Source organism: Haloarcula amylovorans (assembly GCF_004681185.1).
Taxonomy (GTDB): domain Archaea; phylum Halobacteriota; class Halobacteria; order Halobacteriales; family Haloarculaceae; genus Haloarcula; species Haloarcula amylovorans.
On sequence record NZ_SRIF01000001.1, the window covers coordinates 1,334,212 to 1,387,390 of the forward strand.

General features: G+C 65.0%; 63 protein-coding genes, 3 tRNA genes and 1 pseudogene (2 of these 67 running past the window's edge). 26 read left to right on the plus strand and 41 right to left on the minus strand.

Features of this window, described 5'->3' with window-relative positions; translation table 11 throughout:
* On the minus strand, positions 1–1,135 hold the 5' portion of the coding sequence (locus E4S61_RS06745) for a LeuA family protein (RefSeq protein WP_135303299.1). 113 nt of this gene lie to the left of the window's left edge; 1,135 of the gene's 1,248 nt are visible here — the first part of the coding sequence; its start codon is at positions 1,133–1,135; its stop codon lies beyond the left edge, outside the window.
* 109 nt (positions 1,136–1,244) lie between these two features.
* Between E4S61_RS06745 and E4S61_RS06750 the strand changes: the two genes are divergently transcribed.
* Positions 1,245–1,544, plus strand: a complete 300-nt coding sequence (locus E4S61_RS06750) for a DUF5779 family protein (protein WP_135303118.1) — start codon at positions 1,245–1,247, stop codon at positions 1,542–1,544.
* Between the two features lie 6 nt (positions 1,545–1,550).
* Here the strand turns inward: E4S61_RS06750 and E4S61_RS06755 are convergent, their stop codons facing one another.
* Positions 1,551–2,249 (minus strand): VOC family protein, encoded by a 699-nt coding sequence (locus E4S61_RS06755; protein ID WP_135303119.1) that lies wholly within the window; start codon positions 2,247–2,249, stop codon positions 1,551–1,553.
* A gap of 136 nt (positions 2,250–2,385) precedes the next feature.
* Between E4S61_RS06755 and E4S61_RS06760 the strand changes: the two genes are divergently transcribed.
* Positions 2,386–3,066, plus strand: a complete 681-nt coding sequence (locus E4S61_RS06760; protein WP_209309441.1) for a hypothetical protein — start codon at positions 2,386–2,388, stop codon at positions 3,064–3,066.
* Positions 3,067–3,118: 52 nt separating this feature from the next.
* Positions 3,119–3,529 (plus strand): hypothetical protein, encoded by a 411-nt coding sequence (locus E4S61_RS06765; protein ID WP_135303120.1) that lies wholly within the window; start codon positions 3,119–3,121, stop codon positions 3,527–3,529.
* On the opposite strand, the gene E4S61_RS06770 is transcribed toward E4S61_RS06765, so the two are convergent.
* Both E4S61_RS06770 and E4S61_RS25300 read right to left on the minus strand, forming a co-directional pair.
* On the minus strand, positions 3,530–3,739 hold the full coding sequence (locus tag E4S61_RS06770) for a CopG family ribbon-helix-helix protein (protein WP_135303121.1): 210 nt from the start codon (positions 3,737–3,739) through the stop codon (positions 3,530–3,532).
* Between the two features lie 126 nt (positions 3,740–3,865).
* On the minus strand, positions 3,866–4,036 hold the full coding sequence (locus E4S61_RS25300; RefSeq protein ID WP_167768434.1) for a hypothetical protein: 171 nt from the start codon (positions 4,034–4,036) through the stop codon (positions 3,866–3,868).
* Positions 4,037–4,237: 201 nt separating this feature from the next.
* On the opposite strand from E4S61_RS25300, the gene E4S61_RS25305 reads away from it, so the two are divergent.
* Entirely contained in the window at positions 4,238–4,387 is a 150-nt protein-coding gene (locus E4S61_RS25305; RefSeq protein ID WP_167768435.1) for a transcription initiation factor IIE subunit alpha family protein, read from the plus strand.
* A 14-nt stretch (positions 4,388–4,401) separates the two neighbouring features.
* Here the strand turns inward: E4S61_RS25305 and E4S61_RS06775 are convergent, their stop codons facing one another.
* Positions 4,402–5,577, minus strand: coding sequence for a M24 family metallopeptidase (locus E4S61_RS06775; protein WP_135303122.1), 1,176 nt, complete (start codon positions 5,575–5,577; stop codon positions 4,402–4,404).
* 146 nt (positions 5,578–5,723) lie between these two features.
* Here E4S61_RS06775 and aroA point away from each other — a divergent pair, with 146 nt between their 5' ends.
* From aroA to E4S61_RS06845, 14 genes are all read left to right on the plus strand, one after another.
* Positions 5,724–7,010, plus strand: coding sequence for a 3-phosphoshikimate 1-carboxyvinyltransferase (aroA, locus tag E4S61_RS06780; RefSeq protein ID WP_135303123.1), 1,287 nt, complete (start codon positions 5,724–5,726; stop codon positions 7,008–7,010).
* Positions 7,011–7,091: 81 nt separating this feature from the next.
* Positions 7,092–8,291: a chorismate synthase gene (aroC, locus tag E4S61_RS06785; protein ID WP_135303124.1), complete on the plus strand. Its 1,200-nt coding sequence runs from the start codon at positions 7,092–7,094 to the stop codon at positions 8,289–8,291.
* A gap of 2 nt (positions 8,292–8,293) precedes the next feature.
* A complete protein-coding gene (locus tag E4S61_RS06790) occupies positions 8,294–8,920 on the plus strand; it encodes a uracil-DNA glycosylase (RefSeq protein ID WP_135303125.1) in 627 nt (208 codons plus the stop codon).
* 66 nt (positions 8,921–8,986) lie between these two features.
* Complete coding sequence (locus E4S61_RS06795; protein ID WP_135303126.1) at positions 8,987–9,730, plus strand: glycosyltransferase family protein; 744 nt, start codon at positions 8,987–8,989, stop codon at positions 9,728–9,730.
* Positions 9,731–9,770: 40 nt separating this feature from the next.
* Positions 9,771–9,854, plus strand: a tRNA-Ser gene (locus tag E4S61_RS06800).
* Between the two features lie 446 nt (positions 9,855–10,300).
* On the plus strand, positions 10,301–11,683 hold the full coding sequence (locus E4S61_RS06805) for a PGF-pre-PGF domain-containing protein (protein ID WP_135303127.1): 1,383 nt from the start codon (positions 10,301–10,303) through the stop codon (positions 11,681–11,683).
* A gap of 60 nt (positions 11,684–11,743) precedes the next feature.
* Positions 11,744–12,043, plus strand: a complete 300-nt coding sequence (locus tag E4S61_RS06810; protein WP_135303128.1) for a DUF5785 family protein — start codon at positions 11,744–11,746, stop codon at positions 12,041–12,043.
* A gap of 71 nt (positions 12,044–12,114) precedes the next feature.
* Positions 12,115–12,447 (plus strand): DUF7344 domain-containing protein, encoded by a 333-nt coding sequence (locus E4S61_RS06815; RefSeq protein WP_135303129.1) that lies wholly within the window; start codon positions 12,115–12,117, stop codon positions 12,445–12,447.
* 65 nt (positions 12,448–12,512) lie between these two features.
* Positions 12,513–13,271 (plus strand): GTP cyclohydrolase III, encoded by a 759-nt coding sequence (locus tag E4S61_RS06820; RefSeq protein ID WP_135303130.1) that lies wholly within the window; start codon positions 12,513–12,515, stop codon positions 13,269–13,271.
* A gap of 79 nt (positions 13,272–13,350) precedes the next feature.
* The gene (locus tag E4S61_RS06825; protein ID WP_135303131.1) at positions 13,351–13,935 is read left to right on the plus strand and encodes a CBS domain-containing protein; all 585 of its coding nucleotides are present in this window, start codon (positions 13,351–13,353) and stop codon (positions 13,933–13,935) included.
* Positions 13,936–13,983: 48 nt separating this feature from the next.
* Entirely contained in the window at positions 13,984–14,451 is a 468-nt protein-coding gene (locus E4S61_RS06830; RefSeq protein WP_135303132.1) for a GNAT family N-acetyltransferase, read from the plus strand.
* 30 nt (positions 14,452–14,481) lie between these two features.
* A tRNA-Thr gene (locus tag E4S61_RS06835) sits at positions 14,482–14,555 on the plus strand.
* A gap of 157 nt (positions 14,556–14,712) precedes the next feature.
* Entirely contained in the window at positions 14,713–15,810 is a 1,098-nt protein-coding gene (locus E4S61_RS06840; RefSeq protein WP_135303133.1) for a sensor histidine kinase, read from the plus strand.
* Positions 15,811–16,050: 240 nt separating this feature from the next.
* The gene (locus E4S61_RS06845; protein WP_280663800.1) at positions 16,051–17,256 is read left to right on the plus strand and encodes an AI-2E family transporter; all 1,206 of its coding nucleotides are present in this window, start codon (positions 16,051–16,053) and stop codon (positions 17,254–17,256) included.
* Positions 17,257–17,265: 9 nt separating this feature from the next.
* On the opposite strand, the gene E4S61_RS06850 is transcribed toward E4S61_RS06845, so the two are convergent.
* Positions 17,266–18,426 (minus strand): right-handed parallel beta-helix repeat-containing protein, encoded by a 1,161-nt coding sequence (locus tag E4S61_RS06850; RefSeq protein ID WP_135303135.1) that lies wholly within the window; start codon positions 18,424–18,426, stop codon positions 17,266–17,268.
* 56 nt (positions 18,427–18,482) lie between these two features.
* The gene (locus E4S61_RS06855; protein WP_135303136.1) at positions 18,483–19,520 is read right to left on the minus strand and encodes a YihY/virulence factor BrkB family protein; all 1,038 of its coding nucleotides are present in this window, start codon (positions 19,518–19,520) and stop codon (positions 18,483–18,485) included.
* A gap of 94 nt (positions 19,521–19,614) precedes the next feature.
* Here E4S61_RS06855 and msrB point away from each other — a divergent pair, with 94 nt between their 5' ends.
* A complete protein-coding gene (gene msrB / locus E4S61_RS06860) occupies positions 19,615–20,010 on the plus strand; it encodes a peptide-methionine (R)-S-oxide reductase MsrB (RefSeq protein ID WP_135303137.1) in 396 nt (131 codons plus the stop codon).
* Positions 20,011–20,052: 42 nt separating this feature from the next.
* Here the strand turns inward: msrB and E4S61_RS06865 are convergent, their stop codons facing one another.
* From E4S61_RS06865 to rpl7ae, 5 genes are all read right to left on the minus strand, one after another.
* Entirely contained in the window at positions 20,053–20,292 is a 240-nt protein-coding gene (locus E4S61_RS06865) for a glutaredoxin family protein (RefSeq protein ID WP_135303138.1), read from the minus strand.
* Positions 20,293–20,376: 84 nt separating this feature from the next.
* Complete coding sequence (ndk, locus tag E4S61_RS06870; protein ID WP_135303139.1) at positions 20,377–20,841, minus strand: nucleoside-diphosphate kinase; 465 nt, start codon at positions 20,839–20,841, stop codon at positions 20,377–20,379.
* On the minus strand, positions 20,841–21,203 hold the full coding sequence (locus tag E4S61_RS06875) for a 50S ribosomal protein L24e (protein ID WP_135303140.1): 363 nt from the start codon (positions 21,201–21,203) through the stop codon (positions 20,841–20,843). Before E4S61_RS06875 ends, ndk begins: the two co-directional genes overlap by 1 nt.
* Positions 21,204–21,205: 2 nt before the next feature.
* The gene (locus E4S61_RS06880; RefSeq protein WP_135303141.1) at positions 21,206–21,433 is read right to left on the minus strand and encodes a 30S ribosomal protein S28e; all 228 of its coding nucleotides are present in this window, start codon (positions 21,431–21,433) and stop codon (positions 21,206–21,208) included.
* Between the two features lie 11 nt (positions 21,434–21,444).
* Positions 21,445–21,807: a 50S ribosomal protein L7Ae gene (gene rpl7ae / locus E4S61_RS06885; protein WP_135303142.1), complete on the minus strand. Its 363-nt coding sequence runs from the start codon at positions 21,805–21,807 to the stop codon at positions 21,445–21,447.
* Positions 21,808–22,121: 314 nt separating this feature from the next.
* Here rpl7ae and tmcA point away from each other — a divergent pair, with 314 nt between their 5' ends.
* Genes tmcA through E4S61_RS25310 form a run of 3 tightly spaced genes read left to right on the plus strand, consistent with a single transcriptional unit; the run spans position 22,122 to position 25,062 of the window.
* Positions 22,122–24,422, plus strand: coding sequence for a tRNA(Met) cytidine acetyltransferase TmcA (gene tmcA / locus E4S61_RS06890; RefSeq protein ID WP_135303143.1), 2,301 nt, complete (start codon positions 22,122–22,124; stop codon positions 24,420–24,422).
* Complete coding sequence (locus E4S61_RS06895; RefSeq protein WP_135303144.1) at positions 24,419–24,901, plus strand: DUF456 domain-containing protein; 483 nt, start codon at positions 24,419–24,421, stop codon at positions 24,899–24,901. Before tmcA ends, E4S61_RS06895 begins: the two co-directional genes overlap by 4 nt.
* Positions 24,898–25,062 (plus strand): hypothetical protein, encoded by a 165-nt coding sequence (locus E4S61_RS25310; protein ID WP_167768436.1) that lies wholly within the window; start codon positions 24,898–24,900, stop codon positions 25,060–25,062. The genes E4S61_RS06895 and E4S61_RS25310 overlap by 4 nt, the downstream gene beginning before the upstream one ends.
* On the opposite strand, the gene E4S61_RS06900 is transcribed toward E4S61_RS25310, so the two are convergent.
* From E4S61_RS06900 to E4S61_RS06930, 7 genes are all read right to left on the minus strand, one after another.
* A complete protein-coding gene (locus tag E4S61_RS06900; RefSeq protein ID WP_135303145.1) occupies positions 25,063–25,794 on the minus strand; it encodes a GNAT family N-acetyltransferase in 732 nt (243 codons plus the stop codon).
* A 78-nt stretch (positions 25,795–25,872) separates the two neighbouring features.
* A complete protein-coding gene (locus E4S61_RS06905; RefSeq protein ID WP_135303146.1) occupies positions 25,873–26,235 on the minus strand; it encodes a hypothetical protein in 363 nt (120 codons plus the stop codon).
* Positions 26,236–26,238: 3 nt separating this feature from the next.
* Complete coding sequence (locus E4S61_RS06910) at positions 26,239–27,897, minus strand: FAD-dependent monooxygenase (RefSeq protein WP_135303147.1); 1,659 nt, start codon at positions 27,895–27,897, stop codon at positions 26,239–26,241.
* Positions 27,890–29,548 carry an electron transfer flavoprotein subunit alpha/FixB family protein gene (locus tag E4S61_RS06915; RefSeq protein ID WP_135303148.1) on the minus strand — a complete coding sequence of 553 codons (1,659 nt, stop codon included), beginning with the start codon at positions 29,546–29,548 and terminating at the stop codon, positions 27,890–27,892. Before E4S61_RS06915 ends, E4S61_RS06910 begins: the two co-directional genes overlap by 8 nt.
* A 2-nt stretch (positions 29,549–29,550) precedes the next feature.
* Positions 29,551–30,405, minus strand: coding sequence for an electron transfer flavoprotein subunit beta/FixA family protein (locus tag E4S61_RS06920; RefSeq protein ID WP_135303149.1), 855 nt, complete (start codon positions 30,403–30,405; stop codon positions 29,551–29,553).
* 153 nt (positions 30,406–30,558) lie between these two features.
* A complete protein-coding gene (locus tag E4S61_RS06925) occupies positions 30,559–30,888 on the minus strand; it encodes a 4Fe-4S dicluster domain-containing protein (protein WP_135303150.1) in 330 nt (109 codons plus the stop codon).
* Between the two features lie 50 nt (positions 30,889–30,938).
* Positions 30,939–31,961, minus strand: coding sequence for an alpha/beta hydrolase (locus E4S61_RS06930; RefSeq protein ID WP_135303151.1), 1,023 nt, complete (start codon positions 31,959–31,961; stop codon positions 30,939–30,941).
* Positions 31,962–32,255: 294 nt separating this feature from the next.
* On the opposite strand from E4S61_RS06930, the gene E4S61_RS06935 reads away from it, so the two are divergent.
* Complete coding sequence (locus E4S61_RS06935; protein WP_135303152.1) at positions 32,256–33,641, plus strand: PAS domain-containing sensor histidine kinase; 1,386 nt, start codon at positions 32,256–32,258, stop codon at positions 33,639–33,641.
* Here E4S61_RS06935 and E4S61_RS06940 read toward each other — a convergent pair whose 3' ends face one another.
* Positions 33,642–35,375, minus strand: coding sequence for a glutamate--tRNA ligase (locus E4S61_RS06940; RefSeq protein ID WP_135303301.1), 1,734 nt, complete (start codon positions 35,373–35,375; stop codon positions 33,642–33,644).
* A gap of 115 nt (positions 35,376–35,490) precedes the next feature.
* On the opposite strand from E4S61_RS06940, the gene E4S61_RS06945 reads away from it, so the two are divergent.
* Together E4S61_RS06945 and E4S61_RS06950 are read left to right on the plus strand one after the other, a co-directional pair.
* On the plus strand, positions 35,491–36,273 hold the full coding sequence (locus tag E4S61_RS06945) for a helix-turn-helix transcriptional regulator (protein ID WP_135303153.1): 783 nt from the start codon (positions 35,491–35,493) through the stop codon (positions 36,271–36,273).
* A gap of 75 nt (positions 36,274–36,348) precedes the next feature.
* Positions 36,349–37,227, plus strand: a pseudogene (locus E4S61_RS06950) (complex I NDUFA9 subunit family protein); the annotation flags it as partial.
* 369 nt (positions 37,228–37,596) lie between these two features.
* Here E4S61_RS06950 and E4S61_RS06955 read toward each other — a convergent pair.
* The 7 genes from E4S61_RS06955 to mvk form a co-directional block, all read right to left on the minus strand.
* Positions 37,597–38,532 (minus strand): ArsA family ATPase, encoded by a 936-nt coding sequence (locus tag E4S61_RS06955; protein WP_135303155.1) that lies wholly within the window; start codon positions 38,530–38,532, stop codon positions 37,597–37,599.
* A gap of 101 nt (positions 38,533–38,633) precedes the next feature.
* Positions 38,634–38,921, minus strand: coding sequence for a GYD domain-containing protein (locus tag E4S61_RS06960; RefSeq protein ID WP_135303156.1), 288 nt, complete (start codon positions 38,919–38,921; stop codon positions 38,634–38,636).
* Between the two features lie 84 nt (positions 38,922–39,005).
* The gene (idsA3, locus tag E4S61_RS06965; RefSeq protein WP_135303157.1) at positions 39,006–40,046 is read right to left on the minus strand and encodes a geranylfarnesyl diphosphate synthase; all 1,041 of its coding nucleotides are present in this window, start codon (positions 40,044–40,046) and stop codon (positions 39,006–39,008) included.
* 4 nt (positions 40,047–40,050) lie between these two features.
* A complete protein-coding gene (locus tag E4S61_RS06970) occupies positions 40,051–41,397 on the minus strand; it encodes a ribonuclease J (RefSeq protein ID WP_135303158.1) in 1,347 nt (448 codons plus the stop codon).
* Positions 41,398–41,664: 267 nt separating this feature from the next.
* Entirely contained in the window at positions 41,665–43,014 is a 1,350-nt protein-coding gene (locus tag E4S61_RS06975; RefSeq protein WP_135303159.1) for a hypothetical protein, read from the minus strand.
* A 46-nt stretch (positions 43,015–43,060) separates the two neighbouring features.
* The gene (locus E4S61_RS06980) at positions 43,061–43,798 is read right to left on the minus strand and encodes an isopentenyl phosphate kinase (RefSeq protein ID WP_135303160.1); all 738 of its coding nucleotides are present in this window, start codon (positions 43,796–43,798) and stop codon (positions 43,061–43,063) included.
* The gene (mvk, locus tag E4S61_RS06985) at positions 43,795–44,778 is read right to left on the minus strand and encodes a mevalonate kinase (protein ID WP_135303161.1); all 984 of its coding nucleotides are present in this window, start codon (positions 44,776–44,778) and stop codon (positions 43,795–43,797) included. The genes E4S61_RS06980 and mvk overlap by 4 nt, the downstream gene beginning before the upstream one ends.
* Before the next feature lie 162 nt (positions 44,779–44,940).
* On the opposite strand from mvk, the gene E4S61_RS06990 reads away from it, so the two are divergent.
* Positions 44,941–45,792, plus strand: coding sequence for a hypothetical protein (locus E4S61_RS06990; protein WP_135303162.1), 852 nt, complete (start codon positions 44,941–44,943; stop codon positions 45,790–45,792).
* Between the two features lie 39 nt (positions 45,793–45,831).
* Here E4S61_RS06990 and E4S61_RS06995 read toward each other — a convergent pair whose 3' ends face one another.
* The 14 genes from E4S61_RS06995 to E4S61_RS07060 form a co-directional block, all read right to left on the minus strand.
* Positions 45,832–47,172: a cytochrome P450 gene (locus tag E4S61_RS06995; protein WP_135303163.1), complete on the minus strand. Its 1,341-nt coding sequence runs from the start codon at positions 47,170–47,172 to the stop codon at positions 45,832–45,834.
* 69 nt (positions 47,173–47,241) lie between these two features.
* Complete coding sequence (locus E4S61_RS07000; protein ID WP_135303164.1) at positions 47,242–47,622, minus strand: DUF5518 domain-containing protein; 381 nt, start codon at positions 47,620–47,622, stop codon at positions 47,242–47,244.
* A 52-nt stretch (positions 47,623–47,674) separates the two neighbouring features.
* Positions 47,675–48,055, minus strand: coding sequence for a DUF5518 domain-containing protein (locus E4S61_RS07005; RefSeq protein WP_135303165.1), 381 nt, complete (start codon positions 48,053–48,055; stop codon positions 47,675–47,677).
* Positions 48,056–48,165: 110 nt separating this feature from the next.
* Positions 48,166–48,960: a 30S ribosomal protein S2 gene (rpsB, locus tag E4S61_RS07010; RefSeq protein WP_135303166.1), complete on the minus strand. Its 795-nt coding sequence runs from the start codon at positions 48,958–48,960 to the stop codon at positions 48,166–48,168.
* The gene (eno, locus tag E4S61_RS07015) at positions 48,957–50,162 is read right to left on the minus strand and encodes a phosphopyruvate hydratase (RefSeq protein WP_135303167.1); all 1,206 of its coding nucleotides are present in this window, start codon (positions 50,160–50,162) and stop codon (positions 48,957–48,959) included. The genes rpsB and eno overlap by 4 nt, the downstream gene beginning before the upstream one ends.
* Complete coding sequence (locus tag E4S61_RS07020; protein WP_135303168.1) at positions 50,159–50,338, minus strand: DNA-directed RNA polymerase subunit K; 180 nt, start codon at positions 50,336–50,338, stop codon at positions 50,159–50,161. Before E4S61_RS07020 ends, eno begins: the two co-directional genes overlap by 4 nt.
* The gene (locus E4S61_RS07025; protein ID WP_135303169.1) at positions 50,335–50,535 is read right to left on the minus strand and encodes a DNA-directed RNA polymerase subunit N; all 201 of its coding nucleotides are present in this window, start codon (positions 50,533–50,535) and stop codon (positions 50,335–50,337) included. Before E4S61_RS07025 ends, E4S61_RS07020 begins: the two co-directional genes overlap by 4 nt.
* 12 nt (positions 50,536–50,547) lie before the next feature.
* On the minus strand, positions 50,548–50,946 hold the full coding sequence (locus E4S61_RS07030; RefSeq protein WP_135303170.1) for a 30S ribosomal protein S9: 399 nt from the start codon (positions 50,944–50,946) through the stop codon (positions 50,548–50,550).
* The gene (locus tag E4S61_RS07035; protein WP_135303171.1) at positions 50,940–51,377 is read right to left on the minus strand and encodes a 50S ribosomal protein L13; all 438 of its coding nucleotides are present in this window, start codon (positions 51,375–51,377) and stop codon (positions 50,940–50,942) included. Before E4S61_RS07035 ends, E4S61_RS07030 begins: the two co-directional genes overlap by 7 nt.
* Positions 51,374–51,724, minus strand: coding sequence for a 50S ribosomal protein L18e (locus tag E4S61_RS07040; protein WP_135303172.1), 351 nt, complete (start codon positions 51,722–51,724; stop codon positions 51,374–51,376). Before E4S61_RS07040 ends, E4S61_RS07035 begins: the two co-directional genes overlap by 4 nt.
* A gap of 24 nt (positions 51,725–51,748) precedes the next feature.
* A tRNA-Leu gene (locus E4S61_RS07045) sits at positions 51,749–51,833 on the minus strand.
* Between the two features lie 104 nt (positions 51,834–51,937).
* Positions 51,938–52,720, minus strand: coding sequence for a DNA-directed RNA polymerase subunit D (locus tag E4S61_RS07050; RefSeq protein WP_135303173.1), 783 nt, complete (start codon positions 52,718–52,720; stop codon positions 51,938–51,940).
* A 3-nt stretch (positions 52,721–52,723) separates the two neighbouring features.
* On the minus strand, positions 52,724–53,116 hold the full coding sequence (locus tag E4S61_RS07055; RefSeq protein ID WP_135303174.1) for a 30S ribosomal protein S11: 393 nt from the start codon (positions 53,114–53,116) through the stop codon (positions 52,724–52,726).
* A protein-coding gene (locus E4S61_RS07060; protein WP_135303175.1) for a 30S ribosomal protein S4 crosses the window boundary here: on the minus strand, positions 53,113–53,179 show its 3' end. It continues 452 nt past the right edge of the window; only the last 67 of its 519 coding nucleotides appear in the window; its start codon lies beyond the right edge, outside the window — the gene reads right to left on this strand; its stop codon occupies positions 53,113–53,115. Before E4S61_RS07060 ends, E4S61_RS07055 begins: the two co-directional genes overlap by 4 nt.

Below are 53,179 nucleotides of genomic sequence, written 5' to 3' on the forward strand. Positions count from 1 at the left end.
TCACCTCCCGGACTTCGGCTTCGGTCGGGGCGTAGCCCGCATCGACCAATCGCTCGCGCACGGAGTGCGCGCCGGTGTGTTTGCCGAGCACCAGTTCGCGTTCGGCACCGACCATCTCGGGCGTCATGACGCCCGGTTCGAAGGTGTCGGCGTTCTGGATGATGCCGGCGGCGTGAATGCCGCTCTCGTGGGAGAAGGCGTTGCGCCCGACGACCGGCTTGTTGGCCGGGACCGGGATGTCCGACTTCTCCTCGACGATGCGCGATAGCTCCGTGATGCGCGTCGTGTCGATGTCCGTCTCGACGTCGTACAGCGACTCCAGCGCCATGACGACTTCCTCGTAGGCCGCGTTACCGGCCCGTTCCCCGATGCCGTTGACAGAGACCTGTGCCTGACTCGCACCCGCCTCGAACCCGGAGATGGCGTTGGCCGAAGCCAGTCCGAAGTCGTCGTGAGTGTGCACGTCGATGCGTGCGTCGGTGTGGCCGTCGACGATCTCGATGAGGTCGTAGAACCGCCGCGGCGTAGCGACCCCACAGGTGTCGGGGATGTTGATCCAATCCGCGCCCGCCTCGGACGTCGCCTCGATGACCTCGAGGAGGAACTCCTCGTCGGTCCGGGTGGCGTCCATCGGCGAGAACATGCACTCGACGCCCGCATCGGCGATGCGCTCGACGGATTCGACCGCCGAGGAAAGCGCCTCCTCTCGGGTCGCGTGCATGGAATCCTGCAACTGTACGTCCGACGTCGAGACGAAGGTGTGAACCATGTCCACACCCGAATCCAAGGCCGCCTCGATGTCTTTCTCGACCACGCGCGCCAGTCCGCACGTCGTCACGTTCGTGGACTCCGCGATGTCCCGGACTGCCTCGAACTCCGCGTCGGAGTTGACTGGGAACCCGGCCTCGATGACGTGGGTGCCCATCTCATCGAGTACAGCGGCTATCTCGCGTTTGTCCTCGTAGTTGAACGACGTGCGTGGCGACTGTTCACCGTCGCGCAGCGTGGTGTCGAAAATCCGTGCGTCTGTTATCTCAGACGTGGAATCCAGTGTGCCCTGGAAGAACTCGATCCGCCGGAGATCCCGACGTGCCCTCGTTGTTGGACATAAGCACCTATATCTGGACACTTCCAGTATAAATAGTTGTCCATCGGGCCGGTTTCGGACGGGCGTGCAGTCCGCAAAGGCCGCCGCGTTAGACGAGAGCCGAATATTTTTGCCGGTGCCCCGCATCCGCGCCGGTATGAGCGACTTCGAGGGGTTGGACCTCCAGGCGGTCGAAGATCAGATGGCGGAAAACGGCGAGACGGGCGGGAGCGACCGCGTCGTGTTGGGCGTTCTCGACGGCACGACCGACGAAGACGAGTGGCTGGAGATTATCGAGAGCGGCGGCGCGCTCGTGTTGAACGTCGACGGCGACCTGAACGAACTCGCCGCCGGGTTCGCCCGCCCGGTGAAGGAAGCAGGCGGTGAGCTGATGCACTTCCGCGGCTTCCTCGTCGTGACGCCGCCCGGCGTCAGCATCGACACCGACCGACTCTGAGCGGTTCTACCCCCGGTTCTCCTCGGCCACGAGCGTCAGGTAGTGCCCGTCCGGGTCACGGATGCGGACACCCTCCTCGACAGACGTGACCGCGAGTGCCTCGTCTGCGACGTTACGTGCGATCGATTTCGGGTCGTCGGCGACGACGCCGAAGTCGACGTGGACGCCGCCGCGCGCGTCGGCGATGCCCAGTCGCGGGCTCCACAGTTCGAGGTCAAGGTCGCCGGTCGTAAGCCGAACCCGTCCCTCTTCGCGGCCATCGTCGACCATCTCGAACCCGAGCGTCCGATAGAACTCGACGGCGGCGTCCAACTGCTCGACTTCGAGAACGAGTTCGAACAGCCCCGTGACGCCGCTACCGCCCGCCGCTCGCTCGCCCAACTCGACGCAGTTGCCCTCCGGGTCGTAGAAGTACAGCGACCGCGCGTCGCCGAACGTCTCCTCGACGAGGTCGAATCGGTCGTCTAACTGGTCCCACCAGTGGTCGTACTCCGATTCGGGAACCGTCAACGCGTAGTGGGTGTGTAAGCCACCCCGCGGCACCGGCCCCGGCGCGCGCAGACGGAGTTCGGTGTCGCCGACTGACAGCACCGCCTCCTGTTCGGTCTCCTCGACGATGTCGAGTTCGAGAAACGCGTCGTAGAAGGCCGTCATCCGGTCGGTGTCTTTCACCTCCAACGTGAGCCACTCCGGGTGCGAAAGCATGCTCTAGCGTTTGTAGGCGATAGTGAAAACTCTCCGTCCTCCGGTGAGTCAGATAGCGACGCGTAAGAGCGACAGGACAGGCACCTTGCTAGCTGGGGTTCGAGCATTTATCCACGCGCGCGCCTTACGAACCGCCATGCCGATGAAAGGCTCCGGAGCGGCGACGAGTTGGGCCGAGACGAACCGCTGGGACCGGGGGGCGAGCTGGCTCGCCTATCCCCACGAGAAGATGCAGCGAGCGAGTCACGTCCTCGACACCGAGGCGGGCGCGATCGTCGTCGACCCCGTCGACGCCGACGGTATCGACGACCTGTTCGCGGAGTTCGGCGAGGTGGCGGGCGTCGTGATCCTGTTGGACCGGCACAAGCGCGATAGCGCCGCCGTCGCGAACCGCCACGACGCACCGGTGTACGTCCCCGAGTGGATGTCCGGCGTCGAGGACGACATCGACGCGCCGGTCGAACACGTCGGGCGGCAGATTCCGGGGACGGACTACGGCGTCCACAAACTCTTCAACAACCCCGCCTGGAAGGAAGCGATGCTGTACGGCGACGAGGACGACACGCTGGTCGTCCCGGAGGCCGTCGGGACGGCGGACTTCTTCCTCGCGGGCGACGAGCGCCTCGGCGTCCACCCGATGCTGCGGTTGACGCCGCCGACGAAACTGGGACGACTGAGCCCGGATCGCCTCCTCGTGGGGCACGGCCACGGCATCATGGAGGACGCCGAAGAGGCGCTGGCGTACGCGCTGCGCGGGTCTCGTAGTCGGGCACCGAGTCTGTACGCCAAGACCGTTCGGTCGTTCGTCTTCGGCTGAGACGCCCGACGGTGGCCGACGGGGTTATACGCTCGTCGCACCAAATTCTATCGTGGTTTACGTCACGCGCGGCCTCGTCGAGACGCTGTTACGGCTGGCACGGGAAGCCGAGCCAGACGACGTGACCATCTCGCTCGCGGTCACCAGAGCAAAAGAACTTCCGGAGGCCGATTTAGACCCGGAGACGCCGGTGTTCACGGACTTCTATCTCCCGTCGGCTGGCAGGTCGGTCAACGCCGTCTTCGGGATGGACCTCGGGACGCCGGCCGGGCAGACGCAGGGGCGGTTCGTCTCACACTCCGACGGCTACATGGGCGTCAGCAAGACCGACGACCTCCACGAAGTGGTGTTCGTCGCCGTGCCGCCGTGGGACGAGACGGCCTTCGGCGCGTTCGACCGCTCGGGCCGGAAACAGGAGGTCACGGTCCTCGACGTCGAACCGCCCGAGGAATCGCTCGCCTGATCACTCCAGATAGCCGAGGTCCCGGAGCTGGTCGGCGATGTCCTGGAACTGCGCCTCGGTGAGTTCGCCCTCTCGCTGGTGCTGGACGACGATACTCCGCAAGAGGAAGCGGACGAGGTCCGACGTGCTGGAGAAACTGGTCCCCTCGATGGTTCCCTCGACGCGCTCCGCGAGGTCTTTCGGGATCGAAACCGTCGTGTAGTCTGCCATATCCGAGGAGATGCGAGCCGTGCGGAAAACGGTTGTGTCCCGGTCTTATACGGGCTACTGTAGTTCAGTTCGGACGTTCGCCGCTACGGGTCGGCGAATATTGGGATATAGCTACAGCAGTCCGTATCAGCGGTGGTCGTCGGCCTCTGTGTCGAACTGGCCGGCCGTCGCGGAACTGGTCGGTGAGAACATCATCGGCGCGCGATCGGAGCGCGAACTGCGCCCGGTGTCGCCAAACGTCGAAGTGGTGGTCGGATACGCGTCCTCGTCTGTGGGTGTCGTGATTCGTGTTGTCATCCTGGGGGTCGTGTGGGTCGCCTGCGGTAGTCGTCGGTCTGGGCGTCGTGCGTGCGAGCGAGGCGTGCTTTCGGTACAAGCATAGGCTACCACTCGCTATTCCCCCATCTATAATAAAAGTTAATGATTGATTGGGGCACAAGAGGGGGTCGGCCACAACCGCTATTACCAATCGAGTGGTACGTTAACACGGGTTCCACAATGAGCCTCCTTTCCCGAGTCTCCGGCCTATTCGGAGACGAACCGGACGAACCGACCGAGATGGGCTACGAGTGCGTCGTGTGCGGGAAGCAGACGGAACTGCCGGAGGCCGCCTGTCCAAACTGCGGCGGACAGATGGAAGAGCTATAGCGTCGCCCGTCCACTCAAACGACCAACCGTTTTTCGTAGTCGGTGAGGTTCTCGTAGCCGTCCTCAGTGACGACGGCGATGTCCTCGATGCGGACGCCGCCTACCGCAGGGTCGTACAGTCCCGGTTCGATCGTGACGACGTGGCCCGGTTCGAGTTCGCCACCGGCGGGCGAGAGTCGCGGGAGTTCGTGGACGTCGAGGCCGACACCGTGGCCCGTGCTGTGGATGAACCCCGTCTCGGTGCGGTCGTCGCTCCGGAGCGTCGCCATCCCCGCGTCCTCATACACCTCACAGACAGCGTCGTGGACGTCCTGTCCGGTCGCACCGGGTTCCAGAGCGTCGAAGGCCGCGTCCATCGCTCGCTCGGTCAGGTCGTACCACTCCTGAACCGTCTCGCTCGGGTCGCCTACACAGAAGGTACGGGTCATGTCGGCGTGGTACTTCGTCGCCTTGTCCTGCGGGAAGATATCGACGATTATCGGTTCGTCGGCCGACAGCGGGCCGCTCCCTCGATCGTGCGGGTCGGCGGCGTCGCTCCCACAGGCGACGATGGTCTCGTCTAGCGAACAGCCGTGACGCAGCAGCGTCACTTCGATCTCCTCTTTGACGCGCTCGCTGGTCAGCGCCTCTCCCTCGTATTCGAGCGTCCCGTCGTCGGCGACCGAGGCGTCTCCCAGGAGTTCTTCGGCGGCGGCCATCGACACCTCGTTCGCCCGCTGAGCCGTGCGAACGTGTTCGACTTCCTCGTCAGTCTTGGTCGCACGGATCTCCGTGACGATGCCGTCGGTGTCGGCGGTCACCTCGACGCCGCGGGCGCGCAGGCTATCGGCCGTCTTGAGCGGGAACCGCGGCGGCACGGCGACGCTCTCGACATCATAGGACTCGCAGAACGCAGCGAGGACATGTGATACCGCCTCCTCTGGACCGAATTCCTCGACTAGTTCGGCGTGGTCGAAGTCGACGTACCGCTGGACAGATTGGGCACGAGCCTCCCGCGTAGCGCGGCCGTACTCCAGACTACGCGGGAAGAGGAGGTGCGTCTCGCCGTCGTACAATGTGACGAAGGGGTCCGGCGCGTCGAACCCGGAAAGGTAGTACTGATCGGAGTCTTCCGAATCCGCGTCGATGAGATAACCGTCCGTATCCCGGTCGTCGAGATACGCGTCGAGCGCAGAGAGGTCAGGGTCCATGCCGAACCGTCCGAGTGGGGGCGGCAAAGGGCTACCGCCGGCAGTCGGCACTCGTCGGGGCGGTTCGACTGTAGCGAGGAATCGGCTTTTTCGCCCTGACTTCGCAGAGCGGTAGCCTCTTGTCGTCCGGCCGTGACCCGCCAGATATGGACATCACCATCGCCGAGTCTGCCGTTCGGGGCACCGCACAGGCCCCGCCGTCGAAGAGCTACACCCACCGCGCCATCCTCGCCGCCGGGTACTCCGAGGGCGCGACGGTCCACGACCCCCTGGTGAGCGCCGACACGAAGGCGACGATGCGCGCCGTCGAAGCCTACGGCGGGATCGTCGACCGGAGCGACGAGTCGGCGCTCTCGGTCACCGGGTTCGCCGGCCGACCGGAGACGCCCGACGACGTTATCGACTGCGCCAACAGCGGGACGACCACGCGACTGGTCACCGCCACCGCCGCGCTACAGGACGAGTTGACCGTCCTCACCGGCGACGACTCGCTCCGCTCTCGCCCCCAGGGGGCGCTCCTCGACGCCATCGAACAACTCGACGGCCGGGCCGAGAGCACGCGCAACAACGGCCAGGCACCGCTCGTCGTCGGCGGCGGCATCGACGGTGGCACTGTCTCCATCCCCGGCGATGTCTCCTCACAGTACATCACCGCCCTGCTGATGGCCGGCGCGGTCACCGAGTCGGGCATCGACATCGAACTGACGACCGGTCTGAAGTCCTCGCCGTACGTCGACATCACGCTGGAAGTCCTCGACGCGTTCGGCGTCACCGCTGAGGAGACCGACGACGGCTACACCGTCGCCGGCGGCCAGTCCTACGACCCGAAGGGAAGCGCCTACAACGTCCCCGGCGACTTCTCCTCGATGAGTTACCTGCTCGCCGCCGGCGCGCTCGCCGCCGACGAGGACCTCGTGGTCACCTCGGCGTTCCCGAGTGCACAGGGCGACTCGGCCATCGTGGACGTTCTGAAACGGATGGGCGCGACGCTCGACTGGAACCGCGACGATGGCGAGATTACCGTCGAGCGCTCCGCACTAGACGGCATCGAAGTCGGTGTCGAGGACACGCCGGACCTCCTGCCAACCATCGCAACGCTCGGCGCGGCTGCCGACGGCGTCACCCACATCACCGACGCCGAACACGTCCGCTACAAGGAGACCGACCGCGTCAGCGCGATGGCCGACGAGCTGACGAAGATGGGTGCAGAAATCGAAGAGCGTGAGGACGAACTCGTCGTCTACGGTGAGGACTCCGAACTGACGGGTGCGACCGTCGACGGCCACGCTGACCATCGCATCATAATGTCGCTCGCTGTCGCCGGTCTCGTGGCCGACGGCGAGACGACGGTCACTGGCGCGGAGCACGTCGACGTGTCCTTCCCGGGATTCTTCGACGTACTGCACGGGCTCGGTGCCGCAGTCGGGCGCTGAGGCGTCTCGTCACCAGAATGGGTGATGAATGGGGGCACGCATCTACAAGGTTCAAATGCCCCCGTCCCCGACACACCGACAATGAACGGCAACGAGTTCGGTCGTCTCTTTCGAATGACGACCTACGGCGAGTCACACGGGGAGGCGATGGGGTGCACGGTGTCGGGCGTGCCAGCGGGCGTCGAGCTATCTGAAGAGGAAATTCAGCGGGACCTCGACCGGCGCAAGCCGGGTCAGTCGATGATTACGACCTCCCGTGGCGAGCCCGATAAGGTGAAGCTCAACTCGGGCGTTCAGGACGGCTACACCACCGGGACGCCCATCGGGATGGTCATCCAGAACAAGGACGCCCGCTCGGGGAAGTACGAGCCGTTCATCACGGCACCCCGGCCCTCTCACGGAGACTACACCTACTCCGCGAAGTTCGGGACGCGCAACTGGGGCGGCGGCGGCCGCTCGTCCGCCCGCGAGACGGTCAACTGGGTCGCCGCCGGCGGCGTCGCAAAGCAGGTGCTCGCCCAGTCAGAGTACGACGTGCAGATAAAGGCCCATGTCTGTCAGATTGGCGAGGTAGAGTCCGGCCCGGTCACCTTCGAGGAGATGCTCGAACACGCAGAGGAGAACGAGGTCCGGTGTGCCGACCCCGACGCCGCCGAGGAGATGCGAGAGCTCGCGGACAAATACCAGAAAGCGGGCGACTCCATCGGCGGCGCGATCTACTTCGAGTGTCGCGGCGTCCCCCGAGGACTGGGCGCGCCCCGCTTCGACAGTTTCCCCTCACGCCTCGCACAGGCCATGTACTCCATCCCCGCGGTCAACGACTTCGAGTACGGTATCGGCCGTGAGGCCCGAACCACGACCGGCAAAGAGTACAACGAGGACTGGGAGTTCGATTCGGAAAGCGAGCCAGTTCCGACCGGCAACGACCACGGCGGCATCCAGGGCGGCATCACGACCGGCCAACCCATCTACGGCGAAGTGTCGTGGCACCCGCCGGTCTCGATTCCGAAGACCCAGAAGACCGTCGACTGGGAGACCGGTGAGGAAAAGGAGATCACCGTCACCGGCCGGCACGACCCTGTCCTGCCGCCGCGTGCGGTCCCGGTCGTCGAGGCGATGCTCTACTGCACCGTCCTCGATTTCATGTTGCTCGGCGGTCGCATCAATCCCGACCGCCTCGACGGCCGCCCTGGCGAGTACGACACCGACTATCATCCGTCGAGCCCGCAAAACGACCCCGAGGACGCCGACACGCACGCCACGACCGTCGACGAGGAGTAACCATGGACGCGAATCAGGAGACGATCTCGAACCCCTTCGGTATGGACGAGACGTGCCAGAACTGCCCCGAACTCTGCGAGACGCGCGAGAACGTCGTCCACGGCTACGGCGACGTGGGCGCGGAGTTCGTCGTCCTCGGCGACTCGCCCAGCGAGGGCGCAGACGAGTCAGGAGTCCCCTTCACCGGCGAACGGGAGCGCGAACTGCTCGATATTCTCGCCGCCGTCGATATGATAGAAGACCCCGACGCCGCCGAACCCGAGATGAAGAACGTCTTTCTGACCTACGTCACCCGCTGTCGCCACCCCGAGCGCCCGGCGACAGAGGAAGAGGTGATGAACTGCGAACCGTACCTCAACGGCGAGATACGGATGATAAACCCCGAACTCCTTCTTCCTGTCGGCCAGCGACCGCTCGAAGAACTTGCCTTCGAGTACACCACCCTCAGCGAGGACGAACTCGACATCGAGGAGCGCCACGCCACCACTATCCGCGGCCGCGGCTTCGAGATTCTGCCGATGATTCCGCCGGCCGAACAGACCGACGAGGAGCGGACCGCGTTCCTCGAACACTTCAGCGATGTACTCGGGCAGGACTACCGCCAGACGAAGGGCCGCCGCGGTCGGTAGCAGGTCCCGAGTGGCCGACGCGACGAGAACGGAACCGACTAACCACAGACGGTCCCAGAAGGAGGTATGACCACGGTTGCTGTGTTTGCCGACCCTCCCGTCGAGGGGTTCGTCCTCCCGGAGATGACCGACGGACTGCTCGACGAATCCGAAGCGACAGCCCTCTACGCCGCGATGCTGGCCGACGTCTGTCGCGCCGTCGAGGCCAGCGGTGCCGAGTTGCTCGTCAACTACCGCCCGGACGACCAGGTACCCGATGGTGTCGATTCTGAATCGGCGATTCGGGACACGCTCGACGAGGAACTGAACGCGCCCGACGACGCCCGCTACGAGGTGCAGGTCGGCTCAACGTTCGCCGGCCGCGTCGGCAACACCGTCACCCATCTGCTGGAACGCGAGGAGGTGGCGACCGTCGCCGCCGTCGAACCGACGGCCGCGCTCTTGGCTCGCCAGCAGATCGACAGCGCCGCGATGAAATTCCGCTCCAGCGACGTCGTCCTCGGCCCCTCGACGGACGGCCGGGTGTACTACGCCGGCTTCGGCGAACCCGTGGACTTCGAGGGGGCCTATGCCACGCCCGCCGTCGAGACGCTGGTCGATCGCGCGGCCGACGCCGACTTCGGCGTGGACTTCCTCCCGATGAACCCGGTCGTCGAGACGCCGGCCGACCTCCGAACCGTCGTCCCCTTGCTCCGCGCCCGCCTCAAGACCGGCCGCGTCGTCCCGCCACGGACGACGACGAAACTCGTCGAGGAGTTCGGCCTGAACGTCCGGGACGGCGACGACGGCACCGACCTGTTCCGCGAGTAACCGACAGGCCTTAGAGGGACCGAACAGTATGCCTGCCTGCGGTGGGGTGGCAGAGCGGCCTATTGCGCCTGCCTTGAAAGCAGGTATCCTCACGGATTCCTGGGTTCAAATCCCAGCCCCACCGCTTCTCTGCGAACGACAGTGAGCAGTGAGCGGTACAACTGGATTTGAGCCCTGCCAGTCGCAGCTCGAACGAAGTGAGCGACCGTCTGGCTCCGGTTCAAATCCCAGCCCCACCGTATTTTGCCACGAACAATACGTGAGTGGCAAATGCGTCAGCTGGGATTTGAATCACGGAAACGCGAACGGAGTGAGCGTTTGCATCGGGTTCAAATCCCAGCCCCACCGCTTCTCTGCGAACGACAGTCTTTGCTATCGGACACGAACGGCCATCACAGTTTGATACCGGGGTTCTGATACCGTATTATCTATATAACTGTCAAGTGAGGCAGTTCGAGATTCGTCTGTATATGGACCGTATACTGCGTTTCGGTGTCGTCCCAATTGTGAATTCAAATTCCGATAACCAATCGCACAGCTTTAAGCCGTTGGTCCGGTTCAACCAACACGATGCAGCGACTGATTGGGTCCCCCGGAACACTCGGGATGCGTGCGGTCACGTTCGGTATCGTCCTCCTCCTCCTCGCAAGTGCGGTCGTCGGGTCCGCGGCGGCCGCGCCGCGACTGTTCGTGAGTGATGGGGCGCTCGAATCCGACACGGCGCTCGTCGGCGCGGACTTCGACGTGAACGTGACGGTGAAGAACATCGGTAGCGATGGCGGCGGGAAGAACGTCGCGATTACGCGAAACGGGACGAAGATAGCGGAACGGTGGGTCGTCGTCGGGGCGGACGAGACCGAGACGTTCACCGAGACGATGCAGTTCGAGGAGCCCGGTCGATACGTCATCGAGGCCGGCGACGAGAAAATCGGGACGGTGACGGTCGAACGGGCGACGACGAGGGTCGTCGCGGAGAAGGCGAATCGACGGACCGTCGAGGTTCGGGCCGCCGCAGTTCCGACGGCGGAGCCGTACACCTTCGCGTTCCCGGCGTCGAATCAGTCGGTGGTGGTCGATTCGTGGACCGTCGAAGCGACCCAACAGAAGTTCACACAGCGAGTGACCACCTACAGTGACCCGGCGGAGTCGGAGGCCCGCCTGCCAGGTAACGCCTCTAGCTCCGTCGTCGGTGTCGTCACGGTCGGCTCCACCGACGGGGTTGGGGCGACGACGATGCGTCTCGCAGTCAATCGGTCGCGTCTGCGCGCGGCGGGACTCGACGCGAGCGACGTGAGCATCTATCGGCAGAACGGGTCGACGTGGGAGCGAGTGGCGACGACGGTCGCCGAAAAGCGAGTCGACGCCGTGGTTTACGAGGCAAGCGTAACCGGCGCGGCGACGCTGGCGGTCGGGCGCATGGAGCCTTCCTTCAGCCTCGTCGATACCTCCTTCGAGTCGGTCGATTCTGACGCCGGCCAGCGAATCGTCCTGGAGGGCGTCGTGCGGAACGAGGGAAGTGTTGGCGGCGAGTACGACGCGGCGATGTTCGTCAACGGCGAGCGAATCAACGAGACGACCATTTCGATCCCAGCGGCGGCCGAGCGGTCGGTGCGGCTCTCACACGACGTAACGGAACCGGCGACCTACAAGATACGGTTGAACGACGCGGACGCGGGCAGTCTCGTCATCAGCGAGAGCCAGGTCGGAAGCGGCCCGAACGAGACGGCCGCAAGCGGTGACGGCGGTCAGGGACAAGACGGCGGAACGGCGGTCGCAGAACCCGATAGTAGCGCCGACAATATCCTCCCCGAGGAAGTTCCGGCGACGGTGATGGGGATCGACACGCTGTACCTCGGCGGTGGCGTCCTCGTCGCGCTCCTCGTTTTCCTCGTGGTCGCGCTGTTGCTCCGGGGTAGCGGCGGCGGCAACACCGGCGGGTTCAACGAATTGTAATCCCGCGGTAGCGGGAGGACGGAGGGTAATCCTTTTTGCGTCGGTGTGCCAGTCACCGGTATGGACTGGCCGCACGACCCGGACGGTGAGGAAGGGAGCGAAGGGAGGCGGAAGTACGGACACGCCGTCCTCGCGAAGAAGATCGACGAAGAAGAGGACTTTCCGCTTTCGGCCGACGAGTACGTCGAGCAGTACGGCAACCACCCGGTTCGTATCGACTACGAGACGGTGGTTAGCGTCGAGGAAATCTTCGACCACGTCGACCAGGCGGAGTTCGAGGATTTCCCGGACTTTCATAAGTCCCTCGGCAGAGCGCTGCGGGAAGCCAACCTGTGGCCTTACCGCCTCGACCACGCCTGATCCTCGCCGTCGACCGGCACGTCGTGTGTGCCCACGACACATACTTGTAGCGGGCTGTTGTACGGCCACATATGGCGGCACAACGTTCCGAATCCGGTCCGGACGAGTTGCCCGAGACAGTCGTCAGCGACTTGCTATCGGCCGATAGCTGTCGGGTCGCGTTGTCGATTTTGGACGAGCACGGCGAGCCGATGGTCGTCGAGGATTTAGCGACGGCCGTCGTCGCGGCCCGTGACGATGTCGCAGAATCGGGCGTGACCGACGACGACCGAGCGGCGGTGTGCGAGGAACTCTACGACGAACACATCCCAAAGCTGATGGCGACCGGCGTGCTGTCCTACGACTCGATGCTCGGAACGGTGACGCTGTTGCGTCGCGGACTCGTCGGCCGCGGACGGGCCTGAGACGGACGGTGGACGAGCGGATTCCGACAGACCAATACTGACCGGCGTCGAAGCGACGAGCGACAGTGACGAACACGCAGGTTACCCACATCCAGATCGACAACTACGGCCCGTGGACGGTGACGCCGGAACCCCGCCGTGAGGTCGACCTTCAGACGCTTCAGTCCCGACTGTACGCCGACCTCGCACAGCTCGTCGGCAACCGCGACGGCTACATCTTCTTCTCGCGGTTCGATAACATGATCGCGGTCACGAACGGCCTCGACGAAGCCGATCACGCGCTGATCCAGGAATCGGTCGGTAACCGCTATCCGGTCACGATGAGCCTCTCCGTGGCGACCGGCACGACCCCCGTCTCGGCGCTCGGGACGGCGACCGAACAGCTACAGGACGCCGGAAGCGCACAGGACGACGGCCGCCGCGAGGTGCTACGCGGCCAGACCATCGACGACGAGTTCCGGACCGAGACGGACGTGCAGTTGGCGCATTTCGACGTGGACGACGCGACCGAGAAGTACACCGACCAGTTGAACGAGTTCGATACGTTCATCCAAATAGAACAGGGGTACGCGGCGCTGATGAAGTACATGCGCGAGGCCCACGATTCGCTCTCGTTTTTCGTCGGCGGCGACAACGTCATCGCGGTCTGTCCGTCGTTGTCGGCCGACGCGTATCACGACGCGATCGACCACGTCAGCGAGTCGGTCGACGTCGAGTTGAAAGTCGGCGTCGGACAAGGTCGTACCGCCTCGGACGCCGGCATGGACGCGAAACACGCCCTGGAGACGTGCCGAGCCACCGGCGAGACGGTCACCTTCGAATAGCGAGCCCTTGTGCTTAGGTACCACGCCACATAAGCGTAGTGGAGGTATCTTTTAGACCAGTCGTGTGATACTGACACACATGAACGAGCCGGTCTCAGTGCGGGAGGTGATGAACCGCGAGTACGTGGGTGTGAGCGAGTCGGATGACCTCCTCGAAACGACAGAACTGCTGGTTCGAGAAGACGAAGCCGTCGCGCTGGTCCTGCGAGGCAACGACCCCATCGGCGTCCTGACGCGGGAGGACATCCTCTCGTATCTCGTCTCGGAGGGCGAAACCGAATCCGCGGTCGTCGGCGACGCGATGACCGAGTCAGTCCCCTCGATCTCGCCCGATGCGCGACTCCCCGAGGCCCGAGACAGGATGGCCGCGTGGTCCGCTCAGTGGGTCCTGATAACCGAGGACGGCGAGCCGAAGGGGACCGTAACCGAACACGACATCCTCTCGACCGCTCGGCTGGAAAGCGAAAGCACGACGAACGCCGAGACCGACGTGGAAGGCACACAGATGGCGACCACCGGACAGGCCGCGACCACCGACGGCGCGACCACCGCAGCGGAGGACTCCTTCGACGAACAGGGTATCTGTTCGGCCTGCGGAACGTTCACGCGAAGCCTCGCGTCGTTCAACGGGCAGTTGCTGTGTGCGGACTGCCGGGACGTCTGACCCATCGGCCGCAGCAACTGTTTTCCACCAGCGACCCCCAGTTTGTCCGTGGAGATAACGACCGCCACGACCGACGACATCGACACCGTTGTCGATCTCTGGGTCGAACTCGCCCGCGACCAGCGAGCGCACGGTTCGCACCTCCTCGCGGACGAAAACCGGACCACGGTGCGGGAAGCGACGCTCCAGCGCATCGTCGCCGAAGACCTGCTAGTCGCTCGCGTCGACGGGACGATCGTCGGGTTCGTCATGCTGACGATAGAGCGCGGCCGCTACGAACAGCGACGGGTCCGCGGACTCGTCGAGAACATCTACGTCAGTCCGGCGTATCGACGACGGGGTATCGGGAGCGCTCTCTTGGGAGCCGCCGAAGCGACGCTCACCGAGGCGGGCGCAGACATCGTCGCGTTGGAAGCCCTCGCCGAGAACGAAGCGGCGCGCCAGTTCTACACCGCACACGGCTACACCCCCCACCGCGTCGAACTCGAAAAGCCGACCGAAAGCGATACGCTCTAAACAGTCCCCCTGTAACGATTGCATGCGAGCGCCAGGGGAGCTTGGGTGGTCCAAGCACTCGACTTGTAATCGAGAGTTCGTGGGTTCAAATCCCACCCCTGGCTCTTCTCGCCGGGTCCGCCGAGGACGCCGTTGTTTCGATGGCGACCCTACCATTTAATATCCAGAGAATCTAACGAATATAGAATCATCGTGGACTCGTTTCTCACGACGGCGAGGCGCTTCGCACGTCGTTTACCTACCGTACTCACGATTTTCGGGTTGGTTCTCTGCAGTGGCATCGCCGCCGAGTTCGCGTACCGCCTCTACGGTTCCCCACCGATGACGAGTGTCTTTCTCGTCGGTGTCGCGACGAGTCTTCCCTTTACACTCGTCATCGTCAGCGCCGGATACGGTCTGCCGAAATTGACGGTCAGTGAGCGATACTACCCGCGAATCGGCGCGTGGGCGCTGGTCGGTGGCGTTTTCCTCGGGACGATACTGTCAGCCTTCGGGCCGCTCCTGTTCGACGATGTCCTGAGCCAGGTTGGCTTGCTCCGCTGGGGGCTCTCGGTGGGTGTCGGTAGCGGCTTCCTCGCCGGGTGCTTCAACGCTCGGGTCATCGAGGGGCGAGTAGCCGCCGAACGGGCGCAGGTCCGAGCGGAGGAGGCGGAGGATCGACAGGAGATACTCGAGTACCTGAACGCACTGCTCAGACACGAGGTGCTGAACGCCGCGACAGTCGTGTACGGACAAGCAAATCTCATCGAAGCCGGACTCGATTCGGAATCACCACATCACGTCCGACTCGGCAACATCGAACGGCAAGCGGACGACCTGGCCGCCGTCGTGAAAGATGTCCAGCTGTTGATACGCGCCAACGAGACACAGGACACGATAGAACCGATAGACCTCTGCACGGTCATCAGTACCGAAGTAGAGAAACTGGCCGTTCGCAGCGACGACCTAGTGACGGAACTCGACCTGCCCGAATCAGCTGTGGTAATGGCGGACAGCCTCGTCAATCGTCTCTTCTCGAATCTATTCAGGAACGCCGTCGAACACGCCGAGACGACTCCCGTTACACTGACCATCACAGCGACAGTAGACGAAGCGAACGTACGCGTCCGGATTCGAGACAACGGACCGGGCGTTCCCGAAAGCCTGCGAGATCACTTGTTCGACCCCACGATGGACCGGCACGACACCGAAATACGATTGGGGACCGTCATCGTCGGACGACTCGTCGACCGATACGACGGGGAGATAGAACTCTCCCGGACGGGGCCCAAGGGAACGACGATCGCTGTACGACTGCCGCTAGTGGAGGAGTCCGGTTCGAGTGATACGCAGACTGCCGTCGAACCGTCGGGTCGGTGACGCCACCTCGACCGCGATTCCCGTCTCCGCGACATCTCCGTGCGAACCCACAGAGAGACGGTGAGAGCGACTGCTTTCGTTTGCATGCAGAATGCCCCTATGTGAGGCAAATGTAGTGGAAATACCCGAATTTTGAGTCCCAATAGTGATTCGCCGGCAGATGGAGGAGAGAGTCGGCAGCGCACGAACACGTCGAGTATTCGAGAATTTTCGATTTCCCGTGACCGTCTCGGCTGGTGGATTTTCGTCGTTGGGCTCGGAATAGCGATGGCGTTTGTCGCCGCTCGCTTCACCGGAATACTCGTACTCGGTGTGTTCGGCTACTACGCGACGCGTCCGATCTGTCGACGGATGCGCAAGCTCGTCGATTCGAATCGCCTCGCTGCGGCGTTTACCGCCCTTGTCGTCCTCCTGCCGATATTTCTGTTGTTGTCCGTCCTCGTCGTTCGGGCGGTCCAACGGGTCCAACAGTTCCTGAACGGGTCGGATGCAGTCTCGCTCCTCGGACAGCTTCCGTCGCTCGACTCGCTCAGTTCCGCCCAGCGCCAGCAGTTGCGAACGTTGCTCAGCGACCCGACCGCGCTGCTCAGCGGGCAGGGCGGCGCGTTGCTCTCGAACGGAGATCTGATACTACAGGCTTTGCAGGCGACGTTCAACACGATCCTCATTCTCGGGCTCGCGCTGACGCTCGCGTACGTCCTCCTGGCGAAAGACACTGGTCTCGCCGACGCCTTCGTCGAACTTGTGGGCGGCCGCGAGACGACGACGTACGCCTACGCCGCGGCCGTCGACGAGGACCTCGAATCGGTGTTCTTCGGCAACCTCCTGTTCGCCAGCATCATGGCAGTCGTCGCGGTGGTCGTATACTGGACGACGAACCTGTTGGCACCCCAGGGCCTGCAGATCCCGCTGGTGCTCGTTCTGGGCTTCCTGACTGGCGTTGCGAGTCTGGTTCCGGTCGTCGTCGGTAAGATTGTCTACGTACCCGTGGTCGCGTACCTCGGCTTGCAGGCGCTTCGGTCCGGTAGCGGCGGGGTCACGTTCGTCCTCGCGGCACTCGTCGTGTACGTACTCGTACTGGACCTGCTTCCGCAGGCGGTCGTCCAACCGTACGTCTCCGGCCGCCAGTTCGATATGACCCTGCTGCTGTTCGCATATATTCTCGGCCCGATGGCGCTCGGATGGCCCGGCTTCTTCCTCTTCCCCATCCTGTTCATCCTCGTGTTGGAAGCGGTCCGCATCGTGCTACCTGAACTCCTCCACGGGGAACAGCCTCGACCGACCGCGAGACTCGACACCGAGTCCGGCACCGACCCGGTCGAAGAACGCGACGACGTTCCGACGGCGGCGGGCGACAACGCGGGAGAGGTCTCCACCAGCGACGACGGAACCGACTCGACGGACCCGCAGATAGGCGGCGACAGTTCCTCGTCCGACTCCGACTGAGCCGCCGGCTCACACGGGACGGCCGTCCGGGCGATACCACACGCCGTCGTACCAGAGACAAAAGACCGGCCCATCGCTGCCGAGATGGACGCCCCTGTCGCCGTCGAACTGGCCGGTGACGGTCGAGAGATCCTGCGGGACGACGACGCCGTGGTCTCTCGTCCGCTTGCCGTCGCCGCCGCCGAACCGTTCGCCGTCGGCGAGCGTGTGACTCGCGCGCGCCCACTCGGTATCCTCGGCGGCCTCGGCGTTGTAGACGAAGCCGTTGGTGTGACCGCGCGCGTAGCAGTTTCTGAGACTGGTCCCCCGTCCCTGATTGTAGATCCCCCACGAAACGTCGCCACCGCCCTGGAAGTAACAATCGGAGAACGAGACGCCGCGGGAGTGTTCGCCGACGAGGATGCCGATCGTCATACTGTCGTCGTCGGCCGCCTGCCCGTTCTTCTCGACGTAGGCGTTCTCGACTTCGAGTGCCTGCACGCGGTCGAATCGGAGTCCGTTGCGCCCGTTCTGCTCGAAGCTCCCGCCCTCGACGTGACCCGCGTAGTTCTGTCGCCAGTTGACGCCGTCCCGTCCGTTGAAGTACGCGTTCGAGGAGGCCAGCGTGACGCCGTGAATGCCCTCGCCGACGTACCACCCGTCGCGGCCGTTCTCCTCCGCGACGCAGCCGTAGAACCGGTGGGTGTTCGGCGCGAATTCGTTTGGCGGGTTCTCGCCGGCGTCGTACTCCCGTGCGCCGGCGACGTGAAACCCATCTTCGGCGGCGTCTTTCACCGTGACGTCGCGGAACATGGTGTAGCGACCGCCACGCTTCTCGACGCCGTGTTTCCCTCCGCGAATCGTGACATCGTTGAAATTGGGTCCTGGCGGCCGGTTGACCGGCGCGTCCACGTCCACGACCAGCGTCGGGACGCTATCGTCTGCGTTCTCGATGACCGTGTGGTTCCCGCCGCGCAGCGTCGCGGTCTTGGCCCACCGAATGGGAAACTCCTCGCGTTCCGGGTCGTAGCTCGGCAGTACGAGGACGATGCCGCCGTCGCGCCAGTGGTCGCCCAGTGCATCGTGGGCCGCCTGAATCGTCTCGTCGGTGCCCGCTTCGCCCGCCGCACGGACCAGCGTCGGGCCGCTCTCGTCGACGAAGCGGCGCAGTGCGTTCGTGATATTAGACATGCCGTTGGTTCTACCCGGTCTCGACGCTTGCGATGCATGGGTCCGTCGCTCTGTTCTCAGTCGTCTTCGGGCCACCACCGGAGCGTCAGCGCGACTGACCCGTCGAGACCGAAGACGCTATTCTGGCGGTCGACGGTCGCTGTCTGCGGGGCGACCACCGTCGCCGTCTCGTCACCGATAGTGACCGAGACGGATTCCCCACCCTCGGTCAACCTATCGGCCAGTCCGTCGAGGTCCGACAGCAACACCGTCCGTTCGACGCTGGCACTTTGGTCCCGGCCTCGTTCCTCGACGCCACCGACCACGGGTTCGAGGTTCACGTCCCGCGAGCGGTTCGAGAGGACAGCGTTGACAACCGCACCCAGGAGGATAATGAGACCGATGATATAGAGCCACGTCAACAAGACGAGGATGCTAGCGACGATGTTCCCGCCCGCGCCGCCGGACTTGAACGTCGTGAACAACGCCTGTGCGACCGTGAGGCCGACGGCGGCGAAGAGCGTCCCCGGAACGATTTCGGCGACCGTCACGTCCGTGTCGGGGAAGATGTAGTACATCGGGTAGAAGACGACGAACAGGCCGATAGCCGTGACGCTACCACCAAGTACCGCCCCAAGGATGCCCCCGCTCTCAACCGAAACCGAGTTGCCAACGACGCTGACGCCGACGATGGCCAGCGTGACGGTGGCGAGCAACAGCAATCCGTCGAGCAACTGGTCGCCGAACGTGTTCTGCTGTTCGGTCTCGTAGATATCGGAAAAAGCGGTGTCAAGCCCCCGAAAGATGCGAAGAGCCCCCCAGACGAGGAAGGCGAGGCCGAGAATCGAGACGGAGGCGTCGGCGTCGGTCAATCCCTGCTGGATGACCTGACTCGCCTCTTCGGTCAACACGGCCTGCATGATGGCGACGATGGACTCGCGCAACGCGACGTTCTGGGTCCGCTGGACGAGCGTCAGCACCAGCAAGAGCAGCGGCAAGATGGAAATAAAGGCGTGATAGGCGATCGAGCCGGCCATGAACGTTATCTTCTCCGCTCTGGCCTCGTGGACGATGGCCCGCAGCACCTCCTCGGTGCGGGCACGATTGACGCGCATGACAGCGGGTTCGACAGGCCGGCGCAAATACCCACCGTCCGCACCGTCGCTACGCTGACGTGGGCTTATGACCCTTCGGCCCGTATGAGGGACCATGAGCGAACTCCCCGCGAACGACGAGGAGTGGCGCGAAATGCTGACAGATGAAGAGTACGAGATCCTCCGTGAAGCCGGGACCGAACCGCGCTTCAGCAGCGACCTGCTGGACGTCAAAGACGAGGGCGTCTTCGTCTGTGCCGGCTGCGGGGCGGAGCTGTTCGACAGCGACGAGAAGTTCGACTCCGAGACCGGGTGGCCGAGCTTCTGGGACGTCTACGAGGACGGTAACATCGAGACGCGCCTCGACGAGAGTCACGGGATGCGACGGACGGAAGTCGTCTGTGGCAGCTGCGGCGGCCACCTCGGCCACGTCTTCGACGACGGGCCGGAACCGACCGGCAAGCGCTACTGCATCAACGGCGCAGCGCTGGACTTCGAAGCCGACGAGTAGGCCGTTCTCCGCGTTTTCCAGTCAGTTTCGAACCGACGCCGCTCAGGTGTAGCTCTGCTCGGCGAACTCCAGAATCCGGTCGGACTCGGCCATCGTGACGCCGTACTCCTCGTCGACGAGGACCGGGACACCGCGCTGACCGGAGACGCGCTTGACCTCGTCGCGGTCGGAGTGGAGGGCGTCGACCCAGATCGTCTCGTACTCCACGTCGAGTTCGTCCAGTCGGTCGGCGACCTTCTCACAGTACGGGCACCCATCCAGTTGGTAGAGCGTTCGGCTCACGCCAGGGGATACGGACGCGCGTCTCAAGGTGGTTGTGGTCGAAAGGGGAAATCGCGAACGTCACAAACGAACCGCGAGCGTGGCTTACTCGTAGAGCCAGGTCTCGTCGATGCGCTCCCACTCGACGAGTTCGTCTTCGTCGAAGAACAACGAGATCTCGCGCTCGTTCGCGCCCTCGTCCTCGTGGTCGGAGCCGTGGATGACGTTCCGACCGAGGTCGAGTCCGTAGTCACCGCGGATGGTGCCGGGAGCGGACTCGGCGGGGTCCGTCTCGCCCATCATGTTGCGGACCTGCCGCGTCGCGTCCTGACCTTCCCAGACCATGGCGAAGACCGGGTCCGAGGTGATGAAGTCCACGAGGCCGTCGAAGAACGGTTTGTCCTCGTGCTCACCGTAGTGCTCTTCGGCGAGGTCCTGGTCGATCTGCATGAACTTCCCGCCGACCATTTTCAGCCCGCGCTCTTCGAAGCGGGAGACGATGTCGCCGATGAGTCCGCGCTGGACGCCGTCAGGCTTGACCATGACGAAGGTGCGCTCGGTGTCGGCCATCAGGCTTCAGCCTCCTCTGCTTCTTCGTCCTCTTCGGACTCGTCCTCGCTCTCCTCGGTCGCTTCTTCAGATTCGTCCGCTTCTGCCTCGTCCTCGGCGGCTTCGAGGTCGGGAGCGACGTCGTCCGCTTCGTCCTCGACGACCTCGTCTTCGGCGGTGTCGTCTGCGTGTTCGACCTCGCCGCCGGCACCGCGCCCGGCCTCGGTCCAGCCCAGGTTGCGGGCCTCGCGGCCGAGGTCGGCGTTGTTCTCGCACTTCGAGGAACAGAAGTGGACGGTCGTCCCGTCGTTGTGGACGAACATCGTCCCCGTACCGGGTTCGATGTCCGCGCCACAGTAGTCACATTCTCGCGTTCGGGGCATCGTTACTGACCTCCGATAGAGTCGGCTTCGCGGGCCGTCTCGCGGAGTTGCAGCACGTCGCCCTCGCGGACGGGACCCAGCACGTTTCGCGTGATGATACGGCCCTGGTTCTCGCCCTCGCGGATGCGGCACTTGACCTGCATGGCCTCGCCGTGCATCCCCGTCTTGCCGACGATCTCGATGACCTCGGCGGGCGTGGCGCCGCTTCCTTCGGATTCCTCAGCGCTCATCCGTAATCACCTCAGCGGAGCTCCTCGACCTTGTCGGCGATGTCCTCGACGTCGCCTTCGGCCTCGCCCGAATCGACGATGGCGGCGGCGGCCGAGCCGACTTCGAGACCCGCGGCGTGGCCCAGGTCGTCCTGTTGCTCGACGAAGATGAAGGAGACGCCCTTCTCGTCGGCCAGCTCGGGGATGTGCATGACGATTTCCTCGGGCTGGACGTCCTCGGCGACGTAGACGAGCTCGGCGGAGCCGCGCTCGACGGCCTTGGTCGTCTCGTTGGTTCCTTTCTTCACGCTGCCTGTGTCTCGTGCGACTTCCAGCGCCTCGAGGGCGTCGTCCTCGAGGTCGGCCGGAACGTCGAAATCTACGTATACTGGCATTGGTATGTTCACCTCCTGCGCGCGGGCTCAGGCTCCCCCGCCGTTCGCGGGAGACCCCGCGGCACGCCGCGATGGTGTGCGTAGTCCTGAGAAGGCTGGGAGCATCATCAACCCGGCGCAGGCTGTACCCCATTCTGTGCCACCGGCCCTAAAAGCGCTTTCGAAGCCGAAATCCCGTGCCAGCCCGCCACACAGCGGTCGTGAGTTCGCCTGCGAGCGAAGACGCTGTCACGGCTGTTGGAGCCGGGGGCGAGCCAGAAAGCCGGTCCGAGACCGTCACGACCATCAACGAGTGACTCCCACTATCGCGTAGTATGGACCACGCACGGTCGCTGCGCGCAGAGGCCCGCCGATCGAACGAGCGGCGGATGCTCGTGTTGGCCGGCGATGCCACTCGGACCCGTGACCGTGCTGCAGCGGCGCTCGATGCCGCCGAGATTCCCCGCGAGGAAACGACGCTGCTCGGCCCCGAAGACTTCCTCGACTGCGAACGCCACGAGCAGTCCCGAGCGAGCGAGCTACTCGGACGGACTCGGAGTGCCGTCGTGTTGGACTGTCAGGACGAACTTCGACCGAACGCGCTCGGAACCGCCGTCGGCGCAGTCGACGGTGGCGGCCTGCTCGTTCTGTTGACGCCGCCACTGGAGAGCTGGGCCGAGAATCGGGATGCCTTCGACGGAAGCCTCGCCGTCCCGCCGTTCGGCGTCGAAGACGTGACTGGTCACTTCCGCCGACGGCTGGTCGAGACGCTACGCGCGCATCGTGGTATCGCCATCATGTCGGTAGACGAAAGCGGCGACACCATCGAAAACTCCGGACTGATCGGCCCGCCACCACGTCGTCCTACCGCGCCGCCGGTCCCGCCGGAAGACGCCGCGTTTCGGCCCGAGGCCTACGACGCCTGTCTCACCGACGACCAAGTCACGGCCGTCCACGCCTTCGAGACGCTCCGCGAGGCCGGCAACGCCGTCGTCGTGGAGGCAGACCGTGGCCGCGGGAAATCGAGCGCCGCCGGCCTCGCCGGCGCGAACCTCGCGCTCGACGGGCGAGACGTCCTCGTGACCGCTCCGCAGTATCGGAGCGCGGCCGAGGTGTTCGTCCGCGCGGCGGCGCTGTTCGAGGCTTGCGGCGTCACCTTCGAAGGCGATAGATCGGAAGACCCTCACGAGTTGCGCGTCGTGGGTAGCGGCGGCGGAGTCGGCAGAGTTGGCAGCAATGAGGACGACGAGGGTGGGGGCGATAGCGGCCGTATCAGGTTTGCAAAGCCCGCCGCCGCCGTCGAGTTACCGGAAGACCCCGACGTAGTCATCGTCGACGAGGCTGCCGCCCTCCCAGTCCGCCGACTGGAGTCACTGCTCTCCGCCCCGGCCGTCGCATTCACGACGACCGTTCACGGCTACGAAGGGGCTGGACGCGGCTTCTCCGTTCGGTTCCGGGACCGGCTGGCCGAGAGCGACCACGAGGTGACGGACGTGACGATGACGACGCCGATCCGCTACGCCGACGCCGACCCAGTCGAAGTGTGGGCGTTCCGGGCGCTGTTGCTCGACGCGCGGCCGCCAGTCGAGCCGTTAGTCGCCGACGCGACACCCGAAACGGTCGAATACCGTCGGCTGACGAGCGCCGACGTGCTGGCCAACGAACACCTGCTCAGGGAGGTATTCGGGTTGCTCGTGTTGGCCCACTACCGTACCGAACCCGCGGACCTCGCGCGGTTGCTCGACGCCCCGAACCTCTCGGTCCGAGCGCTGACCCAAGACAGTCACGTCGTCGCCGTCGCGCTACTCGCGCGGGAAGGCAATCTGGATGCAGAGACGCGGGCGACCATGTACGAGGGCGGGCGCGTTCGCGGGAACATGATTCCCGACGTACTGACGACGCAGTTGCGCGACGAGGACGCGGGTGTGCCGGTCGGCCAACGCGTCCTCCGTATCGCCACACACGCCGCGGTCCGGTCGCGCGGCCTCGGCTCGCATCTCCTCGACGAGGTCCGCGCCGAGTTCGGTGACGAGACGGACTGGCTCGGCGTCGGCTACGGCGCGACGCCGGAACTCGTCCGGTTCTGGCGACGGAACGGGTTCAGTACGTTGCACCTCTCCACGTCGCGCAACGACACGAGTGGCGAGTACTCCGCGGTGATGCTCGACCCCTGTTCGGAGGGGGGTCGCGCGCTCGCTGACCGTCACACGGGGTGGTTCCTCGCTCGGGTCGTGGCCGTCCTCTCGGACGCACTTTCCGACGGCGACCCGGACGTGGTGCGAGCGACGCTGCGGGCCGTCGACGGCGCGTCCTCGCTCGACCTCTCTCCGTGGGAGTGGCGACTCGTCGCGGGCGTCCCCGGTGGCGCGGCCATCCTGGACACCGACCCCGCGCCTTTCCGAGCACTCACAATCCGGCACCTCGTCGCGCCCGACGACCCCGACGCCCTCACCGACCGCGAGGAGCGACTGCTCGTCCGAAAGGTCCTGCAGGCGCGGTCGTGGGATAGCGTGACCGCCGAACTCGGTTTCGTCTCCCGGCGGCAGTGTATGCGGGCGCTCGGCGGAAGCGTCGAAAGATTGACCCGTCTTTACGGCGAGGAGTGGGTACAGGAGGAACTGGACCGCCACACATGATCACCGGAACCGAGACGGTGCTGGTCGTCCTCGCGTTCGCCCTGCTCGTCGGCGGCGTCGTCGGCAGCCTCATCCCGCAGGTGCCCGGCGCGTTGCTGTCGCTCGCGGGCGTCTACGTCTACTGGTACGCTGTTGGCCTCCCGCTCGTGGTGCTCGTCGGCCTGACGCTGGTCGGCGTGTTGACGTGGGTCGTCGACTTCTTCGGCGGAGCGGTCGCGGCCCGCGTCGGCGGCGCGTCGACCACGACGGCAGTCGTCGCGGGTATCGTCGGCCTGCTGCTCTTTTTCGTCACTGGACCGGTGGGCCTCATCCTCGGCGTCGCCGCGACGGTGTTCGCCGTGGAGTTCTGGCGTCAACAGGACGCCAAGCAAGGCATGAGGGCGGCGCTCGTGACGACGGCCGGGATGCTCGCGTCGAGTGTCGTCCAAGCGCTGCTCACCGGGTCGATCCTCGTGACGATGCTCGTGGTCGCGCTATGACAGTCTGCGAAGAGGCGGACTGCGAAAGCGAGGCCGCGGTGAAACTCCACATCCCGTGGGACGCCAACCGACTCGTCTGTACGGCACACGCGCGAGTCTGGGTACAAAAAGACGGCGTCGTTCCGGAACCACTGGACGGCCACGAAGACGAGTGGCCCTGACTACAGCGACCGCGCTAGCATCACCTCGTCTGCGTACTCGTCGCCGAACTTGTAGTGGTCCTCGCGTACTGCTTCAGTCTCCCAGCCGTGGGTTTCGAGGAAGTCGATAGCGTCCTGATTCGTCGACGGCACCGAATTGTACAACTTCTCGTAGCCGTGGTCGGTCGCCCACTCGGTCCCGCGTTCGAGGAGTCGCGCGCCGATACCGTGGCCGCGGTACTGAGCCAGTACGCCCACGGTCAGTTCCGCGGTGTGTGAGAGCTTCTTCGTCTCCGGGTGTTTGAGATGGACCCAGCCGATGACGTCGTTGTCGATGCAGGCGACGAAGAAGATGCGCGACTCCAGTTCGTTGTGCCGGAGCAGGACGCCCTCGGTGTCGATGACGTCGGCGACCGTCTCAGCGTCGATGTACTCGCCACTCCCGATGGCGGCCCTGATCGCGCCGACGAGACCCGTCAGGTCCTCCTGTCGAGCCTGACGGATGGTGAACTCCACGTCGTCGGACTGGAACTCCTCCTCGCCGCTGTCCTCGTAGGCGATACGCAGTTCCTCGTCGAACTCCGTGAGGACGCCGTCGCGTTTCATGATGGCAACGTGGTGGCCGAAGGGGTGTGGCTCCATCCGGAGCGCCTTGCGCGCCTCTTCGGGGTCTACCGACCCGTGAGATTCGACGTACTCGTAGATGTCCTTCCGGTCTGTGTGATCGAACTGCAGTGGCTCGGTAAGCTCCATGTAACGTGTTATCATCCCCCAGTATATAACTGTTTGTCACGATTATTCACAACGCTCGTGGGAAGAAACGAGCAGCTACTACTCGGGGACGCCGGTCAGCGTCGTAGCGACGGCGGCAGCGTCGTGCGTGTCCACGAGCAGTTCCGCAGCCGTGCGAACGGAGTAACTACCGTCGAGGGAAACGCCGTAGCAAGCGGCGTAGCAGTCGAGCCAGCGGTTCAGCGCTGTTTCGAGGCGACCGAACGTCTCGTCGTCGAAGCGGACCCACGTCCCGCCAGTCCGCGCCTCGCAGTACAGCGCCACCGTCGGCCCCACGCCCTCGCGAACCAGGTCCATCGCTCGCGCGTCGTCAGGCGGGTCCGGGTCGAGCGATTCGGCAGTCTCCTCGGCCTCACGTGCGAGCGCGCGAATCCGCTCGTCGTACCGAGGGTGCTGGCTCACGACTTACCCCTGTTTGAACTCGACTCCCTTGCCGCCGGCAGGGTGTTCCCACTCGGTCTCGGCGACGATAGCGCAGGTCCCACACTCGACGCAGGGCTGGGTGTCGAGGCTCACGAGGTGTTCCTCGTGGCCGTTGGTCTGGACCATCTCGTCGCGGTAACAGCCGCCGCCGAAGTCCTTCGCGCTGACCGGACAGGCGGTGACCGCCGTCCCCGACGCCTCGAAGGACTTATCGAGGAGTTTGATGTGCGGTTCGCCCACGTCGTAGGTCAGGTCGCCGATGCGCTCGTCCAGTTCCGGCGGTTCGACCTTGTTCACGTCCGTCACCGGGTCGCCCAACTCCTCGGCGATAACCGTCGGGAGCGTGACGTAGGGCAGTTTCGTGTCGGGAATCATCGAGACGAGCGTCGGCGAGTTGTAGGCCTTCTCTAAGAGGCCGCCCGCCGCGCGAATACCGAAGCGGCCGACGGCGGACTCGGCGACGCTGTTCGTGAGGTCGTCGACCGCGCCGACTTCACCCGCCCGTCCGAACACGTCGTAGCCGGTCGGGCGGAGCTTGTCCATCACGCCTTCGTCGTGGAGTTTCTTCTCGTAGAACTTTCCGGCCCGGTGGGGGTCGCCCCGCGAACGAGCGTCGGCGAACGCCTCGGCGGCCAACGCACCGGCCGTCACGGCGTGGTTCATCCCCTTGATGATGGGACCTTGGGCCTGCATCTGTCCGGCGGCGTCGCCGACGAGGACGAGGCGGTCCTCGTGCGGCGAGGGGTGTGCGACCTTCTTCGAGTCCGGGACGAGTTTCGCGCTGTACTCCAGTTCGTGGTAGTCGTCGCCGAGCCACTGGGCCAGCAGCGGATGCGTGAGCAGGCTGTCGAGCAGTTCCTGCGGTTCGGCCCGCTCCTCGGCCAGCGAGTCGAGGTGGAACACCGTCCCGATGGAGAGCGACGCCTCGTTGGTGTAGAGGAAGCCGCCGCCGCGGACGCCATCGAACAGGTCGCCCGAGAACAGGTGTGCCTCCCCTTCGTCGTCGTCGATGTCGAACCGCTCGTCGATGGTATCGGGGTCCATCTCGGCGACAGCTTTCACTCCCTGGAACCACTCGTCGGGGTCCTCCCAGTCCATCAGGCCTGCGTCGCGGGCGAGTTCGGAGTTGACGCCGTCGGCGGCGACAACGATGTCGGCCTCGATGGGGTCCAGTTCCTCGCTCGTCACGCCGACGATCTCGCCCTTCTCGCGGAGCAGACCGGTGACGTGGACGTCGGTCAACAGGCCGCCGCCCGTCTCCCGCGTGCGTTCGTGGACACGTTGGGCCAGCCACGAGTCCATCGGCCGCCGGAGGACCGAGTCGGCCCACGCGGTGTCGTGGTGGTGTAACCCCCCGAGGTCGAACGTCTTCACCCGGTCGCCGGCGATGTTGTGGATGAAATTCTCCGTCACCGGGCGCTCGGTGGCTTCCTCGCGGAACTCGGGGAACAACCCGTCTATCGTGTACGGCGCAGACTCCTCGGCGTAGATGAGTCCGCCCGAGACGTTCTTCGACCCGGCGTCGACCCCGCGTTCGAGGACGAGCGTCTCGACGCCGTTTCGCGCTAATGTCACCGCCGCCGCGGCCCCGCCGGGACCGCACCCGACGACGACCGCCTCGTAGTGTTCGTGTTCAGTCATCGCTTGCCTCCTGCATGACCGCACCGAGTTCACCCGCTTCGACCGCCTCCGTCAACCGCGGCAACACCTCGAAGAGGTCGCCTTCTATCATGTAGTTCGAGAAGTCCCGGATGTCGGCGTCCGGGTTCGTGTTGATCGCGATGATGGTGTCGGACTCGTCACAGCCGACCTTGTGCTGAATCGCGCCGGAGATACCCGCCGCGATGTAGACGTCGGGTTCGACGACCTGCCCGGATTCGCCGATTTGGCGCTCCTCTGTGATGTACTGCTCGACGTGGCTGTCGAATGCGTACGAGGAAGTGATGACCCCGCGCGAGAGGCCGAGGTCGGCGTCGTCGAAGGCGTCGACGAGGTCCAGCGCGAGTTCGATTCCCTTCGTGGGGTCGTCGCCGATGCCCCGTCCGACGGCGACGACGACATCGTTGCCCGTCAGGTCGACACCGCCGGTGAGGCGGTCGAACTCCGTGACCTCGACTTGGAACCAGTCGTCGTCTAACTCCATCTCGTAGTCGATTACCTCCGCCTCGCGCTCGTAGTCCGGCTCCGGAATCTCGAAGCTCCCCGGAATTACGGAGGCTCCCTGCGGGTGGAAGTCCCGGTTCGGTTTGTCGATACACAGAATCGTCGAGTACTCGAAGCCCGAGAAGTCCGGCCGCTTCATGTGAAGCACGCGCTCGAACTCCTTCTTGTCGCCCGCCTTCCCGACTTTCGCCGGGTTCGATATCATCGCGTTCTCGATGTACAGTCCCGAGCAGTCCGAAGCCAGTCCGGAGTCGAGTGCCCCCTGGACGAGTGCCGAGAGGTCACGACCGTTGTTCGTCGCCGGGAAGACGGTGTAACGCGGTTCGTGGTAGTCCTTCCAGTCGACGTCCTCGTGGCCCTCGCTGGCGAGTTCACCGCCCGCCCGAGACATGTCCGTGACGATCTCCGTGTAGGGCGTGTGTCGGAACCGCTCTAAGCGGTCGTCCTCGTGGTAGATCACGAGGTCCGCGCCGTAGGCGGTCACGTCCTCGACGTGGTCGCTCGCCTCGTCACCGATGAGGACTGCGACGACACGTTCCTCCTCGTCGTAATCCTCGTTGTACTGGTCCATCAGCTCTCGGGCCTTCCCGAGCATCTCCTTCGAGACGTCGACCAGTTCCCCGGCCTGGGTCTCGCAGTAGACCCACATGTCGCGGTACTCCGCGCCGACGGTCCCCTCGATCCACTGCTTGTCGTTGGTCGGATGGTCGAGTTCGGGGTACTTCTCCTCTGGCGGGACGTACTCGACTTCCACGTCCTCGTCTTCCTCGCTGCCTTCGATGGACTCGATGCGGTTCTCGATCTGCGTGATGGCCGACGAGCGGTCCTTTCCCTCGCGTTCGCGTTCGAGGATGTCTGCTAAGACAGCCGCGTCGTCGATGTCCCGGACCATGTTGGCGATGTCCGCGACGGTCATCTCCGAGAGGTCGACGCTCTCGGGGTCGAGTTCTCCGTCGTCTTCCGCTTCGAGTTTCTCGATGCGGTCCTCGATGAGCGTCTTCACCGGCACGCGGTCCTCGCCCGATTCTTCGAGTTCCAGCATCTCGCGCAGTTCGTCGGCGTCGTCGACGTCCTTGATCTTCGGTCCCAGCTCGGCGATCTCGTGTTCTGTGGGGTCTATCTCGGGCATAGTCAGTCACCTGTCGCGTACGGCGCGATTTCGTCCAGTACCGGTTCCAGATCGGCCGGATCGTCGCCGTCGACATCCGTCGCCTCCCGTTCGGAGGGCGCTTTCGGGATGGGGTCGACGCCAGCCACGATGGTCGGCGACCCGTCCAGCCCGATATAGTCCGGGTCGAGGTTGAGGTCCTCGTGGTCCCAGACTGTGAGAACGTCCTCGTAGTCTTCGGCCCGTTCCTGTGTCTGTTCGCGGCGGTCCTTGTGTTCGAGGCGGTGGGTCGCCTTCCGGTAGGTCGGTTCGAACTCCGGGTCCGCGACGACGAAACACGGGAGCGGCGCTTCGACCGTCTCGATCTCGGTGACGTCGCCGTCGACCAACCGCTTGGCCCGCAACAGCTCCTCGTCTTCGTCGATGTCCAGCGAGATGACGTGCGTGACGATGGGCCAGCCGAGACAGTAGGCCGTCTGTGGCCCGGTGTGGCCCGTCTCCCCGTCAGCCGTCTTGAACCCCGCGAACACGAGGTCGGGCTGTGTCTCTAACTTCTCGATGCCTGACGCGACGGTCATCGCCGTGGCCCAAGTGTCGGCCGCGCCCATCTCCCGGTCAGAGAGAAGATAGAGGTCGTCGGCGTAGACGTCGGCCATCCCCTCCTGTAACACCTCCTGATAGCCCGGCGGTCCCATGCTCATCAGCGTGACGTGCCCGCCGTTGCGCACGCTGGTTTGGAACGCCGCACGGAGCGCGTGTTTGTCGTTCGGGTTCATCACCGTCGGTGTCTTGCCGCGCTCTAGGTGCCCGTCCTCGTCGAAGGAGACTTTCCCCTCACGAAAGTCCGGGACGCCCTTCGTCAGAACTACTGTGTGCATATATCTCACGACCCTCGTGAACGTACCTCAAAGCGGGTCGAATATAAATGTATGTTCGTGATAATATCGGTCGGCGACGGGTAGCGAGTAACTAACCGCTACCATCGACTCACACGAACGGAGAACACAGTCCGTGAAACTGTCGGCGAACGCTCAGATACGGCCTGCGCGCCCGGGGTCGACATCGATGGCGTCCACCGGACAGACGTCGACACACAGCATACAGTCGATACACTGGTCTTCGTGGGCCGGGTCGGCCTTTATCTCGCTCTCGGGATGGTCGGGCGTGTCCACCCACTCGAAGACGTCGACGGGACAGTCCTCTAAGCACGCGCCGTCGGCGATGCAGATGTCAAAGTCGACGGCGACGTGTGTGCCGTGGATGCCCAGCGTCTCCGGTTCCTCTACGGGCCCCCACACGTCGTGGCCGTCGTGTTGCTCGACGACTTCGCGGTTGTCTTCGAACTCGGGGTCTATGGTCATTGGTATCTAACACCACTCGTCGATGGTACTTAAAGTTTCGACCGCACGTGTCAGTTCCCGCGGCGATTCGGGCCGACGGTCGGGTCGTCCACTGGCGGTTTCCCGCCGCTGGGGCCACCGCCGGGCGACTGCCTGTCGGGACCACCGCCTCCTGAGAGTCGCTCGTCGGGACCGCTCCCCGGCCCTGCCGCGACGCCGGCGTGCTGACCGAGGAACGCGGCGGTTCGGTCGTACACGTCGTCGTAGAACCCACCGTGGAACGGGAAGGCGTGGCCGCCCGGAACCGGTTCGTAGTCGACATCGGTGAGCGGCGTCAGCGCCTCGGCCATGAGTTCCGATTGCTGTAGCGGCACGACGTCGTCGTCCTCGCCGTGGAGCAACAGCGTCGGCGGCATCGCCGCGTCGACCTGTCCGACCGGCGAAGCGAGGTCGTACGCCTCGGGAATCTCCTCGGGGCCGCCGCCGAGGTACGCCGCGAGTTCGTGGTCTCCGTCTTCGATACCTAACGCCCGGAAGTCGTAGATACCAGAGTAGCCGACGACGGCGTCCAGTGCCGAGGACGCCCCCGGATAGCGCTCCGGTTCGAAGCCGGGTTCGTCGGCGGTCGCCGCCGCCAAGAGGACCAGACTCGCGCCCGCGGAGTGCCCGACGGCGACGACGCCCTGCGGATCGCCGCTGACTCCCTCGGCGCGACACCACTCGATTGCGGCTTTCACGTCCACGAGCGGTGCCGGAAACGTCCACTCCGGGGCCAGTCGGTACTGCGGTTCGACGACGACGTAGCCCTCGGCGGCGAGGTCGATGGCGTGCCGGGAGAACTCGCCCTTGTCGCCGTAGCGGAACGCGCCGCCGCGGACGAGGATGGCCACGGGTTTCGGCCCGCTCGCCGCCGTCGCCTCGTAGCGGTCGAGTAGTAGCGTCCGTCCGTCGACTTCCCGAAACGGGATGTCTCGCTCGACCGTCACCGTCGCGTCGGTGTTCGCTGTCACGTCGGTCACTGCGTCCGTCGGCGGTAAAAACGCGTCGGGGAGCGGCCGAGAAGTAACTGTGATTGGCGGACAGTAGTAGCTCATTACTCTCCACGGCTGGTCGTCACTGCCCGAGTCTAATCACCATCTACCGTTTTCAACGACAGTAACAGTCTCCTCTCATCGCCCCGAATTTCGGTAGCCATCAATCAAATGTTGATAATGGGCCGATAGAACAAAGTTCGATAATGGCATATACGTAGCTGAAATGCGAATCCGGTTCGTTCCGCTGCGCTTCGCCGTAGCCGTCGTCCTCCGTCCCTCTCTCGACCCAGCGATGCGCAGGCGAGGCGGCGCTATGGAGCGCCCCGTGCCGGACAGCAGTACTCAGGAGGGCCGATGACGGACTGCGAGACCGACGAACGGCACTCGCTACAGTACGAAGCCGTCTTCGAATCACTCGACCAGCCGGTGTACCTCGCAGACGACGAAGGCCGGTTCGTCAGGGTCAACGACGCGTTCGTCGAACTCACGGGCCGGGACGAGGCGACGCTCGTCGGCGAGTCAGTCGCGACTGTCTTCGGGGAGAGTCGAGCGACGGAACCGCCAGCGACGGACTCGAAGCAGACGGTCGCGATACTGGGACCGTCAGGGGACGAGATCCCATGTGAGGTATCGGTGACGCCGCTCACGACGGCAGAAGACGAATCGAAATGGGTGGGCGTGGTCAGCGACGTCTCCCGCCGAAGTCGCCTCGAATCCGAGTTGGCGGAGGTGCGCGAACGCCTCCAAACACTCATCGAGGCGTCGCCGCTCGCGATCGTCGCCGCGAACGAGGCGGGCGTCGTCGACGTGTGGAATCCCGCCGCGGAGTCGCTGTTCGGGTGGTCGACGAACGAGATCTGTGGCGAACCGCTCTCCGTCCTCCCGATCGACCATCGGGCCGAACTACAACGTCGCCACGAGCGAGTGCTCGACGGGGACCGCCTCACCGGCGTCGAGACGAAACTCCGACACCGCGGGGGCCACACTATCGACGTGAGCGTCTCCATCGCCCCGATTCGGGGCGAACACGGCGACATCCTCGGTAGCGTCGCCATCATCGCGGACATCTCCGAACAGAAGGCCCGCGAGGAGCAACTCCAAGAGCAAAACGAACGCTTAGACGAGTTCGCCAGCATCGTCAGCCACGACCTCCGGAACCCGTTACAGGTCGCATCCGGGAGTCTCGAACTCGCCAGGCAAGAGGCCGCGCCGTCGGTCGAGGACCGTCTCGACTCCATCGGCGGCGCCTTAGAGCGGATGGAGACGCTCATCGAGGACACGCTCACGCTGGCCCGAGAGGGACAGGACATCGAAGACACCGAAATCGTCAATCTCCGCATCGTCGCGCAAGGCGCGTGGAACGGCGTCCTCACCGAGGAGGCGACCTGTTCGATCGAGACATCACGGACCGTCCTCTGTGATCCTGGTCGGCTGACCGAACTACTTGAGAACCTCTTTCGAAACGCGCTGGAACACGGCAGCACCGACGAGTCACCGGTCACCGTCACCGTCGGCGAGCTCGAAGATGGATTCTACGTCGCAGACGACGGTCCCGGTATCCCCGAAGACCAACGCGACGCGGTGTTCGAATCCGGCTACACGACCGTCGGCGACGGCACCGGGTTCGGCCTCGCCATCGTCGACACCATCGCCGACGCCCACGACTGGGACGTGACGCTCACCGAGAGCGAGGACGGCGGCGCACGCTTCGAGTTCACCGGCGTAGAACGAACGACCTGATCAGGGATGCGCGAAGTACGCGACGGACTCGCCCTCGGGGGCAATCGCGTCCACGCGGGCGAAGCCGATGCGCTCGAACTGGAGCATGTCGTCGGCGTCGTACTCGAGGACGCCCGGCTCTGCGATGCCTGTCACGTCGCCGTCCATCGTCCGTAGGCGAAGTTCGGGGCCGTCTGCCGGTGCCCAGTGGACCACGTCGACGCCCTCCTCGCGAACCGCCGTGATGTCGTCACCGACGTACTCGAAGGCGTCGCGGGTGTGACGAACGCAACCGTAGCCCTTCAGCCAGACTCGCTCGCCGTGGCCGGGCAGGTCGTCGCCCTCGACGACGACGCCGCCCGCGACCGGAATCTCGCGTCTGCCTCGGTCCTCGTGGTCGGGATGGAACGGCGGTTCGCCGACGTCGGGACCGCCGACGACCTCTCGCTCGACCAGTCCGCCGTACTCGTCGCCATCGCGGACGAAGAACGCGCGGTCAGTAGCGTCGTCTATCAGGTCGCGGTTGTTGGCGTACACCGAGGACATGGCGAGGTCGACGTTCGAGGTAGAGGTTCCGAGTTCGACCATCGCGTCGACCAGCGCCTCGCCGCGGATGCCGCGCCGGCGAAGACTGGCGACCGTCGGTGCGCGCGGGTCGTCCCACCCGTCGAGTTCGCCCTCGGCGATGAGTTCCGAGATGGTCGAGGTGGACATCTTCACGTCGTACTCGTCGACTTGCACGTGGCCCCAGTGGATGACCTCGGGGTACTCCCAGTCGAAGTAGTCGTAGACGAACTGCTGGCGCTTCGCCGAGTCCTGCAGGTCGATGCCGCGAATGATGTGCGTGACGCCGAGCAGGTAATCGTCGACGCCGCTCTGGAAGTCGAGCATCGGCCAGCAGCGGTACTGTTCGGCCGCCTCTCGGGGATGGGGTGTGTCGATCATCCGGAAGGCGACGAAGTCCCGCAGCGCGGGGTTCTTGTGTGTGATGTCGGTCCGCACGCGCAGGACCATCTCGCCGCTCTCGTACTCGCCGTCGACCATCGCCTCGAACTCGTCGAGCACCGTCTCGGCGTCCTTCTCGCGGTGGGGACAGGCCTCGCCGCTGTTTTTCATGTCGGAGAACTCCCCCTGCGGGCACGAGCAGGTGTAGGCCCCGCCGAGGTCGATGAGGTCCCGCGCGTGGTCGTAGTACGTCTCCACGCGGTCGCTGGCGCGATAGACGGCGTCGGGTTCGAAACCGAGGTAGTCGATCGCGTCGAGGATGGCGTCGTAGGCATCGAGGTCCGGGCGCTTGGTCTCCGGGTCGGTGTCGTCGAACCGGCAGACGAACTCGCCCTCGTAGCGCTCCTTGTACGTCCCGATGACGGCGGCCATCCGGGCGTGGCCGATGTGCCACGGGCCGTTGGGGTTTGGGGCGACGCGCATCCGCACGGTGTCGTATTCGTCGGCGTTCGGCAGGTCCGGAAGCGGGTGCTCCTCGCCCTCGTCCGCCGCTTCGAGTTCTTCGAGTTTCTCGGGGGCGAGCTCCGCGAGTCGCTCGCGGCGAGCCTCGGTATCCATGCCGTTGACCCGGTCTACCACCGGCGAGATGATGGCTGGAATCTCGTCGCCGTACTCGCGGAACTCCGGGTTCTCGCCCATGAGCGGCCCCATGATGGCCCCGACCTGTGCCTCGCTGTCGTGTTTGACCGCGTTGAGGAGGGCGTTCGTCTCGGCGGCCTCCTCGATACGCTGGCGTAGCGCGTCGTCCATGCTCGTCTCTGACACCGCCCCGGTCAAAACGGCGTCGGGTTCGTCCGGTCGCTCGTCGGTTTCTCCAGCGGGCTTCCCGCCATCGTTATTTTCGCGGCCATCGCAGTCATCGTACATGACCGACACCGCACAGTTCCTCGCGGACTCGCCCGACCGGTTAGCGCTCTTAGAGCACCTCCGCGAGACACCAGGGTCCCCCCGCGACCTTGCCGACGACTTGGAGCAGTCCCGGCGGAGCGTCCAGCGAAATCTGGCCGCCTTCGCCGACCGCGGGTGGGTCGAGAAGCGCGACGGCGACTACCGCCTGACGACGACGGGACTGCTGGTCACGCGCCGTCACCGCGAGTACGTGGACGCGCTCGCGGCTATCGGCGACAACGACGCTCTCTACGCACACCTACCTGTAGACGCGGCTCCGGAGCCGAGCCTGCTCGCGGACGCGACGCTCGTCGTCGCCGAGCCCGACCAGCCGCAGGCCCCGGTCAGCCACTACGTGAGTACCGTCGAGTCGGCCGACACCTCCCACGTTCGGATGATTTCGCCGGTGTTGAGCCGCCTGTTCCACGACGCTCACGCCGAGTTGGTCCTCGCGGGCATCGAGACGGAACTCGTCCTCGACGGGCCGACCATCAATCGCGCTCGGGAGAAGAACCCCGCGGAGTTCGCGACCGTCGTCAGCGTCCCGCCGTTCACGCTGTACCATAGTCCGGACCCTATCTCGTTCGGCCTGACGCTGACCGACGACCGCGTCCTCTTGCTCGCCTACGACGAGAGCGGGCAACTTCACGCCTGCGCCGATGGGACTGACCCAGAGCTCTACGCGTGGGCGACGGACTGTTTCGAGCGCCACCGCGAGCGCAGCGAGTCGGTGTCGGGTCTGGACGCGCTCCGTTCCTGAGTGGCCGCGGTGACAGGGGGTGTCACGCCCGACGGTAGGTGACGTAAACTCTCCCTGTGCAGTATCTCGACTCGTATGCGAATCCTCCTCCTCGGCGGCACCGGCTTCGTCGGTCGTCGCCTCGCCGCCCAGTTGGTCGACCGAGGCCACGACGTGACAGCGCTGGCTCGCTCCCCTGACGCGACCGCCCTCACCGACGGCGTGCGAACGGTCGCAGGCGACGTGACCGATCCGGACTCGCTCGCCCCAGCCTTCGACGGACAGGACGCCGTCGTGAACCTCGTCGCGCTCTCGCCGCTGTTCGAACCCGACGGGGGAAGCGAGATGCACGAGAGAGTCCATCTCGGCGGGACCGAGAACGCTGTCGCCGCCGCCGAATGCCACGGCGTCGACCGCTTCGTCCAGTTGAGCGCGCTCGGTACCGACCCCGACGGCGCGACGCACTACATCCGAGCGAAAGGGAACGCCGAGGCCGTCGTCCGCGACTCGGCACTCGACTGGACCATCGTCCGTCCCTCCGTCGTTTTCGGCGACGGCGGCGAGTTCGTCTCCTTCACGCGCCTGCTGACGACGCCGTACGTCACGGGACTCCCCGGCGGCGGGAAGACCCGCTTTCAGCCCATCTGGGTCGAGGACCTCGCGGGGATGCTCACCGACTGTGTCGCCGACGCGTCCCACGTCGGCGAGACGTACGAACTCGGTGGTCCCGAGGTGCTAACGCTCGCGGACGTAGCTCGCACTATCTATCGCGCCGACGGGAAGCCACTTCGCGTCCTGCCCGTCCCGATGACGCTCGCCAAAATTGGGCTGACTGTCGGCGGGAGCGTTCCCGGTTTCCCGATGGGTCCCGACCAGTACCGCTCGCTCAAGTTCGACAACACCGTCACCGCCAACGACGTGACCGCCTTCGGCCGCACCGAGGCCGACCTCCGGTCCTTCGAGGAGTACCTCGACGAAGGCAGCGAGCATCACAGCGACCGTCGCCGGAGTCTCCTGACCCGACCGGCAACGCTCGCCCTCTTCGCGTACTTCGCACTCTCGGCCTCCCTTCCGTCGCTGACCGGCTCCCCGCTGGCGATTGCCCTCTACGTCCCGACCTACCTCCTGACGATGTTCGTCTACGATGCCCCCTGGGGGCTGGAGAACGTCGTCTACGGGGCGGAGTCTCTGCTGGGAATCGGTCACAGTTCGGCGCTGTACTACGTCGGCCTGCTGATGACGTACTTCGCCTGTGCCGTCGTGCTGACGTGGCTCGGGAGGTCGGTCCGCTCGGCCGTCGGCCCCCGCCGTGGCTAGGCCGCTCCCGACCGGCGGCTGTCGCCCTCACCTTCGTTTGTCGAGATGCGCGCCGACTCGTTCGAGCGTCTCCAGTCCTGTCACTTCGCCGGGTTCGTCGGGCACCGTCCACACGTCGAGGTCCGACAGCGACGCTCGGAGTGCGGCGATAGCGTCCGCTTGGACAGCCTGTTTCCCGAGACAGCGCTCGCAGTCACCTGGCTCTTCGATGACCTTGTTCACGACGAGCGTCGTCACCGGAATCTCGAACTCGCCCAGTCGCTCGACGAGTCGCTCGCTCTCGCGGACCGCCATCGTCTCCGGAATCGTGACGACGCGGAACTCGGTCTGTTCGGGGTCTCTGAGAGTTGTTCCCACTCGCTCCATCCGCTCTCGCATCTCGGTGAAGTCGTCGTGCTCCTCGCGTCGCTTGCGTCCCATCGGCCCGAACAGCATCGTCCGCGTGGCGTCGACTTTCCGCCGCACCTGGTCGCGTAAATCAAGCGCCGTTGCCATCCCGCGGTCGAGGACCGACGGCAGGTCGAGGAGCCTGAGCGTGTGACCCGTCGGCGCGGTATCGAACACCACCCGGTCCCAGCGGTCGCTGTCGACGTAGGTGGCGAGCCCCTCCAGCGCGGCGAGTTCGTCGCTGCCTGGCATGACGCCAGAGGTGAACAGCGTCGCTACGTCCTCCTCGTCGAGGCGGATGCCGGCGTCGTCTAGCTCGTCGGCCAGCGCCTCGAACAGTACGCGATAGCGGTCGACGCCCGCCTGCGGGTCCACCTCGACGCCCCAGAGATTCTCGCGTATCTCGGTTGGGTCGCCACCGAGGGCAGCGTCGAAAGAGTCGGCGAGCGAATGGGCCGGGTCTGTCGACACGACTAACGTCTCGTACCCGTCTCTTGCCAATCGCAGCCCGGTCGCCGCCGCGACGGTGGTCTTGCCGACCCCGCCTTTCCCGCCGTAGAGGACGAACCGTGTCACGATAGACAGTTGGGACCGAAACCGTTTAACTCCGTGCCGGAAAGCGGAAGTCAAAATCCGATGGAAAATAGCTGCGAGGACCCGGCTGTGGACTACGCCGCTTAGATGTCCTGGACGAGTTCGCCGAATTGGTCGGTCGGGATCGCCCGCATCGTCTCCGTGTCCAGTCCGTACCGCTCGATGGCGATGGAGGCCTGAATGACGGTGTCCTCGTCGGGTACTTCGAATATGAGCAGGAAGTCGTAACTGCCCGCTAGCGCGTAACTATCGAGGAGCGTCCCACCGAACTCCTCGATGTCCTGTTGGACCTCGCCCCAGATGCTCACGAGTTCCTGTGCGTTCTGTATCTCCTGTTCGTTCACGTCGGCCAGGACCGAGTACGTCGGCATAGTCGATGCCTGACGTGTCCCGATTATAGGCTTGTTGCCCGATACGCGCCCCGATATAAAGACGACGGGGAACGGTTCCGGCTGTCAGTACTCGCGCTCGACGAGATAGTTGGCGATGCCGTCCAGCAACTCGCGGGCCTCGTTGTCGGGGAGCACTTCGAGGTTCTCCTTGCCGCTCTGGACGAGATCCTGTGCTCGGTCCTGTGCGTACTCGATCGATCCCGCTTCGCGAAGCCGGGCAACGGCGTCGTCGATTTCGGCTTCGGAGACGTCCTCGACGGAGTCGGTGTCGACGAGGTTCGCCACGTCGACGCCCTGCTGGCGTGCGTGTAGCGTCACGAGCGTCTGCTTGTTCTCGACGAGGTCCGACCCGCGCTGTTTGCCAAGTTTCTCCGAGGGCGTCGTCAGGTCCAGCAGGTCGTCCTGAATCTGGAACGCCCGGCCCACGTCCAGTCCGTGATTGTACAGCGCCGTGACCGTCTCCTGGTCCGCCCCGAGCAGGGTCGCCGGGATCGACGCGGCGGCCCCGTACAGCACGGCCGTCTTGAGTTCGACCATCTCCAGATACTCGTCGGGCGTGACCGCCTCGCGCTGTTCGAACTCGATGTCCAGCGACTGCCCCTCACAGATGCGGGTACACGTCGTGGCGAGTCGCTTGTTCGCCTCGACGGTTCGCTCCGGAGCGGCCCCGGTTTCGAGCAGGAATTCGAAGGCCTTCGAGTACAGCGTGTCGCCGGCCAGAATCGCCGTCGAGAGGTCGTACTCCTTGTGGACGGCGGGGACTCCCCGGCGGAGGTCGTCGTCGTCCATGATGTCGTCGTGGATGAGCGTGAACGTCTGTATGACCTCGATGGCGATGGCCGCCGACAGCACGTCGGCGTCTCCGCCGTCTAGCGTCGGGAAGTCGCGGTAGTTTTTCGAGAGGGGTTCGACGTCTAACAGTGACTCGGCGACCAACAACAGCACCGTCGGTCGGAGTCGTTTGCCGCCAGCGTCCAGCAGGTACCGGGTCGCCTCGTAGAGATGTTCCGGTCGCGTGACCGGGAGTTCCTCCGGAAGCGCCTCGTTGACCCGCTCTCGCCGGGCGAGGATGGCTGCTTCGACCTGCTGATGGCGTTCGGACATCACTCTACTCGGTGAGTTGGATCATGTTACCGTTTCGGGTAACGTGTAGGTCGCGGCCGACCTTGTAGCCCTGGTTCTCGGCGAGGTCCACGTACGGTGCGAACCCTTTGAGGCTCTGGTGAGCGGGAATGACGTGCTGTGGCTGAAGTGCCTGGAGCATCTCGTAGTGGCCTTCCTCTCGAAGGTGGCCTGAAACGTGGATGTCGTCGTAGATGCGAGCGCCCTGCATGCCCAGCAGTTTCTCGGACTGGTAGCGCTGCCCCTCGTTCGTCGGTTCCGGGATGACCCGGGCCGAGAAGAGGACCTTGTCGCCGTCGTCCAGTTCGTAGGGCGTCTCGCCGCGGCCCATACGAGTGAGCATCGCGCGCGGTTCGCCCTGGTGGCCCGTCACGATGGGCAGGAAGTTCTCCTTGCCCTCGTTCATGATGCGCTTGAACGTGCGGTCGACGGACTTGCGGTGGCCGTACATCCCCAGGTCGTCGGGGAAGTCCACGAAGTCCAGTCGCTCTGCGGTACCGGAGTACTTCTCCATCGAGCGGCCCAGCAGAACCGGCTGTCGGCCGATGTCTTCGGCGAACTCGACGAGGCTCTTCACGCGAGCGATGTGGCTCGAGAACGTCGTGGCGACGATCCCGCCGTCGTAGTGCTCGATACTCTGCATGACGTCCTTGAGGTGTCGACGAGCGACGGACTCGGACGGCGTTCGGCCCTTCCGACCGGCGTTCGTACAGTCCTCGATGTAACAGAGGACGCCCTCGCCCTCGCGACCGATTTCGCGGAAGCGCTTCATGTCGATGGGGTCGCCCAGCACTGGCGTGTGGTCCATCCGCTTGTCCAGCCCGTAGACGACCGCGCCTTCCGGCGTGTGGAGGACGGGGTTGATAGCGTCGATGATGGAGTGGGTGACGTTGACGAACTCCAGTTCGGTACGCTCGCCGATCTGCATCGTCTCGCCTGCCTCCATCTTCTGGAGGTCGTTCTGGACGCCGAACTTCTCCTCGCCCTTGATCTGCTGTTTGACGAGTTCGATCGTGAAGGGCGTCGCGACGATGGGTGCGTCGTATCGGTGTGCGAGCTTCGAAATCGCGCCGATGTGGTCTAAGTGGCCGTGCGTCGGCACGATGGCCTTTACGTCGCCCTCGAGGTCGGACATGACGCGGTCGTCCGGAATCGCGCCCATGTCGATGAGGTCGAGCGAGTGCATCCGCTCGGTCTCGACGTTGTCGTGAATCAGTACCTTCGAGAGGTTCAGGCCCATGTCGAAGATGACGACGTCGTCCCCCGCACGGACGGCCGTCATCTGTCGGCCTACAGCCTCGTAACCGCCAATTGTTGCAATTTCGACTTCCATGGTTGTAGCTCCGAGTGGAGCCGGCCGCGAGCACGCGGTTGGTGGTGGCGACGACGGTAACCGCCGAAACGGCGTCTCGATTCCGATGGGTGGCGAGGCCAGCCAGGGTAGACCCGTAGCCTCGGTTCCCGTAGTGGAAGGGACTCACGTCCCGACGACTTTTCCCCCGTCGTCTGCCGGCCGCCGAACCGCGAGTCGCGGGCGGCCGTGCGCTCGGTTACGCGGCAGTACAACGCGGCTTCTTAAAACGATGTGGGTTCTGTCCGCTCACTCGTCGTCCAGCGCGTCCGATAGCGGGTCGCTGTCCGAGTCGACATCGAACCCGCGGGTACTGCCAGCGGTCTCAGAGTCGTCCTCGTCGCTCGATTGGGCGGATGTGTCTTCGACCGTCTCGCTCGTCTCCATATCGCGCGCGTCCGCCACCTCCGAGTCGTCCCCGGCCTGCGTCTCCTCGGCGGGCGCGCGCTCGAACAGATCGCTCCCCTCACCGGTCTCCTCGCCGAACAGATCGTCCGTCGTCCGCGGTCCGTCATCAGGTTCGCCCCGGTCTCCCGTCGCGTCCGTGCCCCCGGTTGAGTCGGGCTGGCTCTCGGTGCTCCAGTCAGCGAAGCCGGGTGCGTCGTCGTCCCCGGCCCCGTCAGCGCCCGTTTCGGCCGTTTTCGCGTCCGTCGCCTCGCGCGGCTCGAACTCCGTCGGGTCCGGTGGCGACCACTCCTGTGGTTCCTCACTCTCCGCCGAAGTCGGCTCGTTCTCCTCGTGTGCCGCCCCTTCCCCGACCATGTCGCGCTGGGCGTCCGTCGTCGGTCCGCCGAAGATACTCCCGTCGTCGGGCTCACCCGTCGGTTCCGCGCCGGTGTCCTCAGCCTCGGTGGCAGTCGCCGTGCTCGACGGGGTGTCGTCGGTGGCTTCGGCCCCCGGAACGCCAATGTTGGCGTCCGTCTGCTGGTCCGGAACTGACTCTTGGCCCGGAGTCGTCGTCTCGTCCTCGGTTCCGGTCGCAGCTGCTGACGACGACTGTTCCGGTTCCTGCGCCGCGTCTGTCGTCTCGGGCTCCGTCGAACCCGGTCCCGAGCCACCTCGCCCTTCGCCTGGTCGGTTGACGCCCACGGGATCGGCGGGGTCCTCGGCAGGCGGCTGTGTCGCCGATTGCTGGGTTGGCGTCTCATTGCTATCGGCGGTCGCCACGGTCCCACCGGCCGCCGCACCGGTCGCAGCGGTCGCCGCGTCCGCGGGCTGACGCTCGTCGGCCGTCGTCTCGCCGTCGGTCGCGGCCTCGTCAGTGGTCACAGGCTCGTCGCTCGATTCGTCCTCGACTCGCTCGGTGGCCGATTCCCCGCCCGTCGCCGCTACGGCAGCGGCGGCACCCACCCGCGTCGCATCGGCGACGAGTTTGTGGGCGAGTCCAAATAGGCCCGACAGCGTGAGGAGGACGCCGACCCCGGCGACGGCGACACCTAAGAGCGCACGATTCGTCTCGACTGCGGTGGAGGTCGCACTCGACGCGCCGAGGACCATGCCGATACCGACGAACACGCCGCCGACGACGCTCACGACGAGAAAGTACCCGACGAAACGCGTGCCGTATCGGTAAACGTCCAATAAGCTAACAGCAGACATTGTACGACAATAACCAACGTCGGTCAAATAGGTTACGCCGGCAGTATCACTCAGCGTCGATGGTCGTCCCTGGCGATTCCCCGGCAACGAACGCGGGAAGGGCGTCGGGACCGAAAATGTGGGCCGGACTCTCTAATTCGAGCAACGCCCGAACCTTCCCGGCCATCCCACCGGAGACGTCCGTCGCGTCGCTGCCACCGAGGGCCGCCGCGACGTCCTCGAACGCCGCGATTCGCTCGATTACGTCTCCCGATTCGGAGAGCACACCCGAGACCGTCGAGCAGACGCCGACCCGAGTCGCGTCCACAGCGGCTGCGAGTTCGACGACGAGTTCGTCGCCGCTGAGGACGGTGGCCCCCTCGCCTTCGTGAGCGACGAGGTCACCGTGAAGCACCGGTACGAACCCCTCGCCGAGCAGCGTCTCGACCTGTCCAGTCGGCAGCGAGAGCGACCCGTCGGCGTCGCGGTGGCCCGCTGAGAACGGATGGACCGGGACTGCCGGAACGTCTCGGTCGGTTAGCGAGGCGACGACCCGCGCGTTCAGTCGCTTCATCGCGCTGTGAATCGCCTGTACGCCGGCAACGTCGTGGGTCCCTTTGGTCGTGCTGACGCCGTACTCCGCGGCGTGGTGGTGGCCGAAGCTCCCCCCGCCGTGGACCACGACGAGCTTCTCGTCCGCGGCGGCGACGGCATCCGCTGCGGCCGAAAGCGCCGCGTCGTCGACTGTCTCCGGTTCGTCCTTCTCGGTGACGACGCTCCCGCCGAGTTTGAGGACGACGGTCATTCCTGCCGGACTCCCTCGGTGTCTAGCTCCGCCCGGAACGCGTCCTCACACCCCGGCGTGTACTTCAGCGCGGTGAGGGCGTCGTCGCCCTCGTCCAGCGCAACGATACAGCCACCGCCGCCGGCCCCGGTGAGTTTCGCACCGACCGCGCCGGCGTCTCTGGCGGCCCACACCATCGTATCCAACGACCGCGAGGAGACGCCAAGCGCCGACAACAGCCCGTGGTTGAAGTTCATCAGCTCCCCCAGCGACTCGTAATCGTCCGTGCCGAGGACATTCTCTCCTTCGCGGACGACATCACCGATCGCTCTGACGGTGTCGGCCGCGAAGTCGTGTTCCTCCCGAAGTCGGCGGACACCGGCGACGAGCGCCCCGGTATCGCCGGCCCCACCGTCGAACCCGATAACGAACGGTAGATTGCCGATCCCGTCGAGTGTTCGGCAGTCGTCGCCCTCGACACGGACCGCGCCGCCGACGGCCGAACAGAACGTATCGGCGCGCGAGGCCTGTCCGTCCTGTACCGCCGACTCGACCTGATACGCTCTGTCGGCAATTTCGCGAGGGGAGAGCGAAACGCCCAACTCCCGCGTCGCGGCGTCGATGGCCGCGACCACGACCGCCGCCGACGAGCCGAGCCCCGCTCCCAACGGAATATCGCTCTCTATCTGTATCTCGAAGCCCGCATCCGGAGTGTCCGTGGCCTCCCGGACCTGCGAGACCGCTTCGTTGACGTAGCCCATCGCCGCCTCGACGAGCGGTCGCTCCGCTTCGACGTCCGGGCGGGCATCGCCGTCGCCATCGTACTCGACGGTGAAGCCGTCGAGTTTGAGGTCCTCCGCGTGCACGCGCAACCCATCTTCTCGCTCGGTGGCCGTCACCCGCGCCCGGCGCTCGATGGCACACGGGACCGCCGGCTCACCGTAGACGACTGCGTGTTCCCCGAATAGATATACCTTTCCGGGGGCACTCGACGTAACCATACTCGTTCGTCTATCTGGAGAGGGTTAGGCGTTTTCGGAGCGAGATTCCGGGTTCGACGCGGCAGTTCGCTCGCGTTTCGGGAAGACACGTAATGGGGTGACGGTAAAAGCCGTTTTTCAGCCTTCTGAAAGCACTTTTAGTGACACTCGAAACGATTGGGTATGAACCGCCGCCGACTGCTCGCCTCGTGTGGAACGTGCCTCGCCGGACTCGCTGGGTGTCTCTCGGAGTCGCCCGCAAACACGGCCGAAACGCCGAACCAGACCGAATCCCCACCGAGCGAGACCACAACCGACTCGCCCACCGAACGACCCTCCGGGACACAAACCGACACGACGCCCTCCGTCGGAGACATCGTCGTTCGAAAGGCCATCAGATACGAATCCACGATGGGGTCGGGCGGCGTGCTCACGGCCAGCGAAACGCAGTACGTCGTTGCCTCGATACAGGGACCACAGGACGCCTCGACCGACGGCTTCTCACTAGAGACCGATGCTGACTCGTGGGACCCCGGACTGCCCAAGACCGCTGGGGCCAGAAACCACTCCGTCGCGGGCATCGAGCGACCGTATCTCGCGTTCACTCTGCCGTCGCCGCTGTCGGCGTCGAACCCGCGAATCCGACGCGACGGTGAGGACACCGAATGGTCGCTCCCGGACGGCGCAACGGAGACGCTCGCTGCCTCGGCCCTCCGGTTCGAACTCGATAGTCTGACCGTCCCCGAATCGGTCTCGCAAGGCGAGCAGTTGTCAGTATCGCTCTCGGCGACGAACGTCGCCGAGACGAACGGTCGATTCCTCGCGGCCGTCTACTGGCCGACGAAGCGCATCGCGGACGACGACGAATCACACGTCGTCGAACGAACCGTCGCCGCCGGCGAGTCGATGTCGGCGTCGCTCGACATCGACACGAGTTACACGACGAACGAGGCCGAATCGATACCGCTACGGATTCGCGGCCACGTCATCGCCGAGCGAGACATCGACGTATCGGACGTCTCGACGGACTGGTGAGCGCTCGAACGGGCCGTTTCTCTCGTCGCTCCCGGCCGACTAGTCCCGTTTTTCCACTCGCATCGACATCTCCTGTCGCGGGTGGGCGGTCAGCGATGGCATGAGTTCCAGCGGCGTCTCGCCTTGGAAGTCGAGTCGGTATCGCTGGGCCGTCGTCGCGGTGATGAGTTGCGCTTCCAGCATGGCGAGGTGCTTGCCAATACAGTGTCGTGGCCCGCCACCGAACGGGAAGTACGCGAAGCGAGGCCGTTCGTTCGCTCGCTCGGGCCGCCAGCGGTCAGGGTCGAACGTTTCCGGGTCGTCGTAAAAGCGGGCCGAGCGGTGGACGCCCCACTGGGGGAGCATCAGCGTCGTCCCCGCTTCGACCGAATAGCTGGACAACTCCACGTCTTCTGTTGGCTCACGGAAGATGGTGTATACCGGCGGATACAGTCGCATCGCCTCCTGGATCACTCGCTCCAGATAGTCGAGTTCACGGACGTGTTCCATCCCCGGTCGCTCGTCGCCGACGACTTCGTCGAGTTCCGCGTGGACCTTCTGTTCGGCTTCGGGATGTTCCGACAGCAGGAACCACGTGTAGGTGAGCGTCAGCGCCGTCGTGTCGTGGCCCGCGAGCAGCATGGTCATCATCTCGTCGCGTAACTGCTCGGCCGTCTGCTTCCCGTCGTCGCGTGCCCGAATGAGCACCGAGAGGAAGTCCATCGGCCCGTCGGCGTCGGTCCCGACGTTCTCCTCGCGGACGGCGATGATGTCGCCTAGGACCTCGTCAAGCGTCTCGACGGCACTGGCGAACTCGGCGTCGTCGGGCATCGGCATCCAGTCGGGCGCGGCGAACCTGATCGGGTCGGGTTCGAAGCGCTGGCCCAGCGGGACGAGTTGCTCCTCGATAGTCCGGACCCGCTGTTCGGAGAGTTCGACACCCATCATCAGGTCGAGGATCACGTCCAGTGTCACCCGCGTCATCGACTGTTCGATATCGACGACGTCGCCCGTCTCCCACCCCGCGATGCGGTCTTCGGCGTGGTCCGTGATGCGGTCTGCCATCCCGGCCAGCCGCCCCATCGAGAACGCCGGATTGCCCAGTCGGCGCTGCTGTTCCCACGTCTCGCCCTCGCTCAACAGCAGTCCCTCGCCGAGTAAGTCGCCGAGCGCGTCCCCCTGGAAATCCGGCTTCCGGAACCGATCGGCCTCCGAGACCAGCACCCGCTCGATCGCCGTCGGGTCACAGAGCATCAGCGTGTCCATCGGCCCCATATCGAACCGGGCCACGTCGCCGTAAGCCGTCTCCAGCGCCGAGATGAACCGAAACGGGTCGTTAGCGTACGTTCGGCTGCTCCCGAACAGCGGTTCCCCTTTCGGTCCCGGCGGGGTCTTCGACATAGCGGCGGTTAGGACTGGACACGTTTGAATCGACTGCCAAACCGTGTCGCTGCTTACCGAAGCATCTCCTCAGAGCCAGCGGTTCGGGTCCAGATTCCAGTCGGTGTGCCGTCGCGTCCACGCCCCGCCGAGGCCGCCGACAGCGCTCAGACCGACCGTGTACGCGAGGAAGAACCCAAACACGAGCCCCAGGAAGAGGTCGTAGGCTGGCGACGACGGAGAGATCCCAAATCCGAGGACGCTGGCGACGTACAGCGCCGGGACGAACAACACTAGTAACGGTACCATCGCCGCGATTCCGGCGAGCATCCCAATCCACAGGCCCGTCGCGTAGCCACTGCCGTGCCGGTGTGCTGCCACCGCACCACCGACGAACGACGAAAACGGTATCATCGAGAGAACGAGCGTCACGAGCGCGCCCCATCCCGCGTCCATCAGCGTCTCGCGCATCTCACCTCTCGCTGTTGCGTGGAACCGTAATATAATTGCCCGCCAGCGCGCCTCAGTTGCCGATGTCCGTCTCGTACTTCACGTAGTTGCCCAGCCAGCCGCCCAGCGCACTCAGCCCGACGATGTAGACGGCTGAGAACAGACCGATGACGATGAGGAAGACGAAGCTGAACGCGCCGAACCCGACCGGCATCCCGCCGCTGAGGACGAGGCCGAAGAGGACGACGAAAACGAATACGGCGACTATCGCCGAGAACACGAGTCCGATGAGGCCGGAGACGACGCCGACACGCAGACCGTCGTTTCGGTCGCCGCCTTGGAGGTACCCAGCGAGCACACCGCCGAAGACCGGGGCGAAGGGGACGAAAGAACTGAGCAGAGCTGTCGCGACTGCGCCGATGACCGCGTTGAGGAGGGTATCTTGTTCTGCCATCGCTCCCGCTACTCGGGGGTGTCTGGTATGTTTTGTGCTGTAGCGGGGACAAAGCGAGCGTCGCCACTCCTCGAAGCGGTGAGCCGCGAAAACGAAGCGAACGCGCGAACTCAGATATCGGACTCGAAGTCGTCGAGTCCGTAGGACGGCTCAGCACCGCGGCGGTCGAGCGTCTCGTTGGCCAGCAGCCAGTAGACGACCGACAGCGCCTTTCGCCCCTTGTTGTTCGTCGGGACGACCAGGTCCACGTTGGACGTGGTGTTGTTGGAGTCACACATGGCGATGACCGGGATGCCGACCGTGATGGCCTCCTTGACGGCCTGTGCGTCGCCGATGGGGTCGGTGACGACCACGACGTCCGGTTCGATGTAGCCGTCGTAGTCCGGGTTCGTTAGCGTGCCCGGGATGAATCGACCCGTGCGGGCGCGAGCGCCGACGGCTTCGGCGAACTTCTCGGCCGGGAACCGGCCGTACTGGCGCGACGAGGCCACGAGAATCTGCTCAGGCTCGTAGTTGGCCAGGAAGTCCGCAGCCGTGCGGATGCGCTGGTCGGTCATCGAGACGTCCAGCACGTAAAGCCCGTCGTCACGGACGCGGTGGATGAACCGCTCCATGTCCTTGGTCTTTTGCTGGGTCCCGATATGGACACCGGCGCCGAGATAGTCCTCGACGGGGATGAGGAGGTCCGCCTCCGACTGCTCGTCGGGCATGACGTCCTCGTCTAGCTGCGGTCCGGCGTCTTCGGTTTCCGCTTCTTCTGTCTCGGCCTCGGCCGCCTCGTCGGCGGCGTCGGCGGGCTGTTCGGCTTCCGTCTCGGGCTCGGCGTCGGCCGCTTCGTCGTCCTCCTCGGACGGGTCGAAGTCGGACTCGGACGCGTCGAGACCCTCTTTTTCGTTCCCGCTCATACTGCGTTGTCCTCGATACGGATGAGTTCGTTCAGCTTGGCTGTGCGCTCGCCACCGACCGCGCCCGTCTTGATGAACGGCGCGCCGGTCGCCACGGCGAGGTGTGCGATGGTGGTGTCCTCGGTCTCGCCGCTCCGGTGGGAGACGACGGACTCGTAGCCGTTCCGGGTCGCCAGCTCGATAGCGTCCACCGCGTCGGTGAGCGTCCCGATCTGGTTCGGCTTGATGAGGATGGAGTTGCCCGCACCGGCGGCGATGCCGGCCTCCAGTCGCTCGACGTTCGTGACGAACAGGTCGTCACCGCAGACGAGCGTCTGGTCGCCGACGCGGTCGGTCAGGTCGGCGAAGGCCTCGTAATCGTTCTCGTCGAGGGGGTCCTCGACGTAGACGAGGTCGTACTCCTCAACCTTCTCGGCGATGTACTCGATCTGTTCCTCGGTGGACTTGACGCCGTCGTCGTAGACGTAGCCGTCCTCCTCGTCGTCGTACAGCTCGGCACCGGCGACGTCGAGACCGAAGGCGATCGCGAAACCGAAGTCGTCGGCCGTCGTCTCGACGGCCTCGTTCATGATTTCGAATGCTTCGTCGTCCGAGACGGAAGGAGCCCACGCGCCCTCATCGCCCTTGCCCGCGGGCAGGTCGCGCTCTGCGAGGATGTCGTGGACTTCCTGGTGGACCGCGGCGTTGGCGAAGACCGCCTCTTCGACGCTCGGCGCGCCGACGGGTGCCGCCAGGAACTCCTGAATGTTCGTTGCGTCCGCGGCGTGTTCGCCGCCGCCGATGATGTTACCGAGCGGCGTCGGGTACTCGTTGCCACGGAAGGTGCCGCCGAGATGCTGGAACAGCGGTGCGCCCAGCACGTCGGCACCGGCCTTGGCGGCCGCCATCGAGATGGCGACGGCCGAGTTTGCCCCGATTTCGGAGAAGTCATCAGACCCGTCGGCGGCGCGGAGCGCCGCGTCGACGTCACGCTGATTGCCGGCGTGAACTTCGCCGATGAGGCGCGGGAGAGCGTCGTCGCGAGCGTTCGCGATGGCCTCCTGAGCCGGCAGTTCGATGGCCTCGTACTCGCCGGTACTTGCGCCGCTCGGTGCCTTGCCGCGGCCGAAGCCCCCACTCTCGGTGAGGACGTCGGCTTCGACGGTCGCGTTCCCACGCGAGTCGAGGACGCGGCGGAGTCGAACGTCAGTGATTAGGGTCATTTGTGGTCGCCTCGTTTGACGGTGAAGGGGAGCACACCGGCGTCGTACTCCTCGGCCGCGATGAGGATCGGCTGGGTGTGTTCCGTTTCGATGAGCACGGGCGCACCGTGGGCCAACTGCAGCGCTCGCGCGCCGAGTTTGCGGGCCTTCTCGTATCGGCTTTCCTGTGCGTTCATTGGTACGGAGCCACGATGTCGACGAGGTCCTTGTGCGAGACGAGCATCCGGCGACAGCAGTGCCGCTCGACGCCGAGTTCGTCGAGGACCTTCTCCGGGTCCTCGGGATCCTCGGCTTCGCGGGTGCGGGCCTTGAACTCCTCCCAGTGCTCGCCGACGACGTTGCCGCAGGTGAAACACCGGACCGGTACCATCATGCTTGAATCACCTCAGCGGTAGGATTTCTGGTAGCGGGCCCGAGCGCCGGGACCGCCCCACTTCTTGGGTTCGGACTGGCGAACGTCGTTGACCAGCAGCGACCGGTCGAACTCCATGAACGCGTCGCGCAATTCCGCGTCGTTCGTGAAGTCCACGAGACCGCGAGCGATGGCGGTTCGGGCGGCGTCAGCCTGCCCCATGACACCGCCACCTTCGACGGTCACGTCGACGTCGACGTCGTCGCGAAGTTCGTCCTCCGCGATGCGGAACGGCTCCAGCATCTTCAGCTGGGCCAGCTCCGGATCGACCAGTTCGACCGGCTGAGAGTCGATACGTACACGACCCTCGCCCTCGCGGATAGTCGCGCGGGCGACGGCAGTCTTCTTCTTACCAGACGTGTTCGTTACCATGTCTTGTTCGCTCCGAGTTGCTCGCTTATCTCGCCAAGCGAGACGAACTTGATGTTCGACAGTCGGTCCAGCGAGGTTCCCTCGACGATTTCACCGTCCTCGTCGTGGGGGTTACCGACGTAGACGCGGACGCTCTCGAACGCTTCGCGGCCCCGTGTCTTCTTGTGGGGAAGCATGCCGCGGATCGAGCGCTTGAGGATGCCGTCCGGTCGCTTCGGGTAGAAGTACCCGTTGTCGTTGCCGATGCTGACGCGCTTTTGGTACTTCTCGACGATCTGCTCCTCGCGGCCGGTGATGACCGCGCGTTCGGCGTTGACGACGGCGACGGAGTCGCCGTTCATCGCCTTCTCGGCGACTTCCGAGGCCACGCGGCCCATGATACAATCACGGGCGTCGACGACGACGTCGGCGTCGAACTCTGCGAGGCTCATCGGATCACCCGCACGTGGGAGCCTTCGGGATTGTTTTCGATTGCCTGTTCAAGCGATACAGCCTCTCCGACCTGGTCGATCTTCTTCTCGGCGGTGCCGGAGAAGTCGACTGCGGCGACGGTGATGTCCTTCTGCAGGACACCGGAACCGAGTACCTTGCCCGGCACCACGACGGTCTCGTCTTCCTGGGCGTACCGCTCGATGCGGCCCAGGTTGACTTCCGCGTGTGTGCGCCGGGGTTTCTCGAGGCGCTCGGCGACGTCGCCCCAGACGTTGCCGCCCGCAGCGCGGGCGGCCGACTTCAGGTCAGCGATGAGACTGCTGAGTCTCGGGTTCGTCTTGCTCATAGAGTTCCTCCTTTGTAGGAAAAGTGCAGGGAGCAGGATTTGAACCTGCGGACCCCTACGGGACAGCGCCCTGAACGCTGCGCCGTTGGCCAGACTTGGCTATCCCTGCTCGCGTTATTTCGTTCTGCATGCCCCGTAAAACCCCTTTCGGTCCTCGCGCTCGGGGCACGGGCGGTCATCGGCGTCGAAGGGGTATCTCGGGACATCGTAGCGTTACAGTTGGACTGCGTCTTTCAGTTCGGTCGCGCGGTCACGCAGCGTCTCGACCGCGCGCAGGACCAGTTCGTCGGACGTGAACGAGCCGTCGGTCTCGACGTGGAACACGAAGGCGTTCTCGACGTCGGTGACTTCGACCTCTTTGCCCGGGTACCGCTGGGAGAGGTCGTTGCCGAACTCGTCGGTGAGGACGAGGTCTCCGTCCTCGGCGTCCGGGTCAGCGGCGTGTTCGGCCGCGCCCTCCTCGATGACGCCACGAAGGATGTTCGGCTCGTCGTCCTCGAACTCGCCTTTCTCGCCGACGACCTCGACGCGCTGGAGGTGTCGGTAGCCGACACCCACGCCGCCCTGATGTTTGGCGTGTTCTTTCCCGTTGTCGAGGACGGCGTCGGCCTCGACTTCGAGGCGCTGGCCGTCTTTTAAGTCGATGATGGGGACGTTATCGTCGGCGGGTTCGACCAGCGAGTCGCTAGAGACGAGGTCACTGGAGTAGGCCGTGCTCGGCCCGTCGACCGACAGCGACAGCGTCACTTCGTCGCCTTCCTCGAAGTCGTCGAGGTCGGTCGTCAGCGGGACCAGCCCCAGTCGGAGGCCGATCTGCTCGTTGAACATCACGCTGGTGTTCTCGATGACGCGAACAGTGTCGATGCTGAACGTGGGGACGTCGGCGACCATCGCTCGGCGGATGCCGTTGGCGAAGGCCGGCGTGATGCCCCGTACCAGCACGCGTGATTCGCGCTCGCCGCGTTCGACGAACTCAACCTCGTAGTCCTGTGTCATGGATTAGAATCCGGAGTTCTTGGGTGCGCGCGTGCCGTCGTGAGGCGTCGGCGTGACGTCCTCGATGCGGCCGATTTCGAGCCCTGCGCGGGCCAGCGCGCGGATGGTCGCCTGTGCACCCGGCCCGGGGGAGGTCTGCTGGTTCCCACCGGGGCCGCGGACGCGAACGTCGACGCCTTCGACGCCGCGGTCCTGTGCCTTCTCGGCGACGACTTCGGCCATCTGCATCGCCGCGTACGGCGACGCCTCGTCACGGTTCTGCTTGACGACCGTCCCGCCGGAGCTCTTTGCGAGCGTCTCGGCGCCGGTCTGATCCGTGATGGTGATGATGGTATTGTTGAACGATGCGTGGACGTGCGCGACGCCCCAGATTCCGTCGTTTTCGGCTTCGCTCATTCTTGTTCCTCCGCACGCTCAGGATGCAGTTCGTCCGACAGCGAGCTGTTCTCGTCGAAGCCG

What these genes read in the sequence shown, in the direction of transcription:
- E4S61_RS06825 (WP_135303131.1), top strand. Translation starts at nt 13,351, where the DNA reads ATGAACGAGCCGGTCTCAGTGCGGGAGGTGATGAACCGCGAGTACGTG.
- eno (WP_135303167.1), bottom strand. Translation starts at nt 50,162, where the DNA reads ATGACCCTAATCACTGACGTTCGACTCCGCCGCGTCCTCGACTCGCGT.
- E4S61_RS06815 (WP_135303129.1), top strand. Translation starts at nt 12,115, where the DNA reads ATGGCGGCACAACGTTCCGAATCCGGTCCGGACGAGTTGCCCGAGACA.
- E4S61_RS06755 (WP_135303119.1), bottom strand. Translation starts at nt 2,249, where the DNA reads ATGCTTTCGCACCCGGAGTGGCTCACGTTGGAGGTGAAAGACACCGAC.
- E4S61_RS06995 (WP_135303163.1), bottom strand. Translation starts at nt 47,172, where the DNA reads ATGTCGAAGACCCCGCCGGGACCGAAAGGGGAACCGCTGTTCGGGAGC.
- E4S61_RS06915 (WP_135303148.1), bottom strand. Translation starts at nt 29,548, where the DNA reads ATGCCCGAGATAGACCCCACAGAACACGAGATCGCCGAGCTGGGACCG.
- E4S61_RS07005 (WP_135303165.1), bottom strand. Translation starts at nt 48,055, where the DNA reads ATGGCAGAACAAGATACCCTCCTCAACGCGGTCATCGGCGCAGTCGCG.
- msrB (WP_135303137.1), top strand. Translation starts at nt 19,615, where the DNA reads ATGAGCGAACTCCCCGCGAACGACGAGGAGTGGCGCGAAATGCTGACA.
- E4S61_RS06770 (WP_135303121.1), bottom strand. Translation starts at nt 3,739, where the DNA reads ATGGCAGACTACACGACGGTTTCGATCCCGAAAGACCTCGCGGAGCGC.
- E4S61_RS06805 (WP_135303127.1), top strand. Translation starts at nt 10,301, where the DNA reads ATGCAGCGACTGATTGGGTCCCCCGGAACACTCGGGATGCGTGCGGTC.
- E4S61_RS06880 (WP_135303141.1), bottom strand. Translation starts at nt 21,433, where the DNA reads ATGAGCGCTGAGGAATCCGAAGGAAGCGGCGCCACGCCCGCCGAGGTC.
- E4S61_RS06795 (WP_135303126.1), top strand. Translation starts at nt 8,987, where the DNA reads ATGACCACGGTTGCTGTGTTTGCCGACCCTCCCGTCGAGGGGTTCGTC.
- E4S61_RS25300 (WP_167768434.1), bottom strand. Translation starts at nt 4,036, where the DNA reads ATGACAACACGAATCACGACACCCACAGACGAGGACGCGTATCCGACC.
- E4S61_RS07050 (WP_135303173.1), bottom strand. Translation starts at nt 52,720, where the DNA reads ATGACACAGGACTACGAGGTTGAGTTCGTCGAACGCGGCGAGCGCGAA.
- E4S61_RS06900 (WP_135303145.1), bottom strand. Translation starts at nt 25,794, where the DNA reads ATGGAGCTTACCGAGCCACTGCAGTTCGATCACACAGACCGGAAGGAC.
- E4S61_RS06750 (WP_135303118.1), top strand. Translation starts at nt 1,245, where the DNA reads ATGAGCGACTTCGAGGGGTTGGACCTCCAGGCGGTCGAAGATCAGATG.
- E4S61_RS06930 (WP_135303151.1), bottom strand. Translation starts at nt 31,961, where the DNA reads ATGAGCTACTACTGTCCGCCAATCACAGTTACTTCTCGGCCGCTCCCC.
- aroC (WP_135303124.1), top strand. Translation starts at nt 7,092, where the DNA reads ATGAACGGCAACGAGTTCGGTCGTCTCTTTCGAATGACGACCTACGGC.
- E4S61_RS06875 (WP_135303140.1), bottom strand. Translation starts at nt 21,203, where the DNA reads ATGCCCCGAACGCGAGAATGTGACTACTGTGGCGCGGACATCGAACCC.
- E4S61_RS07000 (WP_135303164.1), bottom strand. Translation starts at nt 47,622, where the DNA reads ATGCGCGAGACGCTGATGGACGCGGGATGGGGCGCGCTCGTGACGCTC.
- rpl7ae (WP_135303142.1), bottom strand. Translation starts at nt 21,807, where the DNA reads ATGCCAGTATACGTAGATTTCGACGTTCCGGCCGACCTCGAGGACGAC.
- E4S61_RS07025 (WP_135303169.1), bottom strand. Translation starts at nt 50,535, where the DNA reads ATGATGGTACCGGTCCGGTGTTTCACCTGCGGCAACGTCGTCGGCGAG.
- E4S61_RS06980 (WP_135303160.1), bottom strand. Translation starts at nt 43,798, where the DNA reads ATGACCGTCGTCCTCAAACTCGGCGGGAGCGTCGTCACCGAGAAGGAC.
- E4S61_RS06895 (WP_135303144.1), top strand. Translation starts at nt 24,419, where the DNA reads ATGATCACCGGAACCGAGACGGTGCTGGTCGTCCTCGCGTTCGCCCTG.
- E4S61_RS06910 (WP_135303147.1), bottom strand. Translation starts at nt 27,897, where the DNA reads ATGACTGAACACGAACACTACGAGGCGGTCGTCGTCGGGTGCGGTCCC.
- E4S61_RS07020 (WP_135303168.1), bottom strand. Translation starts at nt 50,338, where the DNA reads ATGAACGCACAGGAAAGCCGATACGAGAAGGCCCGCAAACTCGGCGCG.
- E4S61_RS06790 (WP_135303125.1), top strand. Translation starts at nt 8,294, where the DNA reads ATGGACGCGAATCAGGAGACGATCTCGAACCCCTTCGGTATGGACGAG.
- E4S61_RS07030 (WP_135303170.1), bottom strand. Translation starts at nt 50,946, where the DNA reads ATGGTAACGAACACGTCTGGTAAGAAGAAGACTGCCGTCGCCCGCGCG.
- E4S61_RS06945 (WP_135303153.1), top strand. Translation starts at nt 35,491, where the DNA reads ATGACCGACACCGCACAGTTCCTCGCGGACTCGCCCGACCGGTTAGCG.
- E4S61_RS06990 (WP_135303162.1), top strand. Translation starts at nt 44,941, where the DNA reads ATGAACCGCCGCCGACTGCTCGCCTCGTGTGGAACGTGCCTCGCCGGA.
- ndk (WP_135303139.1), bottom strand. Translation starts at nt 20,841, where the DNA reads ATGGCCGACACCGAGCGCACCTTCGTCATGGTCAAGCCTGACGGCGTC.
- mvk (WP_135303161.1), bottom strand. Translation starts at nt 44,778, where the DNA reads ATGGTTACGTCGAGTGCCCCCGGAAAGGTATATCTATTCGGGGAACAC.
- tmcA (WP_135303143.1), top strand. Translation starts at nt 22,122, where the DNA reads ATGGACCACGCACGGTCGCTGCGCGCAGAGGCCCGCCGATCGAACGAG.
- E4S61_RS06935 (WP_135303152.1), top strand. Translation starts at nt 32,256, where the DNA reads ATGACGGACTGCGAGACCGACGAACGGCACTCGCTACAGTACGAAGCC.
- idsA3 (WP_135303157.1), bottom strand. Translation starts at nt 40,046, where the DNA reads ATGTCCGAACGCCATCAGCAGGTCGAAGCAGCCATCCTCGCCCGGCGA.
- E4S61_RS06960 (WP_135303156.1), bottom strand. Translation starts at nt 38,921, where the DNA reads ATGCCGACGTACTCGGTCCTGGCCGACGTGAACGAACAGGAGATACAG.
- rpsB (WP_135303166.1), bottom strand. Translation starts at nt 48,960, where the DNA reads ATGAGCGGGAACGAAAAAGAGGGTCTCGACGCGTCCGAGTCCGACTTC.
- E4S61_RS06760 (WP_209309441.1), top strand. Translation starts at nt 2,386, where the DNA reads ATGCCGATGAAAGGCTCCGGAGCGGCGACGAGTTGGGCCGAGACGAAC.
- E4S61_RS25310 (WP_167768436.1), top strand. Translation starts at nt 24,898, where the DNA reads ATGACAGTCTGCGAAGAGGCGGACTGCGAAAGCGAGGCCGCGGTGAAA.
- E4S61_RS06920 (WP_135303149.1), bottom strand. Translation starts at nt 30,405, where the DNA reads ATGCACACAGTAGTTCTGACGAAGGGCGTCCCGGACTTTCGTGAGGGG.
- E4S61_RS06775 (WP_135303122.1), bottom strand. Translation starts at nt 5,577, where the DNA reads ATGGACCCTGACCTCTCTGCGCTCGACGCGTATCTCGACGACCGGGAT.
- E4S61_RS06810 (WP_135303128.1), top strand. Translation starts at nt 11,744, where the DNA reads ATGGACTGGCCGCACGACCCGGACGGTGAGGAAGGGAGCGAAGGGAGG.
- E4S61_RS06970 (WP_135303158.1), bottom strand. Translation starts at nt 41,397, where the DNA reads ATGGAAGTCGAAATTGCAACAATTGGCGGTTACGAGGCTGTAGGCCGA.
- E4S61_RS06975 (WP_135303159.1), bottom strand. Translation starts at nt 43,014, where the DNA reads ATGTCTGCTGTTAGCTTATTGGACGTTTACCGATACGGCACGCGTTTC.
- E4S61_RS06940 (WP_135303301.1), bottom strand. Translation starts at nt 35,375, where the DNA reads ATGGACGACGCGCTACGCCAGCGTATCGAGGAGGCCGCCGAGACGAAC.
- E4S61_RS07035 (WP_135303171.1), bottom strand. Translation starts at nt 51,377, where the DNA reads ATGAGCCTCGCAGAGTTCGACGCCGACGTCGTCGTCGACGCCCGTGAT.
- E4S61_RS25305 (WP_167768435.1), top strand. Translation starts at nt 4,238, where the DNA reads ATGAGCCTCCTTTCCCGAGTCTCCGGCCTATTCGGAGACGAACCGGAC.
- E4S61_RS06855 (WP_135303136.1), bottom strand. Translation starts at nt 19,520, where the DNA reads ATGCGCGTCAATCGTGCCCGCACCGAGGAGGTGCTGCGGGCCATCGTC.
- E4S61_RS07040 (WP_135303172.1), bottom strand. Translation starts at nt 51,724, where the DNA reads ATGAGCAAGACGAACCCGAGACTCAGCAGTCTCATCGCTGACCTGAAG.
- E4S61_RS06850 (WP_135303135.1), bottom strand. Translation starts at nt 18,426, where the DNA reads ATGTCTAATATCACGAACGCACTGCGCCGCTTCGTCGACGAGAGCGGC.
- E4S61_RS07055 (WP_135303174.1), bottom strand. Translation starts at nt 53,116, where the DNA reads ATGAGCGAAGCCGAAAACGACGGAATCTGGGGCGTCGCGCACGTCCAC.
- E4S61_RS06925 (WP_135303150.1), bottom strand. Translation starts at nt 30,888, where the DNA reads ATGACCATAGACCCCGAGTTCGAAGACAACCGCGAAGTCGTCGAGCAA.
- aroA (WP_135303123.1), top strand. Translation starts at nt 5,724, where the DNA reads ATGGACATCACCATCGCCGAGTCTGCCGTTCGGGGCACCGCACAGGCC.